The sequence below is a fragment of the Veillonella absiana genome (assembly GCF_032970865.1).
In the GTDB taxonomy this organism is placed as follows: domain Bacteria; phylum Bacillota; class Negativicutes; order Veillonellales; family Veillonellaceae; genus Veillonella; species Veillonella absiana.
Genome location: NZ_JAWJZB010000010.1, coordinates 57672 through 112025 on the forward strand (window position 1 = coordinate 57672; position 54354 = coordinate 112025).

Below are 54354 nucleotides of genomic sequence, written 5' to 3' on the forward strand. Positions count from 1 at the left end.
ACCGGAACGCAACATTTCAGCAATCCCTAATTGAGTACCATATTTTACATAGTGGTCATTCAGTTTTGCTTCTGTAGGCCAGATAGCGTTTTGTAACCAGTCCATTAATTCCAAATCATCCGCATAGTTACGGAATAATCCCATAGCAATATGCGTATGAGTATTAATGAGACCTGGTGCTGCTAATTGTCCTTTACCATCCAATACTTCTGTGGACTCAGCTGTAGCTTTCACAATGTCCTGTTTATTGGTGAAGATGAATTTAATATAGCCATCTTGAATGGCGATGGCTGCATGATTGATAGTTGTGTCATTCGATAACACGTCGATATTTTTTATGAGTAAATCGTACATAGTATATCCTTTCAAGACAGGGCGAGTACAAATACAGAATATTCCAACATTACAATCTATTTGACGAGTGTATCCTAGAGAATAACCCCATATTGCTCTGCATCGCAATCTATTATGTATAGCCGAAAAGACTTGGCCGAAACCAAGTCTATCGTTATTAGTTAACTTTTGTAAGGTAATCGATTTGATCTTGTGTTAATGCATCTAAATCGTAACCCATGGATTTTAATTTCAAATCTGCAATGCGAGTATCTAATTCGTGAGGTAATACGTGAACTTTTACATCCATTGTTTTACCATGTTTTAATAGATATTCTGCTGCCAATGCTTGCATTGCAAAGGATAAGTCCATGATTTCTGCAGGATGACCATCACCAGCTGCAAGGTTTACAAGACGACCTTCTGCCAATAGGTATAATTTACGGCCATCAGCCATTGTGTAGCCTTCGATATTTTGACGAACGCGTTCATGGCTCACTGCTAGTGCTTCCAAATCAACAGCATTCACTTCGCAATCGAAATGACCAGCATTACACATGATTGCTTTATCTTTCATTACTTCGAAATGTTCTTTTACGATAACGTCTTTACAGCCTGTTACAGTACAGAAAATATCCCCAATTTTAGCGGCTTCAATCATAGGTAATACTTTGAAACCATCGAATACGGCCTCTACTGCTTTGATTGAATCTACTTCTGTTACATATACATGAGCACCAAGGCCTTTAGCACGCATAGCAACGCCTTTACCGCACCAGCCATAACCAGCAACTACGACGTTTTTACCAGTTACAGTGAGATTTGTAGTACGCATGATACCATCCCATACGGATTGACCAGTACCATAGCGATTATCGAACAAGTATTTACAGTACGAATCGTTAACGGCAATCATAGGGAATGTCAATTTTTCCGCATGCTCCAACGCATATAAACGATGTACACCTGTAGTCGTTTCTTCGCTACCACCGATGAGACGTTCTTTGGCATCTTGGCGTGTGGTGTGTAATAGATTTACAAGATCACCACCATCATCAATGATGATATGTGGTTTATGGTCCAATGCTTTATGCAAGAAATTGAAATATTCTTCATCAGTACAGTTATAGCAAGCATATACAGTAATGCCCATATCTACAAGGCCTGCTGCCACGTCATCTTGTGTGGACAATGGATTGGACCCTGTTACAATAACATCAGCGCCACCTCGTTTCAATACGGTTGCTAAATACGCAGTTTTCGCTTCTAAATGCACGCTCACAACGATAGTTTTGCCTTTGAAAGTTTGGCTTTTCTCGAGTTCATCACCTAGTGTATTCAATGTAGGCATGAAGTTAGAAACCCACTCGATTTTTTTACGGCCTTCAGAGGCTAAATTAATATCTTTGATTAAGGATTGCATAGTTAGTCCTTTCTAATAAAATAGGTTGTTCGTTTTTTCTGTAGATAACTAAAGTACTCTCTACGGAATAATTGGTAACTGGCTATCAAGTATATACGTTTATATACGTAGCCAATAGTAATATTTTTATAACTATTTTTGTACCTTTGACTGTAATTCAGCAATGGATGCTTCGTAATCAGGTTTTAAAACGCCTTGTTCGGTAATGATGGCCGTCACGAGCTCATGCGGTGTTACATCAAAGGCAGGATTCAAGATGCCAATGTCGCTTGGTGCCGTTTGAATACCATGGAAATTCCATACTTCTTCAGCCATGCGCATCTCGATAGGAATATCTTTGCCATCTTGGAGGGTGAAGTCAAATGTACTATATGGTGCGGCCACATAGAATGGAATATTATGATGTTTTGCTAATACGGCTAAACCATAGGTACCAATTTTATTGGCTACATCACCTTTCGTTGTGATGCGGTCCGCCCCAACGATAATGGCATCAATTAGGCCTTGTTGCATCGCATAGGCCGCCATATTATCAGTTTGTAATGTCACAGGAATACCATCTTCATGAAGCTCAAGGGCTGTTAAACGAGCGCCCTGTAGTAATGGTCTCGTTTCATCAGCATACACACGTTCTAATTGTCCATTTGCATGTAATTCACGAATCACACCAAGGGCCGTACCAAGACCGCCTGTGGCTAATGCGCCAGCATTACAATGTGTGAGCATACGAATATTGGATTGCCCTTCAAATAAGGTCGCCCCAGCCTTAGCCATGGCGTGATTAAGGGCAATGTCCTCTCGATGAATTTCTTCAGCCTCTTTCGTAATGAGATTAATAAGTGCTTCACCGTTAGTAATTGCATTGTCGGAAATACTTGCTTTCACAAGAGTAAGCACGCGATCTACGGCCCAAGCTAAGTTGATAGCTGTAGGACGAGTTTCCTTTAATTCCTCTGCGAATTCGTAGAATTGACTAAGTTGTTCTGAAAATGGATGATTAGATTGCGTCGCCTCTGTGGCAGCTAGTATTAATCCATAACCAGCTGCTACACCAATAGCAGGTGCCCCACGAACGCGAAGCATTTTGATAGCCTCCGCTACTTGGCGCCAATCCGTACAACGAATGTAGTGAATATCAGTAGGTAATTTTGTTTGGTCCAAGAGAATTAACTCTGGCTGCTTCCATTCAATATTAATCATAATTTGAAACCACCATATTCAGACATACGACTATGTGCTACATATTTTGCATCTACGTCAACAGCTTCGATAGTTTTTAAAATGAGAGATTTTAGCTGCTCAGCCATTTGTCCCATCATTTCCACCACTTCCCCATGTGTAAGGGCTGTTGTAGAGATACCTGCCGCATAGTTAGTAATCATGGAAATCGTAGCATACGCAATCTCTGCTTCGTTTGCTAAATTAACCTCAGGTACATTTGTCATACCTACAGTATCACCACCAAGCATGTGGAACATTTTAATTTCCGCTGGTGTTTCAAAACGTGGGCCTTCTGTACATACATAGGTGCCACCATTATGAATTGGTAGCTCTAATTCTTTTGCTGCACTTTCAATAGCACTGCGAAGTTCAGGGCAATATGGATTGGTTACATCCAAATGTGCCACAGGACGGTCGCCACCTTCGTAGAATGTAGTGATGCGGTTTTTCGTAAAATCAAGGAATTGATCAGTTAATACGAAATGACCTGGTTTGAAGCTTTCATTCAAAGAACCTACTGCAGTAGTAGAAATGATGAACGTAACACCTAATTTTTTTAGGCCCCAAATATTCGCACGATAATTAATTTTATGCGGTGGAATGGAATGACCACGGCCATGGCGAGCCACAAAGATAACGGTTTTACCTTTGTACGTACCTTGTACATAATCAATATCACCATACGGCGTTGTTAAGGACTCTTCGTGAATATTTTCAAAAATAGACGGATCGTAAACGCCTGTACCACCAATTACACCAATTGCGCTCATGTGGACCTCCTTAGCTAACTTGAGAAGCTTCTTTAAATATAGCTTCTAACTCTTGACTATCAAAATGATACTTTTCATTACAATAATGACATACAAGTTCTGTAGTAGCATCCTCAAGGATTGCTTTTTGATCGGCTTTGTTTAGAGTCATTAGAATTTCTGCAAAGCGATCACGACTGCATGTACATTTGAATTCTACTGGTGATTCAAATACTTCGTTTACATCCATACCGAATAGGATACGTTCTACGAGACCTTCTGCATTAGGATGATCCTTTAAGTATTCTGTTATTGGACCTAAGTCACTAATATTTTGCTCTACTTGTGCCAATGCTTCATCTGTTGCATCTGGCATGGCTTGTACAATGAAACCACCTGCTACAATAGTTTTCATATCTGTATCTACAAGGACGCCTAAACTAATGGTAGAAGGTACTTGTTCAGAGGTGAATAAATAGTAAGCTAAATCTTCAGCTACCTCACCACTTTGAATAGGGCTAGCAGATGTATAATCCTGTGTTAATTGGGTAAAGCGAGTTACCTTTACTTCTCCATTATGACCTACTGCAGCGCCTACATTAAGTTTTCCTGCCCGCACTAATGGCACATCGGTATGTGGATGATCAACATAGCCACGAACTGTATTATCTGCAAAAGCATCAACGTGAACAACACCTAGTGGACCGTCACCATCAAGACGTAAACTTACATTTTCATGATTTTTAAAATCACTAGCCAGTAAAATAGCACCTGTCATAGTGCGGCCTAAGGCAGCTGTTGCTACTGGCCATAAATCATGACGCACACGTGCTGTTTCCACTGTATCGGTTGTGACAGCTACAGACATACGTATACCTTCTCTTGTTGTATATCGTTTAATAAAATCCATTATTTCCTCTTTCGTTTTAGTTATTGTTTTAACTATCTATAAGATAGTTGTAGGAAATGATTATCTATACCTACAACTTATTATTATACTATGTTTTTGGTACTTTCACAAAAAAAGACACATAGAATCAGAGTCGATTCTATGTGCCCTAATGAGTTTAAATTTGATCTAACAAATTAATCATTTCGATAGCGCCCATAGCACAGTCGTAACCTTTGTTACCAGCTTTTGTGCCAGCACGTTCGATAGCTTGTTCGATGTTTTCAGTTGTTACCACACCGAACATAACTGGAATGCCCGTATCTAAGGATACATGTGCGATGCCTTTAGCCACTTCGTTACATACATAATCGTAATGAGTCGTGGATCCACGGATTACTGCACCCACACAAATAACTGCATCGTATTTACCAGAACGAGCTGCTTTTTGAGCAACCAATGGAATTTCATAAGCCCCCGGAACCCAGATTGTAGTGATATCTTCTGCTTTTACGTCATGACGAAGTAAGCAGTCTTCTGCACCACCGATTAATTTTGTAGTGATGAATTCGTTGAAACGAGAACCGATGATGGCAAATTTTTTGCCAGTACCAAGTAAATTACCTTCTTTAATCATGATGAATCTCCTTTTTGATATATTTTTTGGATTGAATTTATAATTTAAATCTGAACTAGATTTATTTCTCTAATAAGTGCCCCATTTTAACTTCTTTTGTATGCAAGTAACTTGCATTGATCTTATTAGCTGGAATAATCAATGGCACACGTTTAGATACGCTGATGCCCCAATGCTCAAGACCATGACGTTTTTCTGGATTATTAGTTAACAAACGAATGCTCTTGATACCAAGGTATTTAATGATTTGTGCGGCTAAAGAATATTCGCGCATATCTGGTGGGAAGCCTAACTCAACGTTAGCCTCTACTGTATCAAGACCTTGCTCTTGTAATGCATAAGCTTTAATTTTATTCGTTAAACCAATGCCACGGCCCTCTTGACGCATGTAGACAACAACGCCTGTACCTTCTTTTTCAATGGAACGTAATGCAGCGTCTAATTGTTCACCACAATCGCAACGTTTGGAACCAAATACATCACCTGTTAAACATTCGGAGTGAATGCGAAGCAATACATCAGATTGACCGTTCACATCACCTTTTACAATGGCCAAATGCTCTTTATGATCTATTTCATTTTTAAATACGAAGATACTGAAATCACCAAATTTTGTTGGTAGTTTAGAACAAGCACCTAATTCAACCAATGGATCGTGAAGTTTACGGTACTCAATTAAATCAGCTACTGTGGCGATTTTCAAATTGTGTTTAGCGCCAAATTCTACTAAGTCTGGTAAACGAGACATATTTCCATCATCTTTTGTAATTTCACAAATTACCGCAGCCTCTTGCAATCCTGCTAGACGACATAAATCAATGGAAGCCTCTGTATGACCTTGGCGAACAAGGACGCCCCCTTCTTTGTATACCAATGGGAATACATGTCCTGGCCGACGAAAATCCTCTGGTTTTGCATTAGGATCCAGTAATTTTTGAATGGTTAACGCTCGTTCATATGGGGAAACACCTGTCGTTGTGTCAACATGGTCAACGGTTACAGTAAAGGCTGTTTCGTGATTATCTGTATTTTTGCTAACCATCGCATGAATAGCAAGACGATCAAGCATTTCGCGACGCATTGGTGTGCATACGATACCTCGCGCTTCTTTCACCATGAAGTTAATATTTTCTTGCGTAGCAAATTCTGCGGCGATTACAAGGTCACCTTCGTTTTCACGACCTTCATCATCCACAATAATTACAGGCTTACCTGCTTTAATGTCTACCAAGACCTCTTCAATAGTATTTAATGTATAATCCATATGAAAAACCCCTTTATATTATAGGAAACCTTTTTCCACTAGCAATGTCTCGAAAGAACGAGAAAAATTGCTGCTAGCAGGAGTAGATTCTTCTTTTAAATTCATAAAATGACGAATATATCGTCCGGAAATATCTGTTTCTAAATTAACGATAGTACCCACTGTCGCATCAGCTAACACTGTTTCCGCTATAGTATGCGGAATTACGCTCACTTGGAATGATGTATCCGTGCGATTGGCTATAGTTAAACTGATCCCATCTATGGCGATAGAACCCTTATAAATAACGTAGTCCATTACCGATTTATCTGCCGTTATGGTAAACACAATGGCATTATCGGTGCGTCGCATATCTGATACGCGTCCTGTGCCGTCTACATGACCAGCCACAATATGACCACCAAAACGACCATTAGCTGCCATGGCACGCTCTAAATTGACAGGTTGTCCCGATTTCAAGTTTGTGAACGTCGTCATCTTAATGGATTCTGGCATAACGTCGGCCGTAAATGTGCGACCATGTATGGTCGTTGCCGTCAGACAAACACCATTAACAGCAACAGAATCACCAATTTTCAAATCACTAAAAATTTTATCGCCGCCAATGGTTAAAATGAGCGATTGCGAGCCTCGTTGAATGGCCTCAACGCGGCCGACCTCCTCAACGATTCCTGTAAACATACTCACCCTCCCGATTCATGCGATACGCTTCAATTCTAATATTATTATCTATAATGTCTACACTAGTGAAAGTCAAATTTGGCGCCTCTTGCAATGATGCAATTCCATTACCTGTAACGGCTCCAATGGCTTCTGCACCACCAATAATAATATTACCAACATAGGTTACCATCTTATCGAATAGTTGTTGCTCTACAAAGCTAGCGATGATACTAGCGCCACCTTCAACTAATACGGAGGTGTATTGCATAACGCCTAATTCACTTAAAACAGCATTAATATCTAATTTCTTAATATCTACCAATACATCTGTAGCCTTAGATTTTCTTACTGGCACAGTAGCAATCGGTTTGACTATAGCACCGACACGTTCTAATTCATGGATACGGTCCTTAGAACAACGCTCCGATACAAATATAATAACTTTACGGTCACCTTGTTTAAATACATTCGCATCCGTTGGTGTACGGCCTAAACTATCCAGGATAATGACATCTGGTTGGTGAATATCCACAATTTCAATATTTGCATTGACGATTTCAGCGTTCGTATTAGCTGGTCCATCATTCATTTTTTCAGTTTCACTGGTAAAATCAACTAAATCACAGTTACCGATAATCGATTCATATAAATCATCACGACTAATACGACAATTCAAACTTGGATTATCTGCCAAGATGGTTCCTACCCCAACGAGCATGGCATCATGAGTGGCCCTTAAAATATGTCCATCATGACGCGAGGATTCATTAGTAATCCACATAGATTCACCTGTTTTTGTGGCGATTTTTCCATCCAGGGACATGGCACTTTTCAAGGTAATCATAGGATGCTTTGTTTGCATATACGTGAAAAACCCTTCATTCATACGAATACAGTCTTCACTAAGTACATCATTTGTTACTTCAATGCCTGCATCCTCGAGTATGGCAATACCTTTACCGGCCACTAATGGATTAGGATCCATACTACCTATAACAACACGACTAATGCCAGATTCTACAACACGCTTAGCACAAGGTGGAGTTTTGCCGTAATGGGCGCAAGGTTCTAATGTCACATATAATGTGGCACCTTTGGCAGCCTCACCAGCTTGGTCTAGTGCGTGCACTTCTGCATGAGCTGTGCCAGCCTTATGGTGAAAGCCTTCGCCAATTATTTTATTATCTTTTACAACCACAGCCCCTACTAAAGGATTCGGTGCTGTATGGCCAGATGCTAATTTTGCCAATTGAATCGCTCTAGCCATATATTTTGTATCATTCACGATATCACCCTCTCAATCATTGAGTTAGTGCGTAAAAAAGGGACTACTCATACGAATAGTCCCTAAGGTATTTAGATTATATGCACAGTAAAACTACTATGCGTCTTTTCTCATCCAGACTGTACTGTCGGTATCGGAATTGCACCGATTCATGCTATGCGCTCGCGGACTATCACCGCCGGTAAGGAATCTCACCTATCCCCAAAGACTAATATTTATTTAATTTATATATTTATACTAGCACGAATACTTATATAATGCAACTTTTAACATAACAAGTTGAGAATTATTCTTCATCATCCCATTCATTTTCTTCCTCAAAGGCGATTTCATCTTCATATTCATCATCATACATAGATGAGTCTTGAATGAGTTGCTCATAAATTTCTGGATTAATATCATATATTCTCATCTAAACTTAATGCTTCATTAAGTTCTGATGAATCATCATTAATATAAACATCCTCATCATCTGGACTATTATGGAATCCAAAATCATCTTCTATATCATCAATAAACTTATTTTCAAAAAGCAGTTCTATAGAACCCAAGTAGCTCTTGTAACTCTAAAAATTCTTCTTGTAATTCCTTAACTTCATTTTGTAATTCTGCAATAGTTGTATCCATAATTCAGAAATCCTTACTAAGAAAACAATATTACAACATTATTTGTGATGAATCCAGTTTTCGATTGCCAATCGTTTCTTGCGTAGGGAAGTCACAATAATAACTGCTAATATAGTACCACCTGCCGTACTGATAAAAAATGGTGGTACAAATCCCAATAATGCGCCTTTGAAGCTATTCATCATAATAGTAGCCATTGGATAGGCAACCAGTCCTCCGATTATAGCAGTACCAAATACCTCACCAACATAAGCACCTACAACATTTTTTGTTTTTTGATATAACAAACCTGCTAATATAGCACCAAAAATACTACCAGGAAAGGCAAACAATGTACCTAAGCCTAACATATTACGAATGGTAGAGGCTAGGAATGCAGCCTTAAAGGCCCAGCTTGGTCCAAGAATAATAGCTGTAATAATGTTTACCAAATGTTGTATAGGTGCACATTTAGCACCTAATACAGGGAATGAAAATAATGATCCCACTACTGCAATAGCTGTCAAAATAGATGCTACTACCATAGGTCGAACATTGTGGTTTCCATTTTTATTACGGGCCGTTTCAATATTAGTTTCACTATTAATGTCTTTTACTTCTTCAGTCTTATCAGATTTTGGCATCAACTTTCGCCCCCAAACTGATTTTTAACACAGCGCATAAGCATGCAGCGCCTAACATTGCAGGTAATGTGGCACCATACATAAATTCTGTACGTAAGAAATAATGATACATACAGAAACCACCGAACCAAGCAATTAAATTTGTTGGATTAATGAGTTCGTGGTAACTACGTTTAAATACATAATCTAGAATAAGTACCGCTGCCATTGGTGCAAATACGGATCCAATGAAGTACAAGAACTCAATAATATTATCCATCGGGTATAAAACAGCAGCTATAGTACCTAGCACAACGGTTACATTAGCTAATGTAGAACCTTTGATATGCTTGGAGAGACTTTCACCAGACATACCTGCAGAATAAGCATCTAGGAATGTTGTGGTAACTGTAGAAAATACGACGATTAACAGGCCAGCAATGCCAAGTCCAGCAGAGCTCATCAATACGGCAATATCAGTTTCACCAGTATAAATGGCCGCACTCATACCGATGAAATACATGAAAGCACTTGTCAAAGAGTATACAATAACACTCACTACAGTTGCTCGTACTGGTTGTTTAGCATCTTTTGTATAATCACTGATTAATGGCAACCATGATAATGGCATCGCTACAGATAATTCCAATGCACCAAGGAATGTTAAGGATTCGTCCATAATTCCTAGAGGTTGATAATTGTTAAAAATGAGCCCACATAGTACTAATGTCAACAAAAATAATGATACCATTGCAATACAATTAATACGTGTGAAATTACGCAAACCAATTTTTAACCATATCATGATAAAAGCGCCAATAATAATAGCCCATAAAGGTTCACCAAAATTGAATAGACTATTCGCGGCTAGTGCCCCATCGTAAATCATTATAGATGTCCACCCCATGAGCTGAACGATATTCAAGATAATAAATAACAGTCCACCATAATGACCAAACGCACTTTTAACAGTTTCCATGGCACTCTTTTCTTCTTTAGCACCAATATACCCTGCACCAAATAAGATGAGTCCACCAATAATATGGCCCAAAATAATCGCTGCTAAACCTGTTTCAAGACCTAAAGTAGCAAAATACGTGCCTGTCATGATTTCAGCAATGGATACGGCTGCACCAAACCACAATAATCCATTGTCCAGTATAGATGTTTTCATCGTAAATCTCCCTTATATGAATATATTAGAATTATAACCATTTGTATGTCTATAATTCGTAAAGCATAATACCAACTAACTCTATTAATTGACAACTTGGTCATTAACATGAATTAACAATACATTTATTATAGCAAATATGATAGTTTTATGAATAAAAAAAATTGTAAAATTTTCTAATCATATTTTTTAATTCTCCCATTAACTTGGTATTTAAAAAGCATAATTAACGTTTATTCTCATCAATTTACATTATATATAATCAGTGTTATGATGAATACATTGATAAACATAGATTTAAAAACTTTATATATTGGGAGGTCACGGAGGTCACTATGACTACTACAAAACAACATATCTTAGATGTACATAATTTTCGCTATGCATGCAAACAGTTTGATCCTACAAAAGAAGTATCAAAAGAAGATTTTGATACTATTCTTGAAGTGGGTCGCCTATCCCCTACCTCATTTGGTCTAGAGGCGTATAAAATTCTTGTTCTTCAAGATAAAGAGTTACGTTGTAAAATCTATCCTCATGCCTGGGGGGCACAAAAAAGCTTAGAAGGTGCGAGCCACATTGTCGTATTCCTAGCTAATAAACAGGCTGATTTACGATGGGGTTCTGATCATATGGAACATATTCTACGAGATATTAAACAATTACCTGATGACGTATATGGATTCTATCAAGGAGCCTATACAAACTTTGGGGAAAATGACTTCAAAACATATGAATCTGAACGTGCCACATTTGATTGGGCTTGTAAACAAACCTACATCGTTATGGCTAATATGCTAACTGCCGCCGCAGAATTAGGTATTGATACATGCCCTATCGAAGGATTTGTACCTGCTGAATTAAATCGTATCTTAGGAGATGAAGCAGGTTTATTCGATACTAATCATTATGGCATCTCCGTAATGGCTAGCTTTGGTTATCGTGCAGAGGAACCACATCGTGGTAAAGCACGTCGTCCAATGGATGAAGTGGTATTGTGGAAATAGTATAACGCTGTACCTTTATAATTTAAGTTGTATATTTCAAAAGAGCCCCTTATGGGGCTCTTTTGCATATCTACATATTTCCATTTTAATAATATGATTCAAATTTACATGCCAAACAATGACATTTGTTCATCTTCTGGTAAGTTACCAGTACATTTTAAATCTTTCATTGTTTCGATGATAGTATTAGATACTTTACAACGACGTTGCATGTCTTTTAATGATGTAAATGGACGTTGATTACGTTCTTCTACAATTGCATCAGCTACCTTCTCCCCTAAACTTTCAATCGCAAGGAATGGCGGTAATAATGCTCCATCTTTAATGCTGAAACGACGTGCCTGAGAATGTTCTAAATCAACATTGATAAATCGGAATCCCCGTTGACACATTTCCATGGAAACTTCGAGGGCACTCATTAAGTCTTTTTCCTTAGGGCTAGCCATCCGATCTAACGCTTTAATACGCTTAAATTCGGCTAGTTGAACATGTATATCACCAGTCATGATTTTCAAATCAAAAGCTTTAGCACGGATAGAAAAATACGCTGCATAGAACGCAAGTGGATAATTGATTTTAAACCAGGCGATCCGGAATGCCATCATTACATATGCAACGGCATGGGCCCGTGGGAATAGATAAGAAATTTTCTTACAAGAATCTATAAACCAATCAGGAATATTATTGGCACGCATTTCACCTTCAAAATCAGTAGTTGGTTGACCTTGTTTATTTTTCTTTTCAATGCCCTTCCCTTTACGTACGTTTTCCATAACGAAGAAACATTTCAATGGTTCCATGCCTCGATGCATCAAATAGTTCATGATGTCATCACGAGTCGAAATGGCTTCATTCAATTTGCACACATTATTTTTAATTAAGTCCTGAGCATTATCAAGCCATACATTTGTACCATGAGAAAAACCAGAAATACGAACTAGGTCAGAGAAGCATTGTGGTCTTGAATCCTCTAGCATACGTCGTACGAAGGATGTACCACATTCTGGCACGGCAAGACTGGCTACCTTATCACCTTGAAGTTGTTCAGGTGTTAATCCTATGGCCTCTGTAGAAGAGAATAAACTCAATGTTTGTGGATCATCAAATGGAATATCTTGTACGTCTACCCCAGTCAAATCCTCCAACATACGAATAATGGTAGGATCATCATGGCCCAGAATATCAAGCTTAGTCATACGACCTTCAATAGAGTGATAGTCAAAGTGAGTGGTAATAACGCCACTCTCTTTTTTGTTGGCCGGATATTGAATTGGTGTAAAATGATGCACATCCATATCTCGTGGACAAACCATGATACCACCTGGATGCTGACCAGTAGTATTCTTTACATTTGTAAAACCTTTCGCTAAGGCTTCAAAGAAACCATTACGAGCTTGAATACCACGAATTTCTGCATATTTACGAACATACCCAAAGGCCGTTTTATCTGCAATTGTACCAATAGTGCCAGCTTTGAAAACATTATCTCGACCAAATAGTTCTTCCGTGTATTTATGAGCTTTTGCCTGGTAATCACCAGAGAAATTCAAATCAATATCGGGAACCTTATCACCTTCAAAGCCCATAAAGATAGCGAACGGTATATCATGACCATTTGTTTTTAAATCTGTACCACATTCTGGACACTTCTTACGAGGTAAATCAAAACCACCTGCATATTCGCCCTTTAGGAAGAATTCTGACCACTTACAATGCGGACATACATAATGTGGTGGCAATGGATTTACTTCTGTAATTTCAGCCATTGTGGCAACGAAGGAGGATCCTACGGAACCACGCGAACCTACTAGATACCCTTCATCTAAGGATTTTTTAACTAGCTTATGGGCAATGTAATATAATACGCCATAACCATTACGGATAATACGTGTTAATTCGTATTCCAAACGCTCTTGTACAGGCGCTGGTAATGGAGATCCATAGAGCGCCTCTGCATTTTTATAACACATCTCCTCAAGGGATTGGTCGGCCCCTTCAATTTTAGGAGAGTACGTCCCATCTGGCACAGGTTTAATATTTTCAATACTATCGTTAATATTTCGTGTGTTTGTAACGACCACTTCAAATGCCTTTTCAGGACTTAAATAGGGGAATGCCACAAGCATTTCATCAGTGGTACGTAAATGCAAATCTGGCTGCTCATTAGCATCAGTAAAACCACTGGCAGTGAGCATGATTTCACGATAGATTTTTTCTTCTGGATTCAAGTAGTGAACATCGCAAGTTGCACATACCGGTATATCAAGAGCCTCCCCTAATTCAATAATAGTCTTATTCATATCTATCAAGCTTTGCTCGTCAGGAACAAGTCCTTTTCTGAGCAAGAACATATTATTGGTATGAGGTTGAATCTCTAAATAATCATAAAAGGATGCAATATCAAGTAACCGTTCTTTAGGTTTACCTTTGATGATAGATTGCATCAATTCACCGGCTTCACAAGCAGAACCAATGATAATCCCTTCACGATGCTCTTGAATAACCTCACGTGGCAATCGAGGTCTCCGTTTAAAGTAATCTAAATGGGAAATAGATATCATTTTATAAAGATTGCGTAAGCCAACCATGTTTTTAGCCAATAAAATAATATGGAAGCGTTTATCTTCATTTTCATCATCAATAAGATAGGCCTCAACACCATAGATAACTTTAACGCCTAATTCTTTCCCTAATGCTTGTGCCTCTGGAAAAGCTTGTACAACACCATGATCTGTAATGGCAACAGCTGGGTGGCCCCATTTTTTTACTGTTTTGAAAAGATCTTTAACCGTTACCAGCGCATCCTTGTCGCTCATTTTTGTATGTAAATGAAGTTCAACACGTTTCTCACTATCATCACGTGTATCATTACGCTCTACCGTATGATCAACAGCCTTAACACTACGAAGGTTTAAAATAAAATCATTTTCAAAACAATCTTCAAAATCTACATCCCCCTGTACAAGAGCACCTTTCAAACCTTTTAATTGCTTTAGGAGCGCAGCCCCTTCCTCTGGTGTATTAGTGAATTTAATAAATTTTATGCTATTAGTTTTATCTACGATACTACCATTAACAATAGATTTTCCTGTTTTAGTATCTCGCTTGTCTAAGCCTACAAATACACCTTCAAAAACGAGATTACGCCCGCCACTTTGCACAGACATAATATCCACAACTTCGCCTTCAATGTTAGGGCCTAAAACCATACCTTCATCAGTTGGTAAATCCTTACGTGGAGCACCACCTTTAAAGTTTTTCTTTCCGCTGGATTTGCCACCAAATTTACCACTGCCGTTAAATCCACCGTTATTATAGGATGTGTTACCATAGGAGCCATTAGCACCCGATTTGGCAGAAGAGCCATTATTCATAGATCGGGCAGCTGTGCCAACAGTTTTAGAACTAGTTGAAGCTGTTCCGTTACTTCCACCATTGGCAGTGCCATCACTACCATTAGTGGCTTCGGTGCTTTCACCATCGCCATTAGAACGATTAGGTACATAATCATACACCACTGGCGCATCATCAAAATAGCTAAGGCCAGAGGATTGCATCATTGGTTTAAATTCGTCGTCCTCATCGTATTCATCAGGTCCTGGTGCATATCCATAGGAATCATCGAAATTTTGAACATCACCAAAATTAGATTCGTACACATCGCCCATCTGTTCTTGTCGACGAGCCTCCATTTCCTCAATGAGTTCGCCGACTCCACAACCACCGCCGTAGTAATAGGTATCCATCCCTTCACCTGTTTGCGGATTTAAAGACCAGGCGAAACAACATTCGTTATTGGCATTATTAGGTATTTCAGTAAAAGAAATATTTTTCTCCCGATACCATGTGGCTAATTTCTCTTGCAAGCTAGTAAGCGTTGAGAAATTGGCATCAATAGCCTCTATCTTAATTTGTTTGTTATAACAATTCACATAAAAGGCCGCTTTCTTATTCTGTTTTGGTACTATTCGATACCGTACTTTCATTTTCTATCCTTTATACCCACAATAGGTTAGACATAAGTCTCTAAATCGCCAAATATCGCCTTTCCCGCGGCGATTATCGGTCATAATCTCGTATAGACCGTGTAATAATTGGCGTAGTGCAATAATGGGAATGCGTGGACTCGCTTCATAGGCTAATTTAATAGGATAAGCCTTCGTCGTAGATCCATTATCCTTAAATAAAGTTTCGATTTGACGTAATGCCATCCCCGCCTTACGACATTCACTGACCATGAGCTGTAAACGAAGTTGACCTTCAATATAACTCATAGCACGATCGATTTCCTTGTAGCCAAACATAAATGGAAATAGCTCAAGCAATACAGGCACATCTTGTTTTAACAAGGCTTCTTTAAAGGTAAATATATTTTTAGCACCATAGTCACTACTATTTTCCTCTAGGAATATCGCATCAATGGTTTTCGTATCTTGTAATTGAAGGAAATAACGATCCATTTCCGTTTTCATAAATGTAACTGGCACATCTTGCCATAACTCCAGCATATGAGCAAGATAATTCATGCCATCTGGAGAGATACTATAGCCATTAGACTTGCAATAATTGCGTAGCCAATATAATAGCTCTTGTCCTTCCAAACGCTTGCACTCTGTATTAGGTATTTTCTTCAGTAACTCATTATTACGTTTAATACGTTTATCTATATTGTCATGATAAATGAGAAGTACAGGATTATCACCTGTATAATTGATAAGCAATTCATACAACGCATCCCATTCTTTAGAGTCCTTTTGCCCGCTTTTTTTGATGATAGGCAAATTAACAAGGCAAAATACCTTAGCATCGCCAAACAAGGAATCCTCACTGAGTTGTTCACTAATTCTGGCTGGACCAGACTCGTCATTAAGCATAACTAGTGGTAGATACATATAGGAACGGAGAAACTCTCTTTTCTTTTCTTCAATTAGTTGTGGCTCATTCCCATACAATAGTGTAACAACTGACACGGGTATATTTCTCCTCATTTATAATATAAAATCTTTTATATATTCGAATCGTACAGCATGAATGAATTCATCCTCAGGCTCTACGTCACCTAACTTTTGAAATGGTGGATAATAGATAATTCCCTTCAAATTAGGCGCCTCTAACTGTACTAAATCATGTAGTAATGATGACTGACTAGTCATAATATATACCATATATCCATCTAATAATTTTAGAATCTTTTTCTTCGTTTGTCCATTGCCCAATACATATAGTGAACTTTCATTTTGGTATAGAATTTGAAAGTTCGATTTCGATGAAAACGAAACTTTCTTAACATCATTCACTGTATAACCATAGGTATGAATAACATTTTCTAGTTGATAAATAACACTATTAGACATCTTCTCCTTTGGGATATCCATGAGTAACATAGGAACCTGTGAATCCGCATTCTGGGACATATGCTCCTTTATATTATGGTTTGAACTGTCTACATCATGGTCAAACCAATTCCACTCTGGCATAATGAGCAGAGCTACGCCTTGTGAAATAGGTATGGTATGTATAATTGTCCCCTTGTGAAAGTGATGACTACCATAGGATAGTCCAACAGTACCCATTAATAGACACATCAATACATACACAACCTTTCGCTGCTGTGATTTCTGTTCCACTAGAAAATAATATAATAATCGTAAAATCCCGAAATATACTCCACAAGCCCATAATGGCATATAGCCTATCCACCAATACCCTCCAGGCAATGTTAATAGGCTCTGATTGATAAATAGCGCAATTTTCAGTATATATTCGAGTACGAACCAGAGTATCCCCAACGATACAACGGGATACACTAGGAGTAAGGTCATTAATAACAGTATAGCCATATCCAATAAAGGTGCCACAAAAATAGATGCGAATAAACTCAATACACTGACAAAATGAAAATAATACAGTTGAAATGGTAATACGATTAACTGTGCACTTACACATAATACGATGGGCGCTTTCACCCATATGGGCCAATATCCCATTAATAGATACAAGTGTTTGCCAAAGAGTAATAAACCATAGGTGGCACCGAAAGATAATTGGAAACTCACATCCGTCAGTGCTAGCGGATCAAATACTAATATGCCAATAGCGGTTATTGTAAGAGCCTGTCTGGCATGATATAGCCGTCCTTGAAGTATTCCTAGCGCCATAATAATCCCCATTATGGTAGCACGTACGATAGGCGCATTAAATCCAACTATTGCACAATACATAATAACAATTCCAATAGCACAATACACCCCACGTTGTTTACGTATGTTTAGAATGTGAGAGATACCATATACGAGCGAAAATAATAATCCAATATGTGAACCCGACACAGATAAAATATGAATGAGTCCCGTATAGGAAAATCCTTTCATAACAGTTTGATCTATTTCTGAGTAATGACCTCCTAGTAACAAGGCCTCTGACAATGTGGCTATAGGCCTAGGTAAATTTTCTTCCACTATACCATAGATACGCTGCCGTACTTGTCCTAATTGATAGATGATATTTCGCTCAATTCGATCACGCCAAGTTTCATGATAACCCACATAATTTAATTCATCACTAGAAATAATCTTGTATCGTCCCTGATACATACGGCCCGTTAAATTTAGTGACATATACCGCCCACGCATATCAATGCGTCCTCGTTCCTCTATAATAGGTAACGATTTAGGTGCCCCCTGTATGGAAAGAATAGTTCCTGCCGGTATAGTTGTATCAGATTGAGGTACTAAATAGATTTGTATATGTCCATGAGCCTCTAAAAACTGTCTATAAGCGTTTTTCTTATTCGGAATTAAACCATAGAGTCGACCTTCCGTTTTGAGTGATGTCCCCTCTTTATTATTAATAGTCCCTTCAGACTGGTTCATATGTCCAGCCAAGTTATGTTGAAATGTGCTATTAGTTTTAGAGATTTCACTATCCTTTGTGGTCAGCACATAATAAGTTCCTTCTTCATTCAGATAAAAACTGGATGTATTGTAATACTGTAATATGGATTGTTCCGTTCGATAATATCCTAATAGCCCCATTGATGCGGTCGTCACTACTAAAAATACAAAACTCACTACAGCTAGCTCTGAATAATGCAGCATCATTCTTCCCAATTGAATCAGAATATAGCCAACAGCTATAAACACAATACACCATAATGGTTCAGACATATGATAATTATGACCATAGGTAGCTATAATACCAATACAAATCGCACTTAACCAGATAATTGCTAATTCTACAAAGGTATATCCACGATTACCTTTATGAAACTGAAATTTTGTCGCCCAATTTCTTAAACATTGCATCGCCAATCCCCTTTATCTTCTTGATATCCTCAATGCTAGTAAATTGTCCTTGCGTTTGTCTGTATTCTTCGATTCGTTTAGCCATAGCATCACCAATGCCTGGTAGGGATTTTAATTCCTCAACCGTAGCAGTATTAATGTTGATTTTAGGTTTACGTAATAATAACTCTGGATTACCTGAATAATTGAATGGAATGTGAATATGCGACCCTGATTTGACGGTATCCGCCATATTGATTCCGTCTGTGCCAGCATAGGGTAATAATCCCCCTGCTGTTTTAATGATGTCTGCAGTTGTGCTGGTCCCCTCTAGTGCATAGAGACCTGGATTTTGTACGGCTCCTGAAATGTATACGAGATAGGATGCTAATTTTTGATTATTTTGTGAAAGCTTTTTCTGACCTTTCCCTGATTTCATGCCATCATTATTATCATCCAATCTACTGGATGTAGTGCTTTCACTTGAATCTTGTTTTTCTAGTTGCGTATCATCAAAAGATTCTTCTCCTAATGTTTGCATTTCTGTTTGTACCAATGAGGAATCCGATACGTGTATTTTTTGCGTATCATTTGATATAATAGGCCATAGGAAATAGATTCCTATTATCATACATATACTTATAATTAATAGATAACGTTTAGATGAAAATTGAACTTTCATAGATGGAGTCCTCCTTTGTTATTGCGACAGTATTTACCATTCCACACTATGGCTAAAATAATATTCGCTATGAAAGTAAAAACTCCTCTAAATTTTCCTATCAATGAACAGGAGACATAATGAATCAAGACAAATTAAGAGAATATGCCCGTTTACTCATTCAAACTGGTGTAAATTTACAAGACAAACAAACACTTGTAGTATCTGTAGATGTAGAGCAAAAGGATTTTGCTGTCATTATTACAGAAGAAGCTTATGACCTTGGTGCTAAAGAGGTTGTCATTAATTGGCGTCATAGTCCTATTACACGCCAACGTTTATTGCATGCTGATGCAAGTTGCCTAGAAACACCGGCTAATTGGATTCCAGTATTTTATCAACAATATGTAGACGAAAAAGCAGCGTTTCTTTCACTCATTAGTGCCAATCCAAATGCATTGCAAGGCATTCCAACAAACCGTATTTCCCTCAACTCCAGAAATCTTAACAAAGCGTTGACATTCTATCACACGGCTATTATGAATAGCACACTCACTTGGTGTGTAGCCTCTGTGCCAACTGTATTATGGGCTAATCTACTAGGCTATACTGGTACAGACGAAGAAAAAATCGACCGCTTATGGGATATTATTTTGACATTGTGTCGTCTCCAAAATGTTAGTGAAAGTGAAACGTTCAATTCCCACATGGATAATTTGAAAAAACGTACGGAAGCACTCAATATTTTGAATTTAAAATCCTTACACTATACGTGTTCTAATGGCACAGATTTAACCGTAGAACTTCCAACAAACCATATCTGGCAAGGTGGCGCAGAAGCCTCTAAAGATGGTGTCATTTTCAATGCTAATATTCCTACAGAAGAAGTATTCTCTGCACCTCAATATAATGGCGTTAACGGTGTGGTACACAGTACTAAACCATTAATTTACCAAGGTAATCCCATTAATAATTTCTCCTTTACTTTTAAGGACGGAAAAATTGTAGATTATACGGCTGAAGAAGGTTTAGACATCCTCAAAGAACTCATTGAAACTGACGAAGGTTCCCAATACCTTGGTGAAATCGCACTAGTTGATCACTATAGCCCTATCAGTCAATCCCATCAAATCTATTTTGAAACATTGTTCGACGAAAATGCATCTTGTCATTTAGCCATCGGTGCAGCCTATCCAACGTGCTTGAAAGATAGTGACGGTTTATCTGACGAAGAACTAAAGGAAAAAGGATTAAACCACTCCTTATCTCATGTAGATTTTATGATAGGTCATGAACATATGAACATCACTGGTCTTACACAAAATGATCAAGAAGTAGCAATTATGATTGATGGGCGATTACAGATTTAATATGTATTCTAATATATCTTCTCCTATAATGCCCATTTAAATACATAGGTATATAACAAACCCCCATGATTCAAAAGTTTGAATCATGGGGGTTTTAAAATGCGAAATATAATGCAAACTATTGATTAAGCAATGTAGCATTTACGTTAGCAATATATAGTTAGTGTTACAATAATTGTTTTGTAGATTCAGCTTTAACAATCAATACACGTTTGATGAATGGGAATGCTTCGAACATTTCATCAAAAATTGGACCTTCTGCTACGAATTCTGAAGTACCTTCAACGCGGAAACCAGTACCTTGGTAACCATTGAACCCTTCTACTTCACGTGAGCCTAATGTTACAATAACACGATTGTTTTCTTTTAAATCTGCTTCTGTACTAGTCATACCTGATGCTGGAATCCAGATTGTATCATCTTTAATTTTTAGATAAGAATTCCATGTATTAGTTACATGTGCTTCGTTATTAGCCCAAGTAGTGATAGATACAACACCTTCATGTTGCAATACTTCAAAGAATTTTTCAGAGAATACCATAATTAGCTCCTTTTGTGTAACATAGGTATAATTGAAAATTATACCCATAATTTATCTTTCCTTAATCATTCTATCACATTTCAAATTTTATTCCTACCTTTTGGCTATGATAAATATAGATATTTTTGATAGTTAAAATACATAAGAATCAGTAGTATTTTCACAGACACTTAACGCGGGTATTATTGATTCCACGAACCTTTGCAATATATTTAAAAATTTACAGCACAAAGGCCATACATCACTTCGAGGAGTTGTGATGTACGGCCTTATGTTAGTTATTTGAATTAACCAAGATCAATTAGAAGATATTTTTGCTATAGTTAGCATATTTAGCTTCCAATTCTTCCATTTTATCGTTCATTTCCATTTGTAATTTGGATGCTGTATCATAATCAGCTGTTGCTAATGCTTCTGCGATACGTGTGAACAAGGATTTTTGACCTTCTTTGTCTTTTGCAAGATATAGACGTAAGTCATTAACTTCTGCAAAACGAGTAGCGTCGATACTGTTTGCATTGTCACCATGAAGAGCTACCATAGCTTTTACAATTTCAAGGTTAGCTGGAATTAGACGGTTAGCCAATTCCAATTTCCAACGTTTCAAGATGGAAGCAATAAAGGAATCCATCAATTCTTGAGTGAAACCATCGCCTTGAGCTAATGTTGCTACTTTATCAGCATGATTTTTGTAACCCAAGATGTTTTCCCATACAGTTGCTGGTGGAATACCGAACATTTGGTTACGTTCTTCTTGAGTGTAATCTTCGAATACGTCTTTTTCGGAACGGTATACACGATCTTTTTCAAGATATTCAGCATCTTCACCAGGAGCTTTGGATAATTCAGCTTCCAATTCAGCTTGGGATTTACCAGTTGTAATTGCATATTTCATACCATCAAATGCAGCGATAAACATCAATGCTAATGCAGTATATGTATTTGTATAAGGGTTTGGAGAGCGCAATTCGTAACGAGTTGCCATAGGGTTATCGATATCACGAATCAAACCACAAAGGATTGTACGGTTACGGCTTGGTTCGCTAGGATTAGTACCCAAAGAAGTTACGATACAAACTGGTGCTTCAAAACCTGGTTTTAAACGATTCAAAGAGTCAGTTGTGGAAGAAATGAATGGGTTAATTGCTTCATAATGTTTCAATAGCCCCATGATAGCACCAATACCCAAGGAACTAGCAGATTCTTTTTTCATATCTTCTGGGCTAAACAAGTTAGTTACTTTACCAGATTTCAATTTAGCCATTACGCCAAAGTGAGTATGTTCACCAGAACCAGCTACGCCAATGATTGGTTTTGCTTTGAAAGTAACGTCAAGGCCATTTTCACGGAATACTTCACGAACGATAATACGAGCTTGTAATTCGTTATCAGCTGTTTGCAAAGGATTTGTAGAGAATTTCCAGTCAATTTCTAATTGTTCCAATACAGAGTCAACATTGCCGTCATCATCAAGTTTAGCTTTTACACCACCTACTTCTTTATGACCCATTTCTGCATGCATACCATATTGATCAAGGCGTTCAACGGCTTGTTCAAGGGCTGTACGAACTGCACCATGAGTACGTTGCCAGTATTGTTCTTGTAATTTTTGGGATACGGATAATTCTTTTTTAGTTACAGATTTGGATGGAGTTTTTACCCAAAATTCCAATTCAGTAGCAGATGTGAATACGATATCAGCAATGTCATCTACATTGATGTGTGGCATGCTTTTAAGACCATGTTCTTTCACCAAGGAAAGCAATTGATCACGAACGAAACCGCAGCTACGTTTCAAGATAGCACGGGAATCTACATATTTGTAGTTGTGCATCAAGAATGCAGGAATACGAAGTGTACCAGTTGGTAAACCAGTTGCTTCATCGATATTTTCATAGTTGTAATCTACAAACCAGTTAACACTTGGATCGCCCCACATATCAACACGTGCGTTGTTTAATGTAGCAATGTCAGTCAATACAACAGAGGAACCATCAGTTTGAACTGCACGACCTTCAAAGAAGGATTCATAATCATCAAAAAATGCAGACATAGGAATTTTTTCATCTGTATCATTACCTGCTAAGTCGATACCCACCAAGGATACAAATTTAATTTCAGGATGTTGTTCAAGAAGTGCTAATACACCTTCTTTACCATATTGGCCTGCAGGGATATAATACAATAATTCGTTTGCCATAATAGTGCCTCCTAGAGTACAAATAAACAAAAAGACCCCTTGCGCCAAGTGCCTACGCACTTAAACGTTAAGGAGTCTCCATTGACTTAATATTATCTTGAAAACATAATATCATAGGATAAAAATCATTGTCAATAGTCAATATATTTTTGTAAAATTCTATAGAAATATTTATCCTAATAATTCTTTTACAATAGTATTTACTAATTTACCATCTGCACGACCTTTTGTTTCAGGCATTACATGTTTCATTATATTGCCCATATTGACTTGATCACCACAAGCTGCAATCGCATTTTTTACAACTTCACGAATTTCGTCTTCTGTTAATTGAGCTGGTAGATATTTTTCTAAAACTGCCATTTCAGCTTGTACATGTTCTACTAAATCTTGACGGCCACCCTTTTCAAATTCACGAAGAGAATCTTGGCGAGTTTTCATTTCTTTTGCTAAAATATCAAGGATACCTTGATCATCCAATTCTACTTTATCGTTGATTTCTGTATTTTTAATAGCACTATTGACCATGCGAATTACGGACAAAGCAATTTTACCTTCTTCGCGGGCCTTCATAGCAGTTTTCATATTTTCTTTTAATTGGTCTTTGAGAGACATTCTTGATCTCCTTTCTATTACAAATAAAGAAACCCTAATTCTGGACACACCTATAGGGCGGCCAGAACTAGGGTACTAGTCTTATGCTCTGAATTTGCGTTTTCTTGCTGCTTCAGATTTTTTCTTTCTTTTCACGCTTGGTTTTTCGTAGTGTTCGCGTTTTCTTACTTCAGACAAAACACCTGCTTTTTGGCAGGAGCGTTTGAATCGACGAAGAGCACTTTCAAGCGTTTCGTTTTTACCGACTTTAATTTCAGACATCTATATCCCTCCCTCCAAAATATACTCAGGGAAGTGCAGATATTTATATACGCACATGTGCATATTATAACGACTTTACGTATATATGTCAATATATTTTACAATAATTTCCCTACAAATCTTAGGCTTCTGGCCAACCCATTTCCTCGCCACCAAGTAAATGAGCATGCATATGGAATACAGTTTGTCCTGCTTTTTCACCCGTATTGAAAATGAGACGGTATCCGTCCTCACCGATCCCTAGTTCTTTCGCAACATCTTTCACGAATGAAAGCATGCCTGCTACGTAGCTTTCATTATCTGCATTTAATGTAGCAATATTATCTACGTGATTTTTAGGAATGATTAGCACATGAACCTTTTTAACAGGATTCAAATCATGAAATGCTACAAATTTATCATTCTCTAATACCTTGTTAGATGGAATGGATCCATCAACGATTTTACAAAAAATACAATCGCTCATGTATAAGCCCCCTTCAAAATGCATCATTATGAGTCTATTATAGCAAATTCATGTACTTATTCAACGAGATTATTTATGAAACATTCGAGAATCACTAAATATTAGAATAAATATCATGACCTATATAATATAATATCATATATAAAATCGCATATAATATGATGATTTATTCAATAATTACGTACTCGCCATCAATAGCCGTAACCGTACCGCCTACTAATTCACCAACAGCATAGTTAGTATCGCCTACCTTTACCTTGCCGTGAATATATTCATTCGTAAGGCCCATATAATAACCATCCTCAATTTTTTCAATGAGGATTTCGCCTGTTTTACCAATACGAGAGTTAGCATAGTTATTATATCCATCTTGGCTCAAAGAATTTAGCAAGGCTACACGAGTTTTCTTAACAGCCTCTGGTACTTGGTCATCCATAATAGCGGCAGGTGTACCTTCCCGTTTAGAATATGGGAATGCATGAATATGAGTAAAACCAATTTCACGTACAGTATTCATAGTTTCATCGAAATCCTCATCAGTTTCTTGTGGGAAACCAGCGATGATATCTGTTGTAATGGATAAATCCTTAATCTTGCTGCGCAAATGAGCAATTAAATCTTTGTACTCTTGCAAATGGTAATGACGTTTCATGAGTTTCAGCACATGATCAGAACCAGCTTGTAATGGCAAGTGCAAATGTGGACATACGCGTTTATTGGTAGCCATCAATTCCACTAATTCATCGGATACTTCCACGGATTCGATGGAGCCAAAACGAATACGGTACAACTCAGAAATCTCTAGCAAGGCTTTCACCACGTCTGCTAATGTAGGACAACCTGGCAATTCCACGCCATAGTTGCCCAAATGAATCCCCGTCAATACTACCTCATGATATCCATGTTCCACCAGACGTTTAGCCTCGTTTACGATATCATCGATTTTACGAGATTTTAATTTACCACGGGTATACGGAATGATACAGAATGAACAGTAATTATTACAGCCCTCTTGGATTTTCATGAATGCTCGAGATTTATCGGATTCATTGCCGAATAACGGTAATTCCTCAAAATTAGATTCTTTCATGATATCGCGAACAGCATTGATTTGACGTTCTGTTGAATCTAATTGTTCCACTAGTTCCACGATTTGGCCACGATTATTAGTACCAATCACAAGGTTAACACCATCAATGGCAGCAATCGCATCCGGCGCCAACTGCGCATAACAACCAGTTACGATAATATAGGCATCCTCGTTTTGACGTTTTGCCTTGCGGATCAACTGACGAGATTTTTTCTCCCCCATATTCGTAACGGAACATGTATTAATAACGTAGATATCTGCTTTTTCATCAAAATCTACGGCTTCATAATTCTTTTGTAAAAATAGACCCTTCATGGCATCCGTGTCATATTGGTTAACACGACAACCAAGGGTTGTGAAAGCAACGCTTTTCATTGCACCTCCTAATCGAAATCGATAGATTCGCAGATCTATTATCGAAATATTAGTATTCGAAATCTATCATCAAAATTCGTCAGTAATCGAGATTCATCATTAATCGAAATGTGATGTTAATCGAAAACTATCAATTTATATATTATAACTCTAATTCGTAATTAATCATAGCGATAGAACTTATGGCTGCCGTTTCTGCACGCAAAATGGTATTGCCTAATGTAACGGACTCAACGCCACGTTCAGACATAGCATCAATTTCCTTCTGCTGAAAGCCCCCTTCAGGACCAATACAGATAAGTACAGTTGGTTGAGTTGGTGCTATTATTACACCATTACTATTATTTGAATTTTCCACAGTGGTTTGATTAAAATCACTTAGGGTTTTCTGTTTAAAATCCACTAAGGCATCCTTTAAGGTTCTACCTGTTTCATTTTCATAGGCTACTAATTGTAATGCATCAGATTCAATGTCTAATACTTGCGGTAACGTTTGATCTACCACTAATGTAGGCAATTGATTACGACCACATTGTTGGGATGCTTCTTGCATAATTTTTTCCCAACGGCTGGCCTTGGACATGAGTTTTTTATCATCGTATTTGACTACATTATTAGCCGTAGCCACGAGATATACCGCATCCACATTAAGCTCCGTAGCCTTTTGTAATACCCATTCAAGTTTTTCCCCTTTTAATAGGGATTGCACTAGTATAACCCGACTCATCTGTGTTTGACTAGGTAATAACTCACATAACTGAGCATAAGCCGCCCCATCAATTTCTGCAGTAATTAAATAAGATCCCGTTTGTCCATCAGAACCAGATACAGTAACTGGTTTTCTCATATCATGCCGAAATACATGCAAAATATGATGCGTAATATCTTTAGGAATTATGATATTGTCAGTTAATGGTGTAGGAATAAATATTTTTTTCATACTATCCTCTATGTAATATGTACCATGAAAATTTTGAAATCTATACATCGATGAGAGCATATTAGTTTTCCAACAATTCTCTGTACATTATGTATTTATATTTTTTGTAGAGCAAAGGTATGCCAAGGGCCTTCTACGACTTCTTCTACAATGGACCAATGCTCAGTGATATATGGCATGATTTCATCATATCTATCATCAATGATACCACTAATAATTAAAATACCTGTATCAGTAATTTTTCGGTCTATTACAGGCAATAGCATTTTCAATGGATCCACCGTTAAATTCGCTAATACCACATCGGCTACACCATGATAGTCTACATCTAAGTCACCATGAATGATAGTGGCCTGTACACGGTTGTTATCACAGTTGATTTGAGCTTGTTTGGCCGCACTTTCATCAATATCAATGCCCGTTAATGTATGAAAGCCTAATTTAGCGGCCACAAGTAATAAAATACCTGTACCAGTGCCAATATCTAGGCATTCTTTATGTTCCTTACCCTCACTGTATTTTGCCAACAGTTTCGCACATGAACGAGTTGTTTCGTGAGCGCCTGTACCAAAGGATAATTCAGAATCGATTTCTATGATTTGATCATCTGGTTTCGCGTCATAGTCCTGCCAAGCTGGGTTAATGATAATATGAGGCAAAATTTCTGTAGGTTCAATGTATTGTTGCCAACTATTGAGCCACGTGGAATCATCCACCTCATTGGTTACCATATCAATAACGTTAATTTTCGCTGCATTAAGACGTTCTGTAACAATTGCGGTAAAATCCTCGCCACTCATTCCTTCTGGTCCATAGAGGGTAATTTTAACGTGTTCTGGGGTATCTTCTATATCTTCTTCTATAATTCCATTATCTGCATAATCGCTAAAAAGAGTAGTCACCTCATCGGTGGCTACTCTTTCGCAAATAATGGATAGTTCAATCCATTTCATGTATGCTCCTTGTTGTGTTTACACTAGTAACAGTATGTAGCATTCATTTAAAAGCATCTTTTAATTTATCAAACAAGCCTTTGCTAACTTGTAATACGTTTACATCTTCGTCACTTTCATTTGCAAAGCGAAGTAAGAGTTCACGTTGTTTTTCAGTCAATTTTTTAGGTGTTTGAACCGTTACGATAATGTGTTGATCCCCACGTTGGTTCGGGTTTCTAAGGTATGGAATGCCTTTGCCTTTAATTCTGAATGCTGTACCTGTTTGAGTACCTTCCGGAATCTTCAAGTCTACTTTACCATCTAAAGTATTCACTTGTACAGTAGCACCCAATGCAGCTTGTGCAAAACTAATATTTACACGGCTCACAACATCATTGCCATTACGTTCAAATTCTTTATGTGGACGTACGTAAATGTATACGTACAAATCACCTTTAGGACCGCCTAAAATACCTGGTTCACCTTCGTTAGCTACGCGCAAACGGGAACCATTATCCACCCCTGGTGGAACTTTAATAGCGATTTTACGTTTCGCAATAACTTGTCCTTCACCACGACATTTAGAACATTTCTTTTCGATAATTTTCCCAGAGCCATGACATTTAGAACAAGTTCGTTGTGTACGCATTTGACCAAATGGTGTATTTTGTACCACAGATTCTTGACCTGTACCACGACAGTTAGGACATGTATCCACTTTTGAACCAGGTTCACCGCCTGTGCCATGACAATGATCACATTCTTCATGACGATGTACAGTGATGTCCATGGATTTACCAAAGGCTGCATCTTCAAAGGAAATATCAATATCTTCTCGAAGATCGTTACCTTTTTGTGGTCCTTGTTGTTGACGACCGCCACCACCAAAGAACATATCGAATATATCACCAAATCCACCAGCTTGCCCGCCAAAGCCGCCTTGGAAACCACCGGCACTGGCGCCTCCACCTTGGGTAAAAGCGTCGTGTCCGTATTGGTCATATTGAGCTTTTTTTGTGTCATCCGATAACACTTCATAGGCTTCATTAGCTTCTTTAAACTTTTCTTCTGCCTCTTTAGGATTGTCTCGGTTCACATCGGGATGGTATTGACGTGCCTTTTTACGAAAGGCCTTTTTGATTTCGTCTTGGGACGCATTTCTGTCGACCCCTAGGACTTCATAATAGTCTCTAGCCATCTATTTGTTACCAGCCCTTCTTAGTTGTTTTTCTTTTCGTCATCAACTACTGTGTAATCAGCATCTACTACATTGTCGTCTGCTTTTACAGAACCTTCAGCACCTTGAGCGCCAGCAGCTTCTTGAGCTTGTTGTGCTTGTGCATACATTTGTTCCGCAATTTTGTGTAATGGAGCAGTTAATGCTTCGCTGTCTTTTTTGATGTCTTCGATATTGCCAGATTCGATAGATTTTTTCAATTTATCTTTCGCTTCTTCAACTTCTTTCATCAATGCAGCATCGCCTTTACCTTCAAGGTCTTTCAATGCTTTTTCAGCTTGGTATACAAGGGAATCAGCGTTATTTTTAACGTCTAATTCTTCTTTTTTCACTTTATCTTCTGCTGCATGAGCTTCTGCTTCTTTCACCATGCGATCGATTTCTTCTTGTTGCAAACCGCTGGAAGAAGTGATAGTGATTTTTTGTTCTTTGCCTGTACCTAAATCTTTAGCTTTTACGTGTACGATACCGTTAGCATCGATGTCGAAAGTAACTTCGATTTGAGGAACCCCACGAGGAGCTGCAGGAATGCCATCAAGGTTGAAACGACCTAATGTTTTGTTATCTGCTGCGAATTCACGTTCACCTTGCAATACATGGATATCAACGGATGGTTGATTATCTGCTGCAGTGGAGAACACTTGGGATTTAGATGTAGGAATAGTTGTGTTGCGGTCGATAATACGAGTGAATACACCACCCATAGTTTCGATCCCCAAAGACAATGGAGTTACATCAAGTAACAATACGTCTTTTACTTCACCAACAAGTACGCCACCTTGGATAGCAGCACCGATAGCTACACATTCATCAGGGTTAACGTTTTTAGTTGGTTCTTTGCCAAGAACGCGTTTGATAGCTTCTTGAACAGCTGGAATACGAGAGGAACCACCAACCAATAATACTTTATCGATTTCAGAAGCGGACAAACCAGAGTCAGCCAATGCTTTACGGGTTGGTTCGATAGTTGCTTCTACTAAGTCATGTGTTAATTCTTCAAATTTAGCACGAGTCAAAGTCAAGTCTAAATGTTTAGGACCTGTTGCATCAGCTGTGATGAATGGCAAGTTGATGTTTGTGCTAGCTACGCCAGACAATTCAATTTTTGCTTTTTCAGCAGCTTCTTTCAAACGTTGGTCAGCCATTTTATCATTGGACAAGTCGATACCGGAATCTTTTTTGAATTCGTCGATCAACCAGTTCATGATACGTTGGTCAAAGTCATCACCACCAAGATGGTTATTACCACTTGTAGCTTTTACTTCGAATACGCCATCGCCTAATTCAAGGATGGAAACGTCGAATGTACCACCACCAAGGTCGAATACAAGGATTTTGCCATCTTCGTCTTTATCTACACCGTATGCCAATGCGGCTGCAGTTGGTTCGTTGATGATACGAAGAACTTCAAGACCAGCAATAGCACCAGCGTCTTTTGTTGCTTGACGTTGAGCATCAGTGAAGTATGCAGGAACAGTGATAACTGCTTGGGATACAGTTTCACCTAAGTATGCTTCTGCGTCTGCTTTAATTTTTTGCAATACCATTGCAGAGATTTCTTGAGGTGTGTATGCTTTACCTTCTACAGTTACTTTGTAATCAGAACCCATGTGACGTTTGATGGATGCGATTGTGTTTTCAGGGTTGGATACAGCTTGACGTTTTGCCAATTGACCAACTAAACGTTCCCCATTTTTTGCGAAACCAACAACGGATGGGGTTGTACGCGCGCCTTCTTGATTAGTAATAACGACTGCTTCGCCGCCTTCCATAACCGCTACGCAAGAATTTGTAGTACCTAAGTCAATACCAATTACTTTTGCCATGTTAAATGACCTCCTAAATTAATGTTTTTGTATATCGATTAATGTGTAAATTGTAAATTAATTTCCAGATACTTTCACCATTGCTGGTCGAATGCACCGACCGTCAACAGTGTAACCAGTTTGTAATACTTCTACCACTGTATCCTCTGGATATTCATCAGTTTCAACACGCATAATTGCTTGGTGAAGATTTGGATCGAATGGTTGTCCCACTGCTTCAATTGGTGCCAAACCATGTTTTTGTAATGTTGCCATTAAGTTTTGATGGATCATCACAAAACCATCAAGGAATGTTTTCGCATCGCCTTCTGCAGGAGATTGAACGGCTCTTTCAAAATTGTCGAGCACTGGCAATAAGTCAGCAAGCACATTACCTTTTACAAATCCAGATAATTGTTCTTTCTCTTGATTTGTGCGGCGTCTAAAATTATCGAAATCCGCTTGTAAACGCTTGTAGCGATTATCGAATTCGTTTTTTAGTTCCTCTAGCACTTGTGCTGCATCAACAACAGCCTCCTCTGTATCCTCCACGACCTCAGCCTCTACAGCCTCAGCACCGACATCTACAGTATTCTCAGCGTCATTTACAGTGTTTTCCGTAGTTTCATCAACTACATCTTGTTTAACTTCTTCAGACATACTTGCCACCTTTCTATTTATTTTGGTTGTTAGCCATTGTATCCATCAATTGTTTCATATAGGTTAGCATCCCAATGATTCGACTATATTCCATACGCGTAGGCCCTAAAATTGCCAAGGTACCCACTTGCTTTTCAGGTGTAGAAAAATCAGCTTGAATGACACTCATATCATGTAAAGATTCCACAGGATTTTCCGTACCGATTTTTACTTTCACAGGCGTTGGAGAACCATCCACTAACAACCGTGTTAATTGATTTTGTTCCTCCACTAATGAAAGTATAGGCTGCACCTTTTCAACGTTTTTAAATTCTGGTTGATTTAATAACTCAGTGGCCCCTACGGAATAGAACAATTTTTTTTTAGTAATAGCTCGGTGTAAGGTTTCACAGAAAATCAATAACAACTGTCGTGGTCCCTCGATTTGTGTAATCAAGGATGCCAGTTTTTCAGGTATTATATCTTGAATGAAAGTATCTTGCAAGGCATTACTAAATTTAACGGCTGTCACCTGCAACACATCTATGGACACCGCCTCTTTAAAGTACATTAACTCATTATCGAGAGCGCCCGTTTCTGTGATGACCACCATGACGGCTTGATGTGTATCTAGCGGTAATACATGAATAAATTTGAGTAGCGCCCGATCATGTGCAGGTGCTAGGAATAAACTCATACTATGACTCACTTGGGAAATCAATTTCGCCATATTCAGGAATAGTTCGCTGCTAGAACCTGTTGTGTCATGGTAAATCGTTTGGATTCGTTTCGCATCCTCTGCAGGTACGTCCTGTTGATTCATCATGGAATCTACATAGAGACGATACCCCTTAGCGGATGGTATCCGTCCAGCCGATGTATGTGGCTGTTCTAAATACCCTAATTCTTCTAAATCAGACATTTCATTGCGAACCGTGGCCGGGCTAATACCAAGATTATAATTCTTGGCAATCGTCCGTGAACCCACCGGTTCAGCTGACTTAACATAATCTTCTATAATCGCTCGTAAGATGCGCTGTTTACGTTCATCCATAATGACACCTCACTTGTTAGCACTCATCTAATTCGAGTGCTAATCGCATGTATAATATTATCACAGTCAAGAAAATTGTCAAGTAAAAAATTCCATATAAAGTCAGAAAAAATCTATTTAGTCAAAAAGACAATTCAAAGATTTGATTTATTTAGTCAAAAAGACAAAGACAGCAATTGATTTTCAATTGCTGTCTTTTAGGGCTTGTGTATGTTCTATAAATTTTATAGAGTTATATTTTCTAATGGATTCCCAACTCTTTTAAGCAGTCCTCCTAAACGTTCTTTCGGCTTCGCCTCACTGGCATACCACTCAATAATGACATCACTAGCCTTCTTTGCCTGTTCAATAGTGAGATTTTTCGCCAAAATTTGACCTTTAGCAGGCGTGTGAAAAGATTGACCACCTACGACAAGCAAAAAACCATTTGTAGTGCCTACAAAGGCAATATCCTTAATCATAGAGTCGGGACAATTACGGCCGCAACCAGAAATGCCGATTTTACACTTATGTGCCATAGAACGGCCATAATGGGAACGTTCAATATGATCAGCGAGCTCCATCGTTTCCATTTGACCATTTTTACAGCCATCTTTACCTACGCAAGCAATCAGGGAATTCACACCACGATGTACAACGGGGCGAACGCCGTCTGGTAATTCAGCAATGAGTGCTGGCTTATCATCCTTTTCAATGCCAGTGATTTGCAATCCTGTCACAACGTGACGGAAGGAACCACCATATTTTTCTGCTAAATCAATGCAAGCTTTCATTTGTTCCAAGGTAAATTCATTATGAGTACCATGTATAATTACAGATGTTTTCATATTTCTCTCCTATTTTTAAGACTATGCTTGCATGTATTCATCATCATCCAGTAGTACTATATCAAAATTTTTCTAGTTTAGCTATGATTAAATTTACAGGTACTCATCTCATATTATAGATTTCTTAAATTATCACCTTTAACATTGTTTTCATTCCATCCAATTAATGCATAATGATGATTAGTGTGTTCATCTATCTTATTTATCCAGTTTATCTCATTACTAGCTTTAGCCAGTAATAACTTATTTGTAGTTCCAGATAGGTAAAGAGACGAATTAATTACCCACCAATTACATGGAATGCCTGCGCGCTTAAGGTCCTCCTCAAGACGAGTAGCCTCATATACAGGTGTTGCTTCTGCTAACGTTACGATGATAACTTCAGTTTCTTTATTATTACGTAACCTTGGTAATAATTTTTTGACACTTACAGGTACTTCACCTTGTGAACGTGCTATTTCCTTATGATAACTTTGGGTAGCATCTAATAATAACAATGTATGACCTGTAGGAGCTGTATCAATTACAACAATTTGTTCATCCGCTTTATCAACAATTTCAGCAAATGCTCTAAAAACGGCTATTTCTTGTGTACAAGGTGAACGAAGATCTTCTGTAACATATGCAATATCTTCCTCGGACATCGTATCTCGTGCTTTATTTATAACAGCTTCTTGATACTTCTTTAACTCTTTTTCTTCATCAATATAACTCATTGTTATATGGCTATTTTCATCTAGAACAAATTTTAAATGTGCCGCTGGGTCAGTTGTTGCTAAATGAACTTCTTTACCTTTATCTGAAAGCCCTAATGCTATCGCTGCTGCAATTGTTGTTTTGCCGACACCACCTTTCCCCATTGTAAAAATTACTCTTTTATTTTCTGTAAAAAGTCTATCTATAATCGCTTGTAGCCTTATTATATTTGTATCATGAAGCTGTTCTTTATTAGCAATATAATGATCCTCTTTAAGCAAGGCTCTTACATTAGTAATTCCCGTAATATTATAAGCTCTTAAAGGAATATAATATTTTTGTAATTCTGATAAAGATATCGCTATATTTGATAAAGCTGTATGTTGCTTATCATATAAGTGTTTTGAAACACTATCATCATATGTGTCCATAACACCATTGATTATTAATAGCTGATTTTTAATACCTATATTGAATAATTCTTGGGAAGCTCTTTCTGCTTCTTTCAGTGGTGCTACATCTGGTCTAGATACCAATATTAAGGTTGTTTGTCTATCATCCGCTAAAGTTTCTACAGCCTTTTTATACATATCTTTTTTATCTTCTAGACCTGCTAACTGACCAAGACAAGATGCTCCGTGTGTATTTTCACTAATAAAATTACTCCAAGCAGACGGGAGTTGAAGCATTCTTAATGTGTGACCTGTAGGTGCTGTATCAAAAATTATATGGTCGTATTCTTCAGCAATAGTTTTATTGGTAATAAAATTAGAAAACTCATTAAAAGCAGCAATTTCCACTGTACAAGAACCCGATAACTGTTCTTCCATATTTGTGATAATAGAATCTGGTAATTTACCTCTAAAAGGTGCAATAACACTTTCTTTATACTCGTAAGCTGCTCTAATAGGGTCTAAATTTGCAACCACAAGACCTTTTACCTCGTCTATAGGTGTCCCTTTGCTGCTTAGTTCAGTAGCAAATACATCTTGTAAGTTTGATGCTGGATCTGTACTAATTAATAATACTTTTTTCCCTCCATCGGCTAATGCTACTGCTGTTGCACAAGCAGTCGATGTTTTACCAACACCACCTTTACCTGTAAAAAAAAGATATTTTGTTACATTTATACTTTGTGTATTAAAGAGTTTCATATGCTATCTCCTTTAACAAGATTCATCATTTCCACAACAAGAGGTATTTTCTACGTTATCTGCACAGTTACACTCATTTGGATTGATATTCTCACAATTATATAACAAATCTGAGGGGATAGATAATAAAGAAACAAACTCCTCATTGGTAGGATATCTACCAGTAATACTAATTACATCATCAATTAATACGACAGGTAATCCATCAGCACCATGCACATTTATATAGTCATTAATTGTTTTATTGTTAATAAATTTTATAGGCGCAACATTTAAATTAAAGCGATCAACTATTACATTATGTTTTTTTAGTGAATTTAATATAGTTGAAATTCTCAATAACTCTGAATCAATACTAACACCGCATACACCAGTTTCACAACATAAGGCTGGTTCAAAAATAGTCATTTTTTTCATATTAACATCTCCTTGCTTAATAAAATTTAAATAGGCAAATATATTATGTTACTAAATAGACTTCATCTATAGATAAGAATTTATAACCATCATACTTTTCACTTTAAGTTATTATTCCTGTCTCAATGCGAAACTTAAGATCTAATATTTTTTTATAAATTATATTAGCTGTATCAATAAAATCAATAGCGCTTTTTCCAGTAGGATCTTCGATTCCCCAATCCTCACGATAACGACATGGTAAAAATGGACAAATAACATTACATCCCATTGTAATCACAATATCTACATCAGGAATCTTATCTAATGTTTTAGAATATTGATTGGTCATATCATATTGATATACCTCCAATACAGTTTTGATAGCGTCTGGATTAATAAATGGAACTTGCTCAGTTCCAGCTGAATAGCTTTCAAAAGTATCTGATGCAAATAATGTTCCTAAAGCTTCTGCTATTTGACTTCTACATGAGTTATGAACACATATAAAAGCAACTTTAGGTTTCATAAACATCCCCCCCCTTTAGTGGATTATTAAATTGTTTTAAAGAAAATTAAGAAAATTTTTTTAATAGCTTATAGAGTTTGATAATGAAACTCACATAGATATCCATCTATATATCATGCTAAAAAATATAATGTATAAACCAATATACATTATATTTTTACATATTTACTTACAAATACAATCATCACTATCTTGAAATAGATCACTTAGGAAAGCTTTAAACCCTTTAATTTCTAACTCATTCAAACGATAAAAATTGTTCTTTCCATCTTTTCTACTTAAAACTAAACCACATTCACATAAGATTTTCATATGATGTGATAAGGTTGGTTGCGTGATATTGAACTTTTCAAGTATTTCGCAAGCACACAATTCTCCGCATGATAACATATCAATTATCATAAGTCTGTTAGTATCAGATAATGCTTTTAATTTTCCTGAATGTATTTCATAATTCTTATTCATATTCAGCTCCAAAACTTCAGCTCCAAAACATTGATATCTATCTATATGTATTATAACCAACGTATAAATATCTGTCAATTTCAACACTACTTTAAATAACAAGATATGTGCCAATTATAATCATCAAAATTTAATCTATGCTTTATCTCAAAAACTGCGAGAACACATAGTTCCCATGTTTGGCCCCCACCGAGTTCAATCTATAGGAACCATTATCTGAAATGAGCAAATTATCTTTCACCAAGGAATCAATAATCGTACCGAACTCATCCATGAGATGTACGCCAAAGGCATCGAAGAAATGTTGTTCATTGATACCCCCTTTTGTACGCAATGCGAGGAAGCAATAATCCTCTTGGGCTCGTTCAGTAGAAATGGGGTCGCGTTCCATTGCGGGCAGTACATCACGACCTAGCATTTGCAAATAAGGTACTACGTAACGATTATTGCCACGACGAATACCATTATAGAAGGAATGGGCACCAGCGCCAAATCCAAGGTAATCCTTGTATTGCCAATATCGCAAGTTATGTCGACTGTAGGCCTCATGTTTAGCAAAATTAGATATTTCATAACGTTCAAAGCCTAAAGCCTCAATACCATCCATCATGGCATCATACATGTCATCTTCAATATCCTCATCTGGCAGCGAAAGAGATTCACGACGAACTAGATGTTCTAAATACGTTCCTTCCTCTACCTGCAATCCATAGGTAGAAATATGGTTGATTGGCAATGTATTAACAATGGCGAGATTGCGCTCGATATCTTCAATGGTTTGATTAGGCAATGCATAAATCAAATCAAGATTAATATCAGTAAAACCTATATCGTAGGCCTCTGTAATTTGTTCTATCGCCTCACGAGAAGTGTGGCTACGATGTAAAAATCGCAACGCCTCATCATCAAAGGTTTGCACACCAAAACTTATTCGATTAAATCCCATATTGTGCAGTCCAGACAACTGGGCATGTGTTGTTTCGCCTGGATTTGCTTCAATAGAGATTTGCACATTGGGTTTGAATGTAAAATGATGAGCCAATCGCTCCATAATAAGTTCGATGTGTGAATTAGATAATTCTGTTGGGGTGCCTCCACCAAAATAAATCGTATCCACCGGGCATGTGGTGGACTCTGGTTGCTGTGCGCACCAAAGATCGATTTCCTTGATAAGGGCCTCTACATAATCATCGTAATACGCCGTGAGTCCCTGATAGGCAGGAAAATCACAGTATATACATTTTTGTTTACAAAACGGGATATGAAGATAAATCCCCATATCCCGAGTTTGTGCTGTTTGATTTGTTGTCATTTAGTCTTCAACCTTCAAGATAGCCATGAATGCTTCTTGTGGAATTTCAACGCTACCAACGGCTTTCATACGTTTTTTACCTTCTTTTTGTTTTTCTAGAAGTTTACGTTTACGGCTGATGTCACCACCGTAACATTTGGCTAATACGTCTTTACGCCATGCTTTTACCGTTTCACGAGCTACGATTTTCGTACCTACTGCAGCTTGAATTGGAATTTCAAACATCTGACGAGGAATGAGTTCTTTCAATTTTTCAGCTAGTGCTCGACCACGCATAGCAGCGCGATCCTTATGAACGATGATGGACAACGCATCCACTGGTTCGCCATTTAACAAGATATCCATTTTTACCATTGGGGACGTTTGGTATCCGATGAGTTCATAATCAAGGGATGCATAGCCTTTTGTAGCAGATTTCAATTTATCGAAATAATCGTAAATGATTTCGCTCAATGGTAAATGATAAATCACGGATACACGAGTTTCGTCGAGGTATTCCATGTGTTGGTATTCCCCACGTTTATCTTGTGAAAGTTCCATAATAGTACCTACATAGTCTTTCGGTACGATAGTCGTAGCTTTCACATATGGTTCCTCAATGTGTTCGATTTCTGTTGGTGGTGGTAATTTAGCAGGATTATCGACCTCTAGCATTTCGCCATTTGTTTTGAAAACCTTATAGTTTACAGATGGTGCCGTCGTAATCAATGTTAAATTGTATTCCCGTTCCAAACGTTCTTGGATAACATCCATGTGCAATAGACCAAGGAAACCACAACGGAAACCAAATCCCAACGCCAACGATGTTTCTGGTTCGTATTCAAGAGCAGCATCGTTAAGGTTTAATTTTTCTAACGCATCCCGTAGATTTTCATAATCCTTAGATTCTGTTGGATACAAACCGCAATATACCATGGATACAGCCTTGCGATAACCAGGCAATGGTTCCGCTGCAGGGCGTTCCGCTAATGTTACAGTATCACCTACGTGACAATCGCGTACGTTTTTGATACTCGCCGCAATACAACCTACAGAGCCACATGGCAATTCTCTTACAGGCACGAGATTTGGTGTAAATACACCTAGCTCTGTGACCTCAAAATCCTTGCTATCGTGCATCATGCGAATGGTATCTTTTACTTTCAAAGAACCTTCCTTTACACGAACGTAGGCAATAGCACCCTTGTAAGAGTCAAAACGAGAGTCAAAAATAAGAGCACGTGTTGGTTCAGCAGATTTATCTGGTGGTGCTGGAATTTTTTCAACAATAGCCTCTAAAATTTCAGGGATACCAATACCAGATTTAGCGCTACAAAGAACTGCTTCAGATGCATCTAATCCGATGATATCTTCGATTTCCTTTTTCACGCGTTCAGGATCTGCAGATGGCAAATCAATTTTATTGATGACAGGAATGATTTCCAAATCATGTTCTAATGCCAAATATACATTGGCCAAAGTTTGTGCCTCTACGCCTTGGGCTGCATCGACAACGAGCAAAGCGCCTTCACAAGCAGCCAAAGAACGAGATACTTCGTAACTAAAGTCAACATGACCTGGAGTATCAATTAAATTTAATGTGTATTGTTCCCCATCCTTAGCTGTGTGCAAAATGCGCACGGATTGTGCCTTGATGGTGATACCACGTTCCCGCTCTAAATCCATGGAGTCCAATACTTGGGCCTCCATCTCACGTTTTTGAAGCGTTCCAGTATATTCAATTAATCGGTCTGCAATTGTTGATTTACCATGGTCGATATGAGCAATGATACAAAAATTGCGAATACGTTCTGTTGACATAATTACCTCACTAACAAACTTTGTCGATTACGGCACCACCCAATAAACGGGTACCGTCGTAAAAGGCCACGGATTGGCCTGGTGTGATAGCACGTTGCGCTTCTTCAAAGACAACTTCCATTGTGTCGTCTGCTAAAATGCGTGCTACACATGGGGATGGATTGGCAGCATAACGGATTTTACCTTCTGCACGTAATTCTTTAGGGAATTCCCCATCCAAGTGATTATAGAATTTACAAATCATACGATTTGTGAATAATCCTTCATCAGTTCCTACCACTACTTCATTGCGTTCACCGTCAAGACGGATTACATATAATGGTGTTTTGTAGGCGATACCTAGACCTTTACGTTGGCCAATGGTGTAATTGAATAAACCATTATGTTTACCCAACACTTCACCGGACTCTAATACAATATTACCAGGTTTTGGTTTGGAATCCATTTCCTCGGTAATTAATTTTTGGTAGTTACCATTTGGTAAGAAACAAATATCTTCGCTATCTGGTTTATTAGCTACAGGCAAATTGTATTCCGCCGCCATTTTGCGCGTTTCCGTTTTGCATTGGTTACCCAATGGGAACATCAAATGACTCAAAATACGTTGGTTCATGTTGTACATAACATAGCTTTGATCCTTTGTAGAATCCGTGCCTTTATGTAATTCATAACGTTTTGCTTCTTCATTATAGTTAACTTGTGCGTAGTGACCAGTGACCATATGTGTGGCACCTAATTCAATAGCACGTTCCAACATCAAATCAAATTTGATGTTTTTATTACAGAATACACAAGGATTCGGTGTACGACCATAAGAGTATTCTTTCACGAAATAATCTACTACATTTTCGTAGAATACATCGCGTGCGTCAATGACGTGATGTTCTATCCCTAAGAAATCACACATCTTTTTGGCATCCGTTACCGCCAATGGAACAGAATCATAATCCGTGCCACTAACCCATAACCACAAGGTAATGCCAAATACTTTGTAACCTTGCTTTAACAACATTGCTGCAGTGAGTGAGCTATCTACGCCACCACTCATTGCTACGGCAACAACTTTTTCCATGCTTTCTCCTTCTGAAAGAAACGACTACTTAGCCACTTCTAACTCATACATTAAAACAGAGTGAAAGTCTGAATATGTACGTTACTAATACATCAAAACAGAGTGAAAGTCCGAATGAGTATAAAAAAACTACATCATATCAGAGTAAAAGTCTGACTGTGCAATAAACCAACTTATATTATATCCTATTACACCACTAGTTGAATAGGTATTTTGAAAATTTTCGAAATACTACTTTCTATTCGCCAAAATTTCTTCAGCAGCGCCAAGAATACCTAGCATAGAATGTTCGAATACTAAACCGCCTTGCATAAAGATTGTATATGGCGGGCGGACTGGACCATCGGCACTCAATTCAATACTGGAACCTTGTACAAAGGTACCACCAGCCATGATGATTTGATCTTCATAACCAGGCATATCGCCAGGTACAGGACGTACATGCGCATCTACTGGAGAATAGGCTTGCATGCCACGGCAGAATTGTTCCATTTCGTCTGCATTATGCAAATTAATGGCTTGAATTAAATCAAAGCGTTCTGCATCCACATTGGGGAATACTTCATAGCCCAATAATTGACCTACTGCTGCGGTGTATACAGCCCCCTTTAAGGCTTGTAACACTACATGTGGTGCTAGGAATAAACCTTGGAAGAACAAACGATAACCCGGAGCATAGGAACCCATGTGATTACCGAGACCTGGTGCAGTTAATTGGTACGCTACGTCCTCAACGAGATCTTCACGACCAACTACATACCCACCTGTTGGGGCAATGCCACCGCCAGCATTTTTAATCAAGGAGCCAGCCATAATATCGGCACCGCCTTCTAATGGTTCCTCTAATTCTGTAAATTCACCATAACAGTTATCTACAAAGCAAATGGTGTTAGGATTTTTAGCTTTCACCACGTCGCAAATTGTACGAATATCGGCGATAGATAATGGTTCACGAGTGCTGTAACCACGGGAACGTTGGATTACAACGACGCGTGTATTTTCATTGACCGCGTCCACAATGCCCTCTAAATCGTATGTGCTATCTACCAATGGTACCTCGTGATAGATGAAGCCTTTTTCAATCAAGGATCCGCGAACCTCACGAGTGGAACCGATAACAGATTGCATCGTATCGTATGGCGCCCCAACAGCATAGACAAATTCATTGCCGTCCTTGCCATTACCTAATAGTGCCATTAACGTAGTGGCCAATGCGTGTGTACCAGATACGAAATGTGCACGAATAAGTGCTTTTTCCCCCTTAAATACATGGGCGAATACTTCGTCCAATTTTTCACGCCCGCTATCGTTATAACCATACCCAGAGGAACCATTGAAATGGTAATCAGACACTTGGCATGCCTTAAATGCTTGCAATACCTTTTTCGTATTGGCCAAGGCGATAGGTTCAAATTTCTTAAATTGTGGCTCTGCCAAGGCTAAGGCCTGTTCACGTATTTCTTCTAATGTCATGTTACATTCCTAACTATATAGTTTCAGGTTTATCATCACTAAACCTTTTAAAATAATATTTCAAATTCTATGTAAACTAATTACTGAATTGACACAATTGTCGAGCCGATGTATACACATCGTTGCCCGTCATGCCCCTTTCAATATGAATCCATTGAATATACGGCATCCGCTTGTACCAAGTGATTTGACGTTTTGCGAAATGTCGTGTATTTTTTTGAATTAACTCACGGCATTCATCGAGACTGATGTCCCCATACAAATGTTGTACCACTTCTTTATAACCAATGCCTTTGAAAGCTTGGCAATTGGGCGACACACCATTCGCGAGGATTTGTTCTACTTCTGCTACTAGCCCATCCTCAAACATGAGGTCTACTCGCAAATTAATGCGTTCATATAGCTCATCACGATTGCGTATGAGGCCGATGACAGGGCCTTCAAAACTGAGACCATCCTTTGTCTGATGACGAAGTGCATCATAATCCCCTGCACTCATGAGTTCAATTGCTCGATATAAACGATGTTTATCCTGCAATACTAGAGTAATTTCATCTTGTTTCGCTAAATGCTCTGCATAGGTACGCAAACCTTCAATGCCCTCTGTATCATAGAGTTCATCTAATTGTTCGCGTAATTCGGGATTTGGCTTGGTATCATTAAATCCATAATTTTCCAGTAGTGATTGCACATATAATCCAGTACCACCAGATAAAATAGGAATCTCACTACGGTCATTGCATTCTGAAATCAATTGTTTCGCTTGTTCTTGGAACACACTAACGCTATAGGAATCATCGGGCTCAAGAATGTCGATTAAATAATGTTGAGCGCTAGCCAATTCCTCAGCGGTAGGCTTTGCCGTCCCAATATTTAGTTGTTTATAGACCTGGTAGGCATCACCAGAAATAATAGGCGATTGAAACTCATGGGCCAATCGCAATGTTAATTCCGTCTTGCCTACCGCCGTAGGTCCTACAATGGTAATTAATCGATTCACTGGTACCTCTTATCAAATAAATTCTTGATATTTTTTTACTACAATTTCTTACTAGAATATCATGTAATCGGACTTACATTGTGGGAATTTATATGCGCTCCACGTAATACACACCATAGCCAATGCGACTATATTTGCCGCCCACCCATTCATGAGGCTGTAATATCTTAAATATACTGGCAAATGGTCGTTCTTTAATGACAACCTTGTACTTTGCCACACGGCAGGCTTGGTGAAAGCTATCTATAGATAGTGGTTCTTCATGAATATGGCCACGAAGACTCAAAAATTGAGGGCTTTCCTCGATGGGCTTTTCAAACATGGGATCAAAATAGACCACCTCAAAGGAATCATTGTCCGCTTGAGCAAGGTAATCTATATAATTTCCGTGGATAGCCTCTATGCGCCGAAGTGCATTCGTCACTTCCTTATTATCATGCACAAAATGCTGCAATCCATACTTTGTTATATACCATAGTGGTAAAGCAGCTTCGAGGCCCGTTATACGAGCCTCTGGATAGGCGTAGGTCATAATAATAGAATCACTAGCAAGACCTAATGTGCAATCTAAAATGGAAAATTGCTCTGGAGATTCAATTTTAACGGCCTCCACTAGATGATCTTGTTCGCCTCGTTCTAAACGAAGTATGCGTAACTGCGCCATAGACAGATGAAAATGATGTTCTTTGCCGGGACCTGTATAGAGTGATGGTCCTGTATTTTGAAAATTCAAAATACTATCAGCCTTGTACTGTTCCTGCAGCTTAGGCAGAGATTGTCCTTTTCTTACCACATAGGGCCAGCCTAACACTTGTGCTTCCTGCTTTGCATGTGATTTTAATGCTTCCTTAGCCTTCTGTGAGACAGTGACGATATTCATATTGTCTCCTTTCAGCTAAGCTAGCAATTACACAATCGTATTAATAATTTGTTACAACCTTAACACCAATATAGGATGCATCAGTATTCTGATGCATTAACATAGTCAATGCAAACTATTATTTAATTTTCCCTTAGGAACGTAGGAATAATTTACCTAGTTCATCTGGTGTAAATTTAATAATCGTTGGACGACCATGTGGGCACACATATGGTTTGTCTGTAGTAAATAGATCCTCAATCAATACGAACATTTGATACATATTGAGATTGTGACCAGATTTTATGGCACCACGACAAGACGCATAGGCCAACATTTCATGACGAAGTTGAGACTTCGTTGGCTGTTGATGATCATGAAGATAGGTGAAAACGTATTGTAAAATTTCCTCTACCTTACTCTCTAAAATATCTACTGGACTACCCACAACCTTAATTTGTGTTGGTCCACCGAGTTCCACGTCAAAACCCAAATCAAGTAATGCGTCTCGTTCTTCTTCAACCAGCGTCATGTCCTCATCTGTAGCATTCATATAGGTTGGCATTAACGCAACTTGCATAGGAATGGCCTCGGCAGATTTGCAAAGTCTATCATAGCGAACGCGTTCATGCGCTGCATGTTGATCGATGATAAATAAATCATCACCTTTTTTTGCCAAAATATAGCAGGATGCCACTTGTCCCATCGGTAAGAGCCCACTGTTATGAATAATGCGATGCGAATCGGTGGAATCAGTAGAACTAGCTAAATTCGTAGAATCTATAGAACCAGTAGAATCGATAGAGCCATTAGAATCTGTAGATATAAGAGAATTATTGAAACCTGTAGATTCCGATACACTCGGATTCGTTTGATAGAGGCTCTTAAATTTAGCCTTATCTTCTTCTGTATAACTACGATATTCCGTAGGCACTTCATGGAATGAGCTATCATTCATGAAGGATTCCTGTTCAAAGGAACATTTCGGTGCCGGTGTAAACCCTTCTGTTTTTAATCGACGTATAAACTCATTCGTATCATCGCGAATGACTTCATAGCCAGGCTTATGACGGCCACCATATACTTTATCTACATTGACTGCTGTGGCAATGGTGTCTGGCTGATTATGTAGTTCCGTAAATCCATTGTCCGCTGTACCACCAGTTATACCACTACTGTTATTAGTAGACTCCAAGTACTGTGATGACTCTCGTTCATAGCGTTGATGCAATGGATTATCCAAGGCATTTAAAATACCATGGTACACAGCCTTGAAAATGATTTTATCGTCAGAGAATTTAACCTCACTTTTACGAGGATGAACATTAATATCCACCATCTCAGCCGGCACGATAATATTCAGCACCACAAGAGGATGTCCATTCTTAGGCAATAATGCATGGTAGGCATTATCGATGGCCTTGGCAATAGTACGATCTGAAATAACGCGGTTATTCACGATAATCGTCTGCCAACCACGAGTACTCTTGAGGAGTGTTGGTTTACTCACCACACCGTCAATGACGATACTTTCACTTTCATAAGCGATAGGAAATAAATCCTCTCGCGTTTTATAGCCGTACAAGGCCGTCACCGTATCTGTGACAGTACCATTACCTGGGGTAATGATGCTCACCTTGTCATCCACGGTCAATTTAAAGGAAATATGTGGATTGCTCAATGCTAATTTACCCACAATATCCTGAATTTTCGAGCTTTCAGTACGGTCGGTTTTTAAAAATTTACGACGTGCTGGGGTGTTATAAAACAACTCACGCACCTCAATAGTCGTACCCGGTGCCGCCCCATAGGGAATGCAATCAGTGAAAGACCCACCATCAATGGTAATACGCGTCCCTAGATCAGAGTCCTGTTTGCGGGTAGTCAATGAAAAATGAGATACCGATGCAATACTTGCCAAGGCCTCACCACGGAAACCTAAAGATGCAATATCAAAGAGGTCCTCTACGGCTTGAATTTTGCTCGTCGCATGGCGGAGCACAGCAAGACGTGCATCCTCCTCGGTCATACCCACACCATCATCAGTGATGCGCATATAGGCGATACCTCCCTCTGCAATTTCCACGTCGATAGATTTTGAACCAGCATCAATGGAGTTTTCAATTAATTCCTTGATAACAGAGGCAGGGCGTTCAACGACCTCACCAGCGGCGATTTTATTTATAGTTGTTTCATCTAATACATGAATAATGGCCATTATTTGCCACCACCTTTACGTGCTTCTTCTTGTAATTGATATAACGTATTTAATGCTTCGATAGGCGTCATGCTCATCACATCGACGGCTAACAAGCTATCTACAACAGAATGGGTGAATAAATTACCCACATCCATAGAGTCCATAGTTGGTTTATTATTCATAACCATGCGGCCAGCATTTGTGGAACTGCCTACTTGAAGTTCTACATTACCTACGCGTTGACTCAAATCATCAGAACCAGGATGATCCGTTTCAAGGGATTGTAAAATCACCTCAGCCCGTTTTAATACACTTTGCGGTAAACCAGCCAGTTTTGCTACATGGATACCATAACTACGATCGGCACCACCGCGAATAATACGTCGAAGGAATGCTACGTCCTTGCCCTTTTCCTTAACGGCTACCGTATAGTTTTTCAACTTAGGATAGGTTTCCTCTAATGGGATGAGTTCATGATAATGCGTAGCAAATAATGTTTTTGCATGAATATGTTTACAAATATGCTCCACCACGGCTTGAGCAATACTCAAACCATCAAAGGTGCTCGTGCCACGACCGATCTCATCAAGGATGACAAGACTATTGGATGTAGCATTTTCAAGAATGTACGCAACTTCCTTCATTTCTACCATGAATGTACTTTGACCAGTGGAGATATCATCACTAGCGCCTACACGGGTAAATACACGGTCTACAGGGGAAATACTAGCCTCTCTAGCAGGAATGAACGAACCAATTTGTGCCATTACCATCAAGATAGCTGCTTGTCGCATATACGTAGATTTACCAGCCATATTCGGCCCCGTAATGAGTAAGAATTCCTCTTCATCATGATTTAACATGATATCATTCGGCACGAATACCTCACGTTTTAGGAATTTTTCAATCACCGGATGGCGACCGTCACGAATATTGATTTGCCCATTCATCACGATAGTAGGACAAATATAGTTTTCCTCATATCCCACCACCGCTAAGGATGCCAACACATCGAGTTCAGCTAGTGCACGAGCTGTTTCTTGCACATCACGGACCACCTGTTTCACTTGCATACGCAAATCTTGATATAATTGTTGCTCTAAGGCTACAATTTTTTCCTTCGCACTAAGGATTTTAATTTCAAATTCTTTTAGTTCAGGCGTAATATAGCGCTCTGCATTCGCCAACGTTTGTTTACGAATAAAATACGCTGGCACTTGTGCCGCGTTCGCATGAGTCACTTCAAAATAATAACCAAATACCTTGTTATAACCAGTTTTTAATTTGATACCTGTGGCGTCTTTTACTTCGCTTTCTAGACGTTCTAACCACTCCTGGCTATTAGTTGCTAAGGAACGAAGTTCATCAAGTTCAGCGTTATAGCCATCACGAATAACACGACCATCCTTTAATGTCAATGCTGGTTGCTCAGCAATGGCATCTTTCAACAATTCATATAAATCAGTATGACTATATACATTTTGATTTAATGTTTGTAACGCAATACTTTGGCATTCTGATAAGGTTTTTTTTATATGTGGCAAACACTGCAATGATTCACGCAAGGAAGTAAAATCGCGCGGTGATACGGAACCTGTTTCTATACGGCCAACGATACGTTCAAAATCATAAATCGTATCGAGGTAAGAACGCAATTGTTCGCGTTCCGCCCCACGACTAATGATTTCTGCAATGGCCGCTTGACGACGTTGAATTTGAGCCACATCTGTTAATGGACTTTCTAGCCATTGCTTTAATAAACGTGCCCCCATTGGCGTCAATGTACGATCGAGGACATCTAATAATGTGCCCTTCGTACCACCATCTCGCAAATTATGGGTGATTTCCAAATGGCGTAGCGATGCGGTATCTAAAATCATGCGATTGCCTACGCTCAATTTATGGACATAGCTGATATGAGACGTTTCCGTTTTGATTACGTCATGCAAATACGTCAGCATGTAGCCTAATGCTTCCAATACGTCCTCTTCCATGAGGCCCATATCGGAAAAATGTTTCGCCCCTAAATCGCTCAATTCACGATTCGTTTCATGAGCCGTATAGGGTGAAAGCACCAAATTAGAGAATTGATTATCTACAAAGTCCTGAACATCTTGAGGCAAACTTACTTCATTAGCCAAAATGATTTCCGCAGGTCGATACATGGCTAAGGCATCAAAGATATCTGTGCGTTTTTCGTTTGGCAAAATACGGTCCCAAATGACTTCGCCAGTAGATACATCACAGAATACCAGAACCCACGCATCTTTAACGACATAAAACAATGATAGGAAGTTATTGCTTCGCGCATCATTACCATTTTCAGTCATCACCGTACCTGGTGTAATAACCTTGATAACATCACGCTTTACTATCCCTTTCACAGCACGAGGATTTTCTAGTTGTTCACAAATCGCTACTTTGTAACCTTTTTTTACAAGTGTTTCGATGTAGCTTTCTGCTGCATGGAATGGAACACCGCACATCGGTGTTTTTTCCTCATCCCCTGTAGGACGTCCAGTAAGCGTAATATTTAATTCACGAGATGCAGTGATGGCATCTTCGTTGAACATTTCATAAAAATCCCCAAGACGAAAGAATAATAGCTCCTCTGGATGACGAGATTTTATGTCCATATATTGTTCCATCATCGGTGTTAGCTTTTTACTCATTTTTCGCCTCCTAAACACAAATAATGAAGAACTACAAGGCATGCCTCATAGTTCTTGAATGACAAAAATATATTTACATACTGACACGCAGTATATCATTAGACTTCTATTGATATATTTTACCATATTTATCGATATATAACTAGATTTACTGCAATATATTGTATGGAATATAGTCATTATTTCTGCACAACTTTCAATAGACAATTATACTATCAAAATGTATATTGAAAGAGTAAGTTGTATCATTTTTATTTCTACTTTTTATCTGGGAGGTATTGTATGAGTGTACAAACTGAACCAAGAAAGAACACAGGAATTCTTGCCTTTATTGAACGCATAGGTAATAAGATTCCGGACATTACTATTTTATTTATTGGTGCATTTTTGATTGTATGTGTGATTTCCGCTATACTTTCAACAATGACGTTTGACTAGGTCAATCCGGCTACGGGTAAACCATTGACTGTAATCAATATGTTAAGTGCACAGTCATTAGTTACCTTAATGAGTAAAATGGTAACTAATTATTCAGGATTCCCACCTTTGGGCATGGTAATTGTTGCCACACTTGGCGTTGCTATTGCAGACGGATCTGGTTATTTGAATATGGCCCTCAAAAAATTGCTAAAATGTATTAGCAAACTATTACTATGCATTCATTGCTACATTCTTTGTTATTCCAGCATGTTGGTATGTAACAGATAAAATTGTAGAACCATGGCTCTGGAATATGTATCCACTAGATGAAAATCTAGAAATTGAAAATGATGTAAATACTGAAATTTCTTCTCGTGAAAATAAAGCCTTTTACTTTGCCTCTTTTGTTTTATTACTCATGACTGTAGGTTTGGTATTAGCCTTATTACCAGAAGATAGCTTATTACGTGCCCCAGATGGCACATTGGCAAGCTTTAAAGCCCCAATTATGCAAAGTATCGTCGCATTAATCTTCATCTTTACTGGCGGTGTTGGTGTTGTATATGGCGTGGCATCTGGCAAATTCAAATTGCCAAAAGACTTCACTAAATCCATGGAAGATATGACCCATACACTTGTTCAATTAGTTGTATTTTATTTCTTTGCTGCTCAATTTTTATATGCTTTCAATGCCTCTCAAATCGGTGCTCTTCTCGCTGTATCTGGCGCAGAATTCTTACGTTCCTTGGCATTACCACCTCAATTAACAATCTTCGGTATCATCTTCTTTGTTGCCTTGCTTAACTTAATCATTACTTCTGCGTCTGCAAAATGGGCTATTCTTGCTCCAATCTTCATACCAATGCTCATGGGTGTTGGTATTTCACCAGAATTAACACAAGCCTCCTTCCGTATCTCTGACAACTCCGTAAACGTAGTAACCCCAATGTTTGCATTCTATCCATTGATTATTACATACTGTCAAAAATATGTGAAAGAAAGCGGTATCGGCACATTGAGTTCCATGATGTTACCATACACTGTTGCACTATTAATCGTATTAACAGTAGTACTTTACGGTATGTGGTTCCTTGATATCCCATTGGGATTACAAGCCGATTATTTATACCCACGTCCATAATGTAACGTGTTTTACATTTTATATCCTGTTTTATTGTATCCTATTTTTGTTATATGAGATTCGCTATTGTGAAAGCTTTCATATAACAAAAATTTTACTTGAGGAGGTTCTATGAGTTTTCCTTTTGAACAAGAACTAACAGAACGATTTTTACGATATGTAGCCATTACGAGTCAAAGTGATGCATCCGCAGGTGTTGTTCCAAGTACACCTGGTCAATGGGATATGGCCAAAACCTTACAATCTGAATTGTCTAATCTTGGACTAGTTGATATAGAACTCAGTGAATACTGTGTATTAACAGCTAAACTACCTAGCAATACGGATAAACAATTACCAGCTATTGGATTCTGTGCTCATCTAGATACTGTTGATGTCAATCTAAATCCAAACATAACTGCTCAACTAGTACATTATACAGGCGGTGATATATGCCTAAATGAAGCGGATCAAATCTATATTCGTTTAGCAGAACATCCTGAACTCGAAGCCTATATCAACGATGATATTTTTGTTAGTGATGGTCATTCTGTTTTAGGTGCTGATGATAAAGCCAGCGTAGCATCTATCATGACTGCCCTACATTATTTACAACAACATCCTGATGTACAACATGGTGATATTCATGTAGCCTTTGTACCCGACGAAGAAATTGGCTTGGTCGGTGCCAAACACATGAACTTTGAGAAATTTCCTGTAGATTTTGCCTATACATTAGATTGTTGTGGCATAACTTCCATTCGAATGCTGAGTTCTTACCAATAAAATCATTTGTGAAATCATGTGAAATGATTTTAACCATTATCGATTTGGTAACAAAACAAACAAAATAGTATATCGTATAACTTAAAATCGAGTAGGAGGCTACCCATTAGTTGAATAGCCGACCTCTCACACCACCGATGCGTTCAAATTCTTTATCGAATGCATCGAGATATAGATTCGCTAATATCGGAGATAGGTTCCCACCTTGTGGTGTCCCTTCTGTAGTCTTAACAAATCTATTGTTGTCCATCAATCCACTTCTTAGAAACTTCTTAATCAGTTGAATCACTCTCTTATCTTTCACATGCACTCGTACCATGTTAAGCAACATGTGTTGGTTCATGGTGTCGAAGTATTTAGACAAATCGAGTGAGACCGCATAGGTATAACCTTCCTCAGCGTACTGTTGTACCCGCTTAACGGCTTGTTGTGCGCTTCGGTTCGGTCTGTACCCATAACTGCAATCTGAAAAGATTGGTTCTATCATCAACTCCAGCACCACCTTTGTTGCGTTTAACACGCTTAAATGCTTCATTAAGACTGTCTCGATGAAGTATTCGTTTCAATAACATTACGCCATTCTGTTCCTCTAGTTGTGTAGTAGTATCACTCAACGCTTCTGCATACCCTTCCTGTTCCACAGTATCTCTTTGCAGACAGCTAACTGTCTTGTTATTTTCTGTTGTCATTATGTACTACCCTCGCTTTCTGTACTTAGAATTAAGATTGTTCAGTCCTTCCTGAAAAAAAATTTTTCCCCCAGTACTATGACGTCTGCTGACTTTTCATAGTTCGTTGTTACTATGGATTTTTTTCCCCACCTATGAGATCTCCCCAGGTAAGAGCACAGTCTTTCTCTCCATCTATCCGCCACATTTACAGGATTGGCTTCGAATCGTTTCGGGCTTCAGTTTGAAGTGCAACCTCACCCAGTTACTCCTGCCTTATATGTGATTTCTATCCGTCGGACCAGAGATTTGACCACTGATTTTTTTTCAGTATCCGGCTTCCTTCAGATTCCACCTCACGATGGACACCCTTGCCTTCGGCTATACGCTTGGCACGATTAACCCGCGTTTGGGACTTTCACCCTTGAGACTGCGCCCATGCTGGGCGCACACAGTAAAGGAGATACTTGGAGTCAGTTCATATAAACTGAAGTACAAGTATCTCCTTTGTTTAGAAATTACTATTCTATTTATTCACTAAAATCGACTACCCCTTGTTCATCATCGCAAGGCATTTCTATTGTCGGATAGTTACTATTTATCAATTCATAGCGTACACAATCATGAGAGTGATCATTAATCATACCCGCCGCTTGCATGTGGGAATATACCGTCACAGGACCAAGATATTTAAACCCGCGCTTTTTCAAAATCTTGCTAACCTTTGTAGATAATCCGTTGCTAGCTGGAATAATACCCTTTTCATGATTAATATATAATGCTGTTTTTCCCTCTGTGAAAGCCCACAAAAATTCAGAGAATGTACCAAATTCACGGCTTACCTCAATAAATCTTTGGGCATTAGAAATAACGGCTTCGATTTTACGACGAGACCGAATCATACCTGGTGTATCCATGATACGTTCTATATCGCTGTCACCAAAGTTTGCAACCTCCTTATAATCAAAATTAGCAAAGCATTCACGAAAGATCTCTCGTTTATTGAGCATCATACGCCAATTGAGGCCACATTGCATGACCTCCATCATGAGAAATTCAAATTGTTTCTGATCGTCATGAACGGGAATCCCCCATTCTGTGTCGTGGTAGATTTTATCTAGTTCATAGTCATTAGCTACTGTGCAGTAGGACATGTTACATACCTGCTTTCAAATACTTGCCTGTTAGAGACTTGTCATTATATATTATATCTGATGGAATCCCTTCAAATACAATACGTCCACCATTAGAGCCACCTTCAGGACCTAAATCAATAATCCAATCAGCTTTAGCAATTAACTCTAATCGATGCTCAATAATAATTACGGTATTACCTTGATTAACCAAACGACGTAAAAGTTTTAAAATAAGAACAATATCTTTATCATGTAATCCACTACTTGGTTCATCTAGCACAAATACTTCACCAGATTTTTGTACTAAAATTGCAAGTTCAAATTGAACACCTTTAACCAAATAATTTAAGCTGCATAGACGGTATCTAAATAAGCTTCAAATAAATCATCAGGCGTATCATACCCAAGGGACTTTCTAGGTAA

The 54354-nt window shown here is 38.3% G+C and carries 50 protein-coding genes, 1 pseudogene and 1 riboswitch (1 of these 52 cut by a window edge); of the genes and pseudogenes, 5 read left to right on the forward strand and 46 right to left on the reverse strand.

Annotation, left to right across the window (positions count from 1 at the left end; genetic code table 11):
• The 13 genes from RVY80_RS08960 to cytX form a co-directional block, all read right to left on the reverse strand.
• On the reverse strand, positions 1–354 hold the start of the coding sequence (locus RVY80_RS08960) for an amidohydrolase (RefSeq protein WP_317330320.1). 942 nt of this gene lie to the left of the window's left edge; the window shows 354 of its 1296 coding nt (coding positions 1–354); the start codon lies at positions 352–354; its stop codon lies off the left edge, out of view.
• Between the two features lie 157 nt (positions 355–511).
• A complete protein-coding gene (locus RVY80_RS08965; RefSeq protein ID WP_317330322.1) occupies positions 512–1756 on the reverse strand; it encodes an adenosylhomocysteinase in 1245 nt (414 codons plus the stop codon).
• Between the two features lie 132 nt (positions 1757–1888).
• The gene (gene mtnA / locus RVY80_RS08970) at positions 1889–2956 is read right to left on the reverse strand and encodes an S-methyl-5-thioribose-1-phosphate isomerase (RefSeq protein WP_295193225.1); all 1068 of its coding nucleotides are present in this window, start codon (positions 2954–2956) and stop codon (positions 1889–1891) included.
• Entirely contained in the window at positions 2953–3747 is a 795-nt protein-coding gene (gene mtnP / locus RVY80_RS08975; RefSeq protein ID WP_295189443.1) for an S-methyl-5'-thioadenosine phosphorylase, read from the reverse strand. The genes mtnA and mtnP overlap by 4 nt, the downstream gene beginning before the upstream one ends.
• A 10-nt stretch (positions 3748–3757) precedes the next feature.
• Positions 3758–4636 (reverse strand): Hsp33 family molecular chaperone HslO, encoded by an 879-nt coding sequence (gene hslO / locus RVY80_RS08980; protein WP_317330323.1) that lies wholly within the window; start codon positions 4634–4636, stop codon positions 3758–3760.
• Between the two features lie 157 nt (positions 4637–4793).
• Entirely contained in the window at positions 4794–5255 is a 462-nt protein-coding gene (ribH, locus tag RVY80_RS08985) for a 6,7-dimethyl-8-ribityllumazine synthase (RefSeq protein ID WP_295189460.1), read from the reverse strand.
• 58 nt (positions 5256–5313) lie between these two features.
• Positions 5314–6516 (reverse strand): bifunctional 3,4-dihydroxy-2-butanone-4-phosphate synthase/GTP cyclohydrolase II, encoded by a 1203-nt coding sequence (locus tag RVY80_RS08990; RefSeq protein ID WP_295189436.1) that lies wholly within the window; start codon positions 6514–6516, stop codon positions 5314–5316.
• 18 nt (positions 6517–6534) lie between these two features.
• On the reverse strand, positions 6535–7197 hold the full coding sequence (locus RVY80_RS08995; RefSeq protein WP_295189431.1) for a riboflavin synthase: 663 nt from the start codon (positions 7195–7197) through the stop codon (positions 6535–6537).
• On the reverse strand, positions 7178–8467 hold the full coding sequence (ribD, locus tag RVY80_RS09000) for a bifunctional diaminohydroxyphosphoribosylaminopyrimidine deaminase/5-amino-6-(5-phosphoribosylamino)uracil reductase RibD (protein ID WP_295189458.1): 1290 nt from the start codon (positions 8465–8467) through the stop codon (positions 7178–7180). The genes RVY80_RS08995 and ribD overlap by 20 nt, the downstream gene beginning before the upstream one ends.
• A gap of 95 nt (positions 8468–8562) precedes the next feature.
• A riboswitch (FMN riboswitch) is annotated at positions 8563–8677 on the reverse strand.
• A gap of 73 nt (positions 8678–8750) precedes the next feature.
• The gene (locus RVY80_RS09005) at positions 8751–8876 is read right to left on the reverse strand and encodes a hypothetical protein (RefSeq protein ID WP_295189428.1); all 126 of its coding nucleotides are present in this window, start codon (positions 8874–8876) and stop codon (positions 8751–8753) included.
• Positions 8863–9015 (reverse strand): hypothetical protein, encoded by a 153-nt coding sequence (locus RVY80_RS09010; protein WP_295193239.1) that lies wholly within the window; start codon positions 9013–9015, stop codon positions 8863–8865. Before RVY80_RS09010 ends, RVY80_RS09005 begins: the two co-directional genes overlap by 14 nt.
• 114 nt (positions 9016–9129) lie before the next feature.
• Positions 9130–9714: an energy coupling factor transporter S component ThiW gene (gene thiW, locus RVY80_RS09015; protein WP_317330326.1), complete on the reverse strand. Its 585-nt coding sequence runs from the start codon at positions 9712–9714 to the stop codon at positions 9130–9132.
• Entirely contained in the window at positions 9701–10867 is a 1167-nt protein-coding gene (gene cytX / locus RVY80_RS09020; RefSeq protein ID WP_295189422.1) for a putative hydroxymethylpyrimidine transporter CytX, read from the reverse strand. The genes thiW and cytX overlap by 14 nt, the downstream gene beginning before the upstream one ends.
• 335 nt (positions 10868–11202) lie before the next feature.
• Here cytX and RVY80_RS09025 point away from each other — a divergent pair, with 335 nt between their 5' ends.
• Entirely contained in the window at positions 11203–11874 is a 672-nt protein-coding gene (locus RVY80_RS09025) for an NAD(P)H-dependent oxidoreductase (protein WP_295189419.1), read from the forward strand.
• A 104-nt stretch (positions 11875–11978) separates the two neighbouring features.
• Here RVY80_RS09025 and RVY80_RS09030 read toward each other — a convergent pair whose 3' ends face one another.
• The 4 genes from RVY80_RS09030 to RVY80_RS09045 all read right to left on the reverse strand — a co-directional run bounded on the left by RVY80_RS09030 (position 11979) and on the right by RVY80_RS09045 (position 19698).
• Positions 11979–15620: a PolC-type DNA polymerase III gene (locus tag RVY80_RS09030; protein WP_411040801.1), complete on the reverse strand. Its 3642-nt coding sequence runs from the start codon at positions 15618–15620 to the stop codon at positions 11979–11981.
• A 243-nt stretch (positions 15621–15863) separates the two neighbouring features.
• On the reverse strand, positions 15864–16862 hold the full coding sequence (holA, locus tag RVY80_RS09035) for a DNA polymerase III subunit delta (protein ID WP_399416902.1): 999 nt from the start codon (positions 16860–16862) through the stop codon (positions 15864–15866).
• The gene (locus RVY80_RS09040; RefSeq protein WP_317330330.1) at positions 16863–19178 is read right to left on the reverse strand and encodes a ComEC/Rec2 family competence protein; all 2316 of its coding nucleotides are present in this window, start codon (positions 19176–19178) and stop codon (positions 16863–16865) included.
• Positions 19135–19698 carry a ComEA family DNA-binding protein gene (locus RVY80_RS09045; RefSeq protein WP_317330332.1) on the reverse strand — a complete coding sequence of 188 codons (564 nt, stop codon included), beginning with the start codon at positions 19696–19698 and terminating at the stop codon, positions 19135–19137. The genes RVY80_RS09040 and RVY80_RS09045 overlap by 44 nt, the downstream gene beginning before the upstream one ends.
• A 260-nt stretch (positions 19699–19958) precedes the next feature.
• On the opposite strand from RVY80_RS09045, the gene RVY80_RS09050 reads away from it, so the two are divergent.
• Positions 19959–21188 carry an aminopeptidase gene (locus RVY80_RS09050; RefSeq protein WP_295189405.1) on the forward strand — a complete coding sequence of 410 codons (1230 nt, stop codon included), beginning with the start codon at positions 19959–19961 and terminating at the stop codon, positions 21186–21188.
• Positions 21189–21354: 166 nt separating this feature from the next.
• Here the strand turns inward: RVY80_RS09050 and RVY80_RS09055 are convergent, their stop codons facing one another.
• From RVY80_RS09055 to mutS, 25 genes are all read right to left on the reverse strand, one after another.
• Positions 21355–21729 (reverse strand): pyridoxamine 5'-phosphate oxidase family protein, encoded by a 375-nt coding sequence (locus RVY80_RS09055; RefSeq protein ID WP_317330334.1) that lies wholly within the window; start codon positions 21727–21729, stop codon positions 21355–21357.
• 301 nt (positions 21730–22030) lie between these two features.
• Positions 22031–23929 (reverse strand): glutamine synthetase, encoded by a 1899-nt coding sequence (locus RVY80_RS09060; protein ID WP_317330336.1) that lies wholly within the window; start codon positions 23927–23929, stop codon positions 22031–22033.
• A gap of 171 nt (positions 23930–24100) precedes the next feature.
• Positions 24101–24544: a GatB/YqeY domain-containing protein gene (locus RVY80_RS09065; RefSeq protein ID WP_317330338.1), complete on the reverse strand. Its 444-nt coding sequence runs from the start codon at positions 24542–24544 to the stop codon at positions 24101–24103.
• An 81-nt stretch (positions 24545–24625) separates the two neighbouring features.
• Positions 24626–24805, reverse strand: a complete 180-nt coding sequence (gene rpsU / locus RVY80_RS09070; RefSeq protein WP_004695751.1) for a 30S ribosomal protein S21 — start codon at positions 24803–24805, stop codon at positions 24626–24628.
• Between the two features lie 121 nt (positions 24806–24926).
• Positions 24927–25271, reverse strand: coding sequence for a histidine triad nucleotide-binding protein (locus RVY80_RS09075; RefSeq protein ID WP_317330342.1), 345 nt, complete (start codon positions 25269–25271; stop codon positions 24927–24929).
• A 166-nt stretch (positions 25272–25437) separates the two neighbouring features.
• A complete protein-coding gene (mtaB, locus tag RVY80_RS09080) occupies positions 25438–26736 on the reverse strand; it encodes a tRNA (N(6)-L-threonylcarbamoyladenosine(37)-C(2))-methylthiotransferase MtaB (RefSeq protein ID WP_295189381.1) in 1299 nt (432 codons plus the stop codon).
• Positions 26737–26878: 142 nt separating this feature from the next.
• Complete coding sequence (locus RVY80_RS09085) at positions 26879–27676, reverse strand: RsmE family RNA methyltransferase (protein WP_295189378.1); 798 nt, start codon at positions 27674–27676, stop codon at positions 26879–26881.
• A gap of 95 nt (positions 27677–27771) precedes the next feature.
• Entirely contained in the window at positions 27772–28629 is an 858-nt protein-coding gene (locus RVY80_RS09090) for a 50S ribosomal protein L11 methyltransferase (RefSeq protein WP_295189375.1), read from the reverse strand.
• 43 nt (positions 28630–28672) lie between these two features.
• On the reverse strand, positions 28673–29809 hold the full coding sequence (dnaJ, locus tag RVY80_RS09095) for a molecular chaperone DnaJ (RefSeq protein WP_295189371.1): 1137 nt from the start codon (positions 29807–29809) through the stop codon (positions 28673–28675).
• A gap of 20 nt (positions 29810–29829) precedes the next feature.
• Positions 29830–31674: a molecular chaperone DnaK gene (dnaK, locus tag RVY80_RS09100; protein ID WP_295189368.1), complete on the reverse strand. Its 1845-nt coding sequence runs from the start codon at positions 31672–31674 to the stop codon at positions 29830–29832.
• Between the two features lie 57 nt (positions 31675–31731).
• Positions 31732–32313: a nucleotide exchange factor GrpE gene (grpE, locus tag RVY80_RS09105; RefSeq protein WP_317330346.1), complete on the reverse strand. Its 582-nt coding sequence runs from the start codon at positions 32311–32313 to the stop codon at positions 31732–31734.
• 13 nt (positions 32314–32326) lie between these two features.
• Complete coding sequence (hrcA, locus tag RVY80_RS09110) at positions 32327–33346, reverse strand: heat-inducible transcriptional repressor HrcA (RefSeq protein WP_295189363.1); 1020 nt, start codon at positions 33344–33346, stop codon at positions 32327–32329.
• Between the two features lie 224 nt (positions 33347–33570).
• Positions 33571–34173, reverse strand: a complete 603-nt coding sequence (locus RVY80_RS09115; RefSeq protein ID WP_295189360.1) for a nitrite/sulfite reductase domain-containing protein — start codon at positions 34171–34173, stop codon at positions 33571–33573.
• Between the two features lie 113 nt (positions 34174–34286).
• Positions 34287–36023, reverse strand: a complete 1737-nt coding sequence (arsA, locus tag RVY80_RS09120) for an arsenical pump-driving ATPase (RefSeq protein WP_295193256.1) — start codon at positions 36021–36023, stop codon at positions 34287–34289.
• 12 nt (positions 36024–36035) lie between these two features.
• Positions 36036–36440, reverse strand: coding sequence for an arsenite efflux transporter metallochaperone ArsD (arsD, locus tag RVY80_RS09125; RefSeq protein ID WP_317330349.1), 405 nt, complete (start codon positions 36438–36440; stop codon positions 36036–36038).
• Between the two features lie 103 nt (positions 36441–36543).
• Positions 36544–36948: an arsenate reductase/protein-tyrosine-phosphatase family protein gene (locus RVY80_RS09130; RefSeq protein ID WP_411040797.1), complete on the reverse strand. Its 405-nt coding sequence runs from the start codon at positions 36946–36948 to the stop codon at positions 36544–36546.
• A gap of 165 nt (positions 36949–37113) precedes the next feature.
• The gene (locus RVY80_RS09135) at positions 37114–37413 is read right to left on the reverse strand and encodes an ArsR/SmtB family transcription factor (protein WP_310746144.1); all 300 of its coding nucleotides are present in this window, start codon (positions 37411–37413) and stop codon (positions 37114–37116) included.
• Positions 37414–37555: 142 nt separating this feature from the next.
• Positions 37556–38725: a radical SAM family heme chaperone HemW gene (gene hemW, locus RVY80_RS09140; RefSeq protein WP_295191039.1), complete on the reverse strand. Its 1170-nt coding sequence runs from the start codon at positions 38723–38725 to the stop codon at positions 37556–37558.
• Positions 38726–40525, reverse strand: coding sequence for a translation elongation factor 4 (gene lepA, locus RVY80_RS09145; protein ID WP_295191043.1), 1800 nt, complete (start codon positions 40523–40525; stop codon positions 38726–38728).
• Between the two features lie 10 nt (positions 40526–40535).
• Positions 40536–41597: a tRNA 2-thiouridine(34) synthase MnmA gene (gene mnmA, locus RVY80_RS09150; RefSeq protein ID WP_295191047.1), complete on the reverse strand. Its 1062-nt coding sequence runs from the start codon at positions 41595–41597 to the stop codon at positions 40536–40538.
• Positions 41598–41828: 231 nt separating this feature from the next.
• On the reverse strand, positions 41829–43070 hold the full coding sequence (locus RVY80_RS09155) for a methionine gamma-lyase family protein (RefSeq protein ID WP_295193260.1): 1242 nt from the start codon (positions 43068–43070) through the stop codon (positions 41829–41831).
• A 76-nt stretch (positions 43071–43146) separates the two neighbouring features.
• Positions 43147–44070 carry a tRNA (adenosine(37)-N6)-dimethylallyltransferase MiaA gene (gene miaA, locus RVY80_RS09160; protein ID WP_317330354.1) on the reverse strand — a complete coding sequence of 308 codons (924 nt, stop codon included), beginning with the start codon at positions 44068–44070 and terminating at the stop codon, positions 43147–43149.
• An 88-nt stretch (positions 44071–44158) separates the two neighbouring features.
• The gene (locus RVY80_RS09165) at positions 44159–44950 is read right to left on the reverse strand and encodes a class I SAM-dependent methyltransferase (RefSeq protein ID WP_295191055.1); all 792 of its coding nucleotides are present in this window, start codon (positions 44948–44950) and stop codon (positions 44159–44161) included.
• Positions 44951–45083: 133 nt separating this feature from the next.
• Entirely contained in the window at positions 45084–47147 is a 2064-nt protein-coding gene (mutL, locus tag RVY80_RS09170) for a DNA mismatch repair endonuclease MutL (RefSeq protein ID WP_295193262.1), read from the reverse strand.
• Positions 47147–49801 carry a DNA mismatch repair protein MutS gene (gene mutS, locus RVY80_RS09175; protein WP_295191061.1) on the reverse strand — a complete coding sequence of 885 codons (2655 nt, stop codon included), beginning with the start codon at positions 49799–49801 and terminating at the stop codon, positions 47147–47149. Before mutS ends, mutL begins: the two co-directional genes overlap by 1 nt.
• A gap of 282 nt (positions 49802–50083) precedes the next feature.
• Here mutS and RVY80_RS09180 point away from each other — a divergent pair.
• From RVY80_RS09180 to RVY80_RS09190, 3 genes and pseudogenes are all read left to right on the forward strand, one after another.
• Positions 50084–50509 (forward strand): annotated as a pseudogene (locus RVY80_RS09180) (AbgT family transporter).
• The gene (locus tag RVY80_RS09185; protein WP_317330364.1) at positions 50481–51362 is read left to right on the forward strand and encodes an AbgT family transporter; all 882 of its coding nucleotides are present in this window, start codon (positions 50481–50483) and stop codon (positions 51360–51362) included. Before RVY80_RS09180 ends, RVY80_RS09185 begins: the two are co-directional and overlap by 29 nt.
• A gap of 111 nt (positions 51363–51473) precedes the next feature.
• Positions 51474–52127 (forward strand): peptidase T, encoded by a 654-nt coding sequence (locus tag RVY80_RS09190; RefSeq protein ID WP_317330357.1) that lies wholly within the window; start codon positions 51474–51476, stop codon positions 52125–52127.
• 106 nt (positions 52128–52233) lie between these two features.
• Here the strand turns inward: RVY80_RS09190 and RVY80_RS09195 are convergent, their stop codons facing one another.
• The 4 genes from RVY80_RS09195 to RVY80_RS09210 all read right to left on the reverse strand — a co-directional run bounded on the left by RVY80_RS09195 (position 52234) and on the right by RVY80_RS09210 (position 54271).
• Positions 52234–52614, reverse strand: a complete 381-nt coding sequence (locus RVY80_RS09195; RefSeq protein ID WP_317330359.1) for a reverse transcriptase domain-containing protein — start codon at positions 52612–52614, stop codon at positions 52234–52236.
• Positions 52544–52768: a hypothetical protein gene (locus tag RVY80_RS09200; protein WP_295193265.1), complete on the reverse strand. Its 225-nt coding sequence runs from the start codon at positions 52766–52768 to the stop codon at positions 52544–52546. The genes RVY80_RS09195 and RVY80_RS09200 overlap by 71 nt, the downstream gene beginning before the upstream one ends.
• 557 nt (positions 52769–53325) lie before the next feature.
• The gene (locus RVY80_RS09205) at positions 53326–53949 is read right to left on the reverse strand and encodes a DNA-3-methyladenine glycosylase I (protein WP_317330361.1); all 624 of its coding nucleotides are present in this window, start codon (positions 53947–53949) and stop codon (positions 53326–53328) included.
• A gap of 1 nt (position 53950) precedes the next feature.
• A complete protein-coding gene (locus RVY80_RS09210) occupies positions 53951–54271 on the reverse strand; it encodes a hypothetical protein (RefSeq protein WP_295191071.1) in 321 nt (106 codons plus the stop codon).
• Positions 54272–54354: the final 83 nt, after the last annotated feature.

What these genes read in the sequence shown, in the direction of transcription:
- RVY80_RS09030 (WP_411040801.1), bottom strand. Translation starts at nt 15,620, where the DNA reads ATGGATACCTATTACTACGGCGGTGGTTGTGGAGTCGGCGAACTCATT.
- RVY80_RS09085 (WP_295189378.1), bottom strand. Translation starts at nt 27,676, where the DNA reads ATGAAAAAAATATTTATTCCTACACCATTAACTGACAATATCATAATT.
- hslO (WP_317330323.1), bottom strand. Translation starts at nt 4,636, where the DNA reads ATGGATTTTATTAAACGATATACAACAAGAGAAGGTATACGTATGTCT.
- hrcA (WP_295189363.1), bottom strand. Translation starts at nt 33,346, where the DNA reads ATGGATGAACGTAAACAGCGCATCTTACGAGCGATTATAGAAGATTAT.
- RVY80_RS09050 (WP_295189405.1), top strand. Translation starts at nt 19,959, where the DNA reads ATGAATCAAGACAAATTAAGAGAATATGCCCGTTTACTCATTCAAACT.
- rpsU (WP_004695751.1), bottom strand. Translation starts at nt 24,805, where the DNA reads ATGTCTGAAATTAAAGTCGGTAAAAACGAAACGCTTGAAAGTGCTCTT.
- RVY80_RS09045 (WP_317330332.1), bottom strand. Translation starts at nt 19,698, where the DNA reads ATGCAAACATTAGGAGAAGAATCTTTTGATGATACGCAACTAGAAAAA.
- RVY80_RS09065 (WP_317330338.1), bottom strand. Translation starts at nt 24,544, where the DNA reads ATGTCTCTCAAAGACCAATTAAAAGAAAATATGAAAACTGCTATGAAG.
- RVY80_RS09155 (WP_295193260.1), bottom strand. Translation starts at nt 43,070, where the DNA reads ATGACATTAGAAGAAATACGTGAACAGGCCTTAGCCTTGGCAGAGCCA.
- RVY80_RS08990 (WP_295189436.1), bottom strand. Translation starts at nt 6,516, where the DNA reads ATGGATTATACATTAAATACTATTGAAGAGGTCTTGGTAGACATTAAA.
- dnaJ (WP_295189371.1), bottom strand. Translation starts at nt 29,809, where the DNA reads ATGGCTAGAGACTATTATGAAGTCCTAGGGGTCGACAGAAATGCGTCC.
- mtnA (WP_295193225.1), bottom strand. Translation starts at nt 2,956, where the DNA reads ATGATTAATATTGAATGGAAGCAGCCAGAGTTAATTCTCTTGGACCAA.
- mutS (WP_295191061.1), bottom strand. Translation starts at nt 49,801, where the DNA reads ATGAGTAAAAAGCTAACACCGATGATGGAACAATATATGGACATAAAA.
- mutL (WP_295193262.1), bottom strand. Translation starts at nt 47,147, where the DNA reads ATGGCCATTATTCATGTATTAGATGAAACAACTATAAATAAAATCGCC.
- mnmA (WP_295191047.1), bottom strand. Translation starts at nt 41,597, where the DNA reads ATGGAAAAAGTTGTTGCCGTAGCAATGAGTGGTGGCGTAGATAGCTCA.
- RVY80_RS09060 (WP_317330336.1), bottom strand. Translation starts at nt 23,929, where the DNA reads ATGGCAAACGAATTATTGTATTATATCCCTGCAGGCCAATATGGTAAA.
- hemW (WP_295191039.1), bottom strand. Translation starts at nt 38,725, where the DNA reads ATGACAACAAATCAAACAGCACAAACTCGGGATATGGGGATTTATCTT.
- RVY80_RS09165 (WP_295191055.1), bottom strand. Translation starts at nt 44,950, where the DNA reads ATGAATATCGTCACTGTCTCACAGAAGGCTAAGGAAGCATTAAAATCA.
- thiW (WP_317330326.1), bottom strand. Translation starts at nt 9,714, where the DNA reads ATGCCAAAATCTGATAAGACTGAAGAAGTAAAAGACATTAATAGTGAA.
- lepA (WP_295191043.1), bottom strand. Translation starts at nt 40,525, where the DNA reads ATGTCAACAGAACGTATTCGCAATTTTTGTATCATTGCTCATATCGAC.
- RVY80_RS09055 (WP_317330334.1), bottom strand. Translation starts at nt 21,729, where the DNA reads ATGGTATTCTCTGAAAAATTCTTTGAAGTATTGCAACATGAAGGTGTT.
- dnaK (WP_295189368.1), bottom strand. Translation starts at nt 31,674, where the DNA reads ATGGCAAAAGTAATTGGTATTGACTTAGGTACTACAAATTCTTGCGTA.
- RVY80_RS09005 (WP_295189428.1), bottom strand. Translation starts at nt 8,876, where the DNA reads ATGAGAATATATGATATTAATCCAGAAATTTATGAGCAACTCATTCAA.
- mtaB (WP_295189381.1), bottom strand. Translation starts at nt 26,736, where the DNA reads ATGAAAAGCGTTGCTTTCACAACCCTTGGTTGTCGTGTTAACCAATAT.
- arsA (WP_295193256.1), bottom strand. Translation starts at nt 36,023, where the DNA reads ATGAAACTCTTTAATACACAAAGTATAAATGTAACAAAATATCTTTTT.
- RVY80_RS09195 (WP_317330359.1), bottom strand. Translation starts at nt 52,614, where the DNA reads ATGATAGAACCAATCTTTTCAGATTGCAGTTATGGGTACAGACCGAAC.
- grpE (WP_317330346.1), bottom strand. Translation starts at nt 32,313, where the DNA reads ATGTCTGAAGAAGTTAAACAAGATGTAGTTGATGAAACTACGGAAAAC.
- cytX (WP_295189422.1), bottom strand. Translation starts at nt 10,867, where the DNA reads ATGAAAACATCTATACTGGACAATGGATTATTGTGGTTTGGTGCAGCC.
- mtnP (WP_295189443.1), bottom strand. Translation starts at nt 3,747, where the DNA reads ATGAGCGCAATTGGTGTAATTGGTGGTACAGGCGTTTACGATCCGTCT.
- RVY80_RS09025 (WP_295189419.1), top strand. Translation starts at nt 11,203, where the DNA reads ATGACTACTACAAAACAACATATCTTAGATGTACATAATTTTCGCTAT.
- RVY80_RS09040 (WP_317330330.1), bottom strand. Translation starts at nt 19,178, where the DNA reads ATGCAATGTTTAAGAAATTGGGCGACAAAATTTCAGTTTCATAAAGGT.
- RVY80_RS08995 (WP_295189431.1), bottom strand. Translation starts at nt 7,197, where the DNA reads ATGTTTACAGGAATCGTTGAGGAGGTCGGCCGCGTTGAGGCCATTCAA.
- RVY80_RS09115 (WP_295189360.1), bottom strand. Translation starts at nt 34,173, where the DNA reads ATGAAAACATCTGTAATTATACATGGTACTCATAATGAATTTACCTTG.
- RVY80_RS09205 (WP_317330361.1), bottom strand. Translation starts at nt 53,949, where the DNA reads ATGTCCTACTGCACAGTAGCTAATGACTATGAACTAGATAAAATCTAC.
- RVY80_RS09090 (WP_295189375.1), bottom strand. Translation starts at nt 28,629, where the DNA reads ATGAAATGGATTGAACTATCCATTATTTGCGAAAGAGTAGCCACCGAT.
- RVY80_RS08965 (WP_317330322.1), bottom strand. Translation starts at nt 1,756, where the DNA reads ATGCAATCCTTAATCAAAGATATTAATTTAGCCTCTGAAGGCCGTAAA.
- holA (WP_399416902.1), bottom strand. Translation starts at nt 16,862, where the DNA reads ATGAGGAGAAATATACCCGTGTCAGTTGTTACACTATTGTATGGGAAT.
- arsD (WP_317330349.1), bottom strand. Translation starts at nt 36,440, where the DNA reads ATGAAAAAAATGACTATTTTTGAACCAGCCTTATGTTGTGAAACTGGT.
- RVY80_RS09130 (WP_411040797.1), bottom strand. Translation starts at nt 36,948, where the DNA reads ATGAAACCTAAAGTTGCTTTTATATGTGTTCATAACTCATGTAGAAGT.
- RVY80_RS09190 (WP_317330357.1), top strand. Translation starts at nt 51,474, where the DNA reads ATGAGTTTTCCTTTTGAACAAGAACTAACAGAACGATTTTTACGATAT.
- RVY80_RS09135 (WP_310746144.1), bottom strand. Translation starts at nt 37,413, where the DNA reads ATGAATAAGAATTATGAAATACATTCAGGAAAATTAAAAGCATTATCT.
- RVY80_RS09075 (WP_317330342.1), bottom strand. Translation starts at nt 25,271, where the DNA reads ATGAGCGATTGTATTTTTTGTAAAATCGTTGATGGATCCATTCCATCT.